The 57,671-nt window shown below is 43.4% G+C and carries 59 protein-coding genes (2 of these 59 running past the window's edge); 8 read left to right on the top strand and 51 right to left on the bottom strand.

Translation table 11 applies throughout. The annotated features are described in order from the left end of the window. From NQ503_RS02265 to NQ503_RS02240, 6 genes are all read right to left on the bottom strand, one after another. Positions 1-200, bottom strand: the 5' portion of a protein-coding gene (locus NQ503_RS02265; RefSeq protein ID WP_005425944.1) for a beta-propeller domain-containing protein. It extends 1,828 nt beyond the left edge of the window; 200 of the gene's 2,028 nt are visible here — the first part of the coding sequence; its start codon is at positions 198-200; the stop codon falls past the left edge of the window. A 191-nt stretch (positions 201-391) separates the two neighbouring features. Next, on the bottom strand, positions 392-1,882 hold the full coding sequence (galT, locus tag NQ503_RS02260) for a UDP-glucose--hexose-1-phosphate uridylyltransferase (RefSeq protein WP_005425942.1): 1,491 nt from the start codon (positions 1,880-1,882) through the stop codon (positions 392-394). Between the two features lie 21 nt (positions 1,883-1,903). Continuing rightward, a complete protein-coding gene (locus NQ503_RS02255) occupies positions 1,904-4,366 on the bottom strand; it encodes a hypothetical protein (protein WP_005425940.1) in 2,463 nt (820 codons plus the stop codon). Beyond that, positions 4,363-5,538: a methyltransferase gene (locus tag NQ503_RS02250; protein ID WP_044925828.1), complete on the bottom strand. Its 1,176-nt coding sequence runs from the start codon at positions 5,536-5,538 to the stop codon at positions 4,363-4,365. Before NQ503_RS02250 ends, NQ503_RS02255 begins: the two co-directional genes overlap by 4 nt. 90 nt (positions 5,539-5,628) lie before the next feature. Further along, entirely contained in the window at positions 5,629-5,994 is a 366-nt protein-coding gene (locus tag NQ503_RS02245; RefSeq protein ID WP_005425937.1) for a hypothetical protein, read from the bottom strand. A gap of 61 nt (positions 5,995-6,055) precedes the next feature. Next, positions 6,056-6,760 (bottom strand): 5'-methylthioadenosine/adenosylhomocysteine nucleosidase, encoded by a 705-nt coding sequence (locus NQ503_RS02240; RefSeq protein ID WP_005425936.1) that lies wholly within the window; start codon positions 6,758-6,760, stop codon positions 6,056-6,058. 252 nt (positions 6,761-7,012) lie between these two features. Between NQ503_RS02240 and NQ503_RS02235 the strand changes: the two genes are divergently transcribed. Then, on the top strand, positions 7,013-7,255 hold the full coding sequence (locus NQ503_RS02235) for a TIGR03905 family TSCPD domain-containing protein (protein WP_005425932.1): 243 nt from the start codon (positions 7,013-7,015) through the stop codon (positions 7,253-7,255). 139 nt (positions 7,256-7,394) lie between these two features. Here the strand turns inward: NQ503_RS02235 and NQ503_RS02230 are convergent, their stop codons facing one another. The 3 genes from NQ503_RS02230 to NQ503_RS02220 form a co-directional block, all read right to left on the bottom strand. After that, entirely contained in the window at positions 7,395-9,014 is a 1,620-nt protein-coding gene (locus NQ503_RS02230) for an MBL fold metallo-hydrolase RNA specificity domain-containing protein (RefSeq protein WP_005425929.1), read from the bottom strand. 811 nt (positions 9,015-9,825) lie between these two features. Beyond that, positions 9,826-10,308: a DUF6147 family protein gene (locus tag NQ503_RS02225; RefSeq protein WP_005425928.1), complete on the bottom strand. Its 483-nt coding sequence runs from the start codon at positions 10,306-10,308 to the stop codon at positions 9,826-9,828. 70 nt (positions 10,309-10,378) lie between these two features. Next, positions 10,379-11,362: a DUF4367 domain-containing protein gene (locus NQ503_RS02220; protein ID WP_005425917.1), complete on the bottom strand. Its 984-nt coding sequence runs from the start codon at positions 11,360-11,362 to the stop codon at positions 10,379-10,381. An 80-nt stretch (positions 11,363-11,442) separates the two neighbouring features. Here NQ503_RS02220 and NQ503_RS02215 point away from each other — a divergent pair, with 80 nt between their 5' ends. Beyond that, positions 11,443-12,516, top strand: coding sequence for an undecaprenyldiphospho-muramoylpentapeptide beta-N-acetylglucosaminyltransferase (locus tag NQ503_RS02215; RefSeq protein WP_005425916.1), 1,074 nt, complete (start codon positions 11,443-11,445; stop codon positions 12,514-12,516). Positions 12,517-12,538: 22 nt separating this feature from the next. Here NQ503_RS02215 and NQ503_RS02210 read toward each other — a convergent pair whose 3' ends face one another. Together NQ503_RS02210 and NQ503_RS02205 are read right to left on the bottom strand one after the other, a co-directional pair. Continuing rightward, the gene (locus NQ503_RS02210) at positions 12,539-13,081 is read right to left on the bottom strand and encodes an RNA polymerase sigma factor (protein ID WP_005425915.1); all 543 of its coding nucleotides are present in this window, start codon (positions 13,079-13,081) and stop codon (positions 12,539-12,541) included. Between the two features lie 20 nt (positions 13,082-13,101). Beyond that, complete coding sequence (locus tag NQ503_RS02205) at positions 13,102-13,506, bottom strand: HIT family protein (protein ID WP_005425914.1); 405 nt, start codon at positions 13,504-13,506, stop codon at positions 13,102-13,104. Between the two features lie 127 nt (positions 13,507-13,633). On the opposite strand from NQ503_RS02205, the gene NQ503_RS02200 reads away from it, so the two are divergent. Then, positions 13,634-14,311 carry a two-component system sensor histidine kinase NtrB gene (locus tag NQ503_RS02200; RefSeq protein ID WP_005425913.1) on the top strand — a complete coding sequence of 226 codons (678 nt, stop codon included), beginning with the start codon at positions 13,634-13,636 and terminating at the stop codon, positions 14,309-14,311. On the opposite strand, the gene NQ503_RS02195 is transcribed toward NQ503_RS02200, so the two are convergent. The 12 genes from NQ503_RS02195 to NQ503_RS02140 form a co-directional block, all read right to left on the bottom strand. Continuing rightward, positions 14,290-14,880, bottom strand: coding sequence for a rhomboid family intramembrane serine protease (locus NQ503_RS02195; protein ID WP_044925827.1), 591 nt, complete (start codon positions 14,878-14,880; stop codon positions 14,290-14,292). The two genes, NQ503_RS02200 and NQ503_RS02195, sit on opposite strands and share 22 nt — an antisense overlap. A 166-nt stretch (positions 14,881-15,046) precedes the next feature. Further along, positions 15,047-16,426 carry a DUF6382 domain-containing protein gene (locus NQ503_RS02190; protein ID WP_118034824.1) on the bottom strand — a complete coding sequence of 460 codons (1,380 nt, stop codon included), beginning with the start codon at positions 16,424-16,426 and terminating at the stop codon, positions 15,047-15,049. 34 nt (positions 16,427-16,460) lie between these two features. Next, on the bottom strand, positions 16,461-16,886 hold the full coding sequence (locus NQ503_RS02185; RefSeq protein WP_005425909.1) for a TadE/TadG family type IV pilus assembly protein: 426 nt from the start codon (positions 16,884-16,886) through the stop codon (positions 16,461-16,463). Then, the gene (locus NQ503_RS02180) at positions 16,883-17,299 is read right to left on the bottom strand and encodes a prepilin peptidase (protein WP_167531117.1); all 417 of its coding nucleotides are present in this window, start codon (positions 17,297-17,299) and stop codon (positions 16,883-16,885) included. Before NQ503_RS02180 ends, NQ503_RS02185 begins: the two co-directional genes overlap by 4 nt. A gap of 13 nt (positions 17,300-17,312) precedes the next feature. Beyond that, complete coding sequence (locus NQ503_RS02175; RefSeq protein WP_005425901.1) at positions 17,313-18,158, bottom strand: hypothetical protein; 846 nt, start codon at positions 18,156-18,158, stop codon at positions 17,313-17,315. A gap of 72 nt (positions 18,159-18,230) precedes the next feature. After that, positions 18,231-19,718, bottom strand: a complete 1,488-nt coding sequence (locus NQ503_RS02170) for a DUF5702 domain-containing protein (RefSeq protein WP_005425900.1) — start codon at positions 19,716-19,718, stop codon at positions 18,231-18,233. A 19-nt stretch (positions 19,719-19,737) separates the two neighbouring features. Then, positions 19,738-19,917, bottom strand: coding sequence for a Flp1 family type IVb pilin (locus tag NQ503_RS02165; RefSeq protein ID WP_005425898.1), 180 nt, complete (start codon positions 19,915-19,917; stop codon positions 19,738-19,740). 27 nt (positions 19,918-19,944) lie between these two features. After that, a complete protein-coding gene (locus tag NQ503_RS02160) occupies positions 19,945-20,973 on the bottom strand; it encodes a type II secretion system F family protein (protein ID WP_005425897.1) in 1,029 nt (342 codons plus the stop codon). A gap of 11 nt (positions 20,974-20,984) precedes the next feature. Beyond that, complete coding sequence (locus NQ503_RS02155; RefSeq protein WP_005425895.1) at positions 20,985-21,728, bottom strand: type II secretion system F family protein; 744 nt, start codon at positions 21,726-21,728, stop codon at positions 20,985-20,987. Beyond that, positions 21,725-22,915: a TadA family conjugal transfer-associated ATPase gene (locus NQ503_RS02150; RefSeq protein WP_005425893.1), complete on the bottom strand. Its 1,191-nt coding sequence runs from the start codon at positions 22,913-22,915 to the stop codon at positions 21,725-21,727. The genes NQ503_RS02155 and NQ503_RS02150 overlap by 4 nt, the downstream gene beginning before the upstream one ends. Next, entirely contained in the window at positions 22,912-23,925 is a 1,014-nt protein-coding gene (locus tag NQ503_RS02145) for a P-loop NTPase family protein (RefSeq protein ID WP_154648341.1), read from the bottom strand. The genes NQ503_RS02150 and NQ503_RS02145 overlap by 4 nt, the downstream gene beginning before the upstream one ends. Further along, entirely contained in the window at positions 23,922-24,440 is a 519-nt protein-coding gene (locus tag NQ503_RS02140; RefSeq protein WP_055066110.1) for an A24 family peptidase, read from the bottom strand. Before NQ503_RS02140 ends, NQ503_RS02145 begins: the two co-directional genes overlap by 4 nt. Positions 24,441-24,683: 243 nt before the next feature. Here NQ503_RS02140 and NQ503_RS02135 point away from each other — a divergent pair, with 243 nt between their 5' ends. Beyond that, positions 24,684-25,457, top strand: coding sequence for a GNAT family N-acetyltransferase (locus NQ503_RS02135; RefSeq protein ID WP_005425886.1), 774 nt, complete (start codon positions 24,684-24,686; stop codon positions 25,455-25,457). After that, positions 25,454-26,593, top strand: coding sequence for a hypothetical protein (locus NQ503_RS02130; protein ID WP_005425884.1), 1,140 nt, complete (start codon positions 25,454-25,456; stop codon positions 26,591-26,593). The genes NQ503_RS02135 and NQ503_RS02130 overlap by 4 nt, the downstream gene beginning before the upstream one ends. A 27-nt stretch (positions 26,594-26,620) precedes the next feature. On the opposite strand, the gene NQ503_RS02125 is transcribed toward NQ503_RS02130, so the two are convergent. The 23 genes from NQ503_RS02125 to upp all read right to left on the bottom strand — a co-directional run bounded on the left by NQ503_RS02125 (position 26,621) and on the right by upp (position 47,228). Continuing rightward, complete coding sequence (locus tag NQ503_RS02125; protein WP_005425882.1) at positions 26,621-27,490, bottom strand: amidohydrolase family protein; 870 nt, start codon at positions 27,488-27,490, stop codon at positions 26,621-26,623. 16 nt (positions 27,491-27,506) lie between these two features. Then, positions 27,507-28,658: an alanyl-tRNA editing protein gene (locus tag NQ503_RS02120; protein ID WP_005425880.1), complete on the bottom strand. Its 1,152-nt coding sequence runs from the start codon at positions 28,656-28,658 to the stop codon at positions 27,507-27,509. A gap of 167 nt (positions 28,659-28,825) precedes the next feature. Then, positions 28,826-30,313: a glycoside hydrolase family 32 protein gene (locus tag NQ503_RS02115; RefSeq protein WP_005425877.1), complete on the bottom strand. Its 1,488-nt coding sequence runs from the start codon at positions 30,311-30,313 to the stop codon at positions 28,826-28,828. A 33-nt stretch (positions 30,314-30,346) separates the two neighbouring features. Continuing rightward, positions 30,347-31,195 (bottom strand): carbohydrate ABC transporter permease, encoded by an 849-nt coding sequence (locus NQ503_RS02110; protein ID WP_005425875.1) that lies wholly within the window; start codon positions 31,193-31,195, stop codon positions 30,347-30,349. 17 nt (positions 31,196-31,212) lie between these two features. After that, positions 31,213-32,118, bottom strand: a complete 906-nt coding sequence (locus NQ503_RS02105) for a carbohydrate ABC transporter permease (RefSeq protein ID WP_005425873.1) — start codon at positions 32,116-32,118, stop codon at positions 31,213-31,215. Positions 32,119-32,200: 82 nt separating this feature from the next. Beyond that, a complete protein-coding gene (locus NQ503_RS02100; protein WP_227234128.1) occupies positions 32,201-33,514 on the bottom strand; it encodes an ABC transporter substrate-binding protein in 1,314 nt (437 codons plus the stop codon). A 363-nt stretch (positions 33,515-33,877) separates the two neighbouring features. Further along, positions 33,878-34,879, bottom strand: coding sequence for a LacI family DNA-binding transcriptional regulator (locus tag NQ503_RS02095; protein WP_005425867.1), 1,002 nt, complete (start codon positions 34,877-34,879; stop codon positions 33,878-33,880). Between the two features lie 262 nt (positions 34,880-35,141). Beyond that, complete coding sequence (gene atpC / locus NQ503_RS02090) at positions 35,142-35,552, bottom strand: ATP synthase F1 subunit epsilon (RefSeq protein WP_005425864.1); 411 nt, start codon at positions 35,550-35,552, stop codon at positions 35,142-35,144. 12 nt (positions 35,553-35,564) lie between these two features. Then, positions 35,565-36,956 carry a F0F1 ATP synthase subunit beta gene (gene atpD, locus NQ503_RS02085; protein ID WP_005425861.1) on the bottom strand — a complete coding sequence of 464 codons (1,392 nt, stop codon included), beginning with the start codon at positions 36,954-36,956 and terminating at the stop codon, positions 35,565-35,567. A gap of 5 nt (positions 36,957-36,961) precedes the next feature. Continuing rightward, the gene (atpG, locus tag NQ503_RS02080; RefSeq protein ID WP_005425859.1) at positions 36,962-37,852 is read right to left on the bottom strand and encodes an ATP synthase F1 subunit gamma; all 891 of its coding nucleotides are present in this window, start codon (positions 37,850-37,852) and stop codon (positions 36,962-36,964) included. Between the two features lie 71 nt (positions 37,853-37,923). Further along, the gene (gene atpA / locus NQ503_RS02075; protein WP_171030252.1) at positions 37,924-39,438 is read right to left on the bottom strand and encodes a F0F1 ATP synthase subunit alpha; all 1,515 of its coding nucleotides are present in this window, start codon (positions 39,436-39,438) and stop codon (positions 37,924-37,926) included. 5 nt (positions 39,439-39,443) lie between these two features. Next, the gene (atpH, locus tag NQ503_RS02070) at positions 39,444-39,947 is read right to left on the bottom strand and encodes an ATP synthase F1 subunit delta (RefSeq protein ID WP_005425856.1); all 504 of its coding nucleotides are present in this window, start codon (positions 39,945-39,947) and stop codon (positions 39,444-39,446) included. Next, the gene (gene atpF, locus NQ503_RS02065; RefSeq protein WP_044925820.1) at positions 39,928-40,428 is read right to left on the bottom strand and encodes a F0F1 ATP synthase subunit B; all 501 of its coding nucleotides are present in this window, start codon (positions 40,426-40,428) and stop codon (positions 39,928-39,930) included. Before atpF ends, atpH begins: the two co-directional genes overlap by 20 nt. 55 nt (positions 40,429-40,483) lie before the next feature. Continuing rightward, positions 40,484-40,708, bottom strand: coding sequence for an ATP synthase F0 subunit C (gene atpE / locus NQ503_RS02060; protein WP_005425853.1), 225 nt, complete (start codon positions 40,706-40,708; stop codon positions 40,484-40,486). A gap of 64 nt (positions 40,709-40,772) precedes the next feature. Next, positions 40,773-41,438 (bottom strand): F0F1 ATP synthase subunit A, encoded by a 666-nt coding sequence (locus NQ503_RS02055; protein ID WP_044925818.1) that lies wholly within the window; start codon positions 41,436-41,438, stop codon positions 40,773-40,775. 195 nt (positions 41,439-41,633) lie between these two features. Further along, the gene (locus NQ503_RS02050; RefSeq protein WP_005425850.1) at positions 41,634-42,602 is read right to left on the bottom strand and encodes a biotin--[acetyl-CoA-carboxylase] ligase; all 969 of its coding nucleotides are present in this window, start codon (positions 42,600-42,602) and stop codon (positions 41,634-41,636) included. Between the two features lie 3 nt (positions 42,603-42,605). Continuing rightward, complete coding sequence (locus tag NQ503_RS02045) at positions 42,606-43,598, bottom strand: helix-turn-helix transcriptional regulator (protein WP_005425849.1); 993 nt, start codon at positions 43,596-43,598, stop codon at positions 42,606-42,608. Between the two features lie 10 nt (positions 43,599-43,608). Beyond that, a complete protein-coding gene (locus NQ503_RS02040) occupies positions 43,609-43,851 on the bottom strand; it encodes a hypothetical protein (RefSeq protein ID WP_005425848.1) in 243 nt (80 codons plus the stop codon). 123 nt (positions 43,852-43,974) lie between these two features. Further along, positions 43,975-44,430, bottom strand: coding sequence for a metallophosphoesterase family protein (locus NQ503_RS02035; protein ID WP_005425847.1), 456 nt, complete (start codon positions 44,428-44,430; stop codon positions 43,975-43,977). Between the two features lie 36 nt (positions 44,431-44,466). Continuing rightward, complete coding sequence (locus NQ503_RS02030) at positions 44,467-44,940, bottom strand: acyl-CoA thioesterase (RefSeq protein ID WP_005425845.1); 474 nt, start codon at positions 44,938-44,940, stop codon at positions 44,467-44,469. A gap of 17 nt (positions 44,941-44,957) precedes the next feature. Beyond that, positions 44,958-45,878, bottom strand: a complete 921-nt coding sequence (locus NQ503_RS02025; RefSeq protein WP_005425844.1) for a ketopantoate reductase family protein — start codon at positions 45,876-45,878, stop codon at positions 44,958-44,960. 63 nt (positions 45,879-45,941) lie between these two features. Next, a complete protein-coding gene (locus tag NQ503_RS02020) occupies positions 45,942-46,574 on the bottom strand; it encodes an endonuclease III domain-containing protein (RefSeq protein WP_005425843.1) in 633 nt (210 codons plus the stop codon). A gap of 24 nt (positions 46,575-46,598) precedes the next feature. Continuing rightward, the gene (upp, locus tag NQ503_RS02015) at positions 46,599-47,228 is read right to left on the bottom strand and encodes a uracil phosphoribosyltransferase (RefSeq protein ID WP_022388507.1); all 630 of its coding nucleotides are present in this window, start codon (positions 47,226-47,228) and stop codon (positions 46,599-46,601) included. 222 nt (positions 47,229-47,450) lie between these two features. On the opposite strand from upp, the gene NQ503_RS02010 reads away from it, so the two are divergent. The 3 genes from NQ503_RS02010 to NQ503_RS02000 are packed head-to-tail and all read left to right on the top strand — an operon-like array spanning position 47,451 to position 50,545. Beyond that, entirely contained in the window at positions 47,451-47,786 is a 336-nt protein-coding gene (locus tag NQ503_RS02010) for a hypothetical protein (RefSeq protein ID WP_005425839.1), read from the top strand. 20 nt (positions 47,787-47,806) lie between these two features. Next, entirely contained in the window at positions 47,807-48,991 is a 1,185-nt protein-coding gene (locus NQ503_RS02005; protein WP_005425836.1) for a vWA domain-containing protein, read from the top strand. A gap of 39 nt (positions 48,992-49,030) precedes the next feature. Continuing rightward, a complete protein-coding gene (locus tag NQ503_RS02000; protein ID WP_005425835.1) occupies positions 49,031-50,545 on the top strand; it encodes an ATP-binding protein in 1,515 nt (504 codons plus the stop codon). A gap of 58 nt (positions 50,546-50,603) precedes the next feature. On the opposite strand, the gene NQ503_RS01995 is transcribed toward NQ503_RS02000, so the two are convergent. The 5 genes from NQ503_RS01995 to NQ503_RS01975 all read right to left on the bottom strand — a co-directional run. Next, a complete protein-coding gene (locus NQ503_RS01995) occupies positions 50,604-51,848 on the bottom strand; it encodes a CDP-alcohol phosphatidyltransferase family protein (protein WP_167531116.1) in 1,245 nt (414 codons plus the stop codon). A gap of 194 nt (positions 51,849-52,042) precedes the next feature. Continuing rightward, a complete protein-coding gene (locus NQ503_RS01990) occupies positions 52,043-53,113 on the bottom strand; it encodes a DnaJ C-terminal domain-containing protein (protein WP_005425832.1) in 1,071 nt (356 codons plus the stop codon). A 129-nt stretch (positions 53,114-53,242) separates the two neighbouring features. Then, positions 53,243-54,454 (bottom strand): GNAT family N-acetyltransferase, encoded by a 1,212-nt coding sequence (locus NQ503_RS01985; protein WP_005425831.1) that lies wholly within the window; start codon positions 54,452-54,454, stop codon positions 53,243-53,245. Positions 54,455-54,586: 132 nt separating this feature from the next. Then, complete coding sequence (hpf, locus tag NQ503_RS01980) at positions 54,587-55,114, bottom strand: ribosome hibernation-promoting factor, HPF/YfiA family (protein WP_005425827.1); 528 nt, start codon at positions 55,112-55,114, stop codon at positions 54,587-54,589. 93 nt (positions 55,115-55,207) lie between these two features. Then, positions 55,208-57,671 carry the 3' portion of a YfhO family protein gene (locus NQ503_RS01975; RefSeq protein ID WP_005425824.1) on the bottom strand. 236 nt of this gene lie beyond the right edge of the window, so 2,464 of the gene's 2,700 nt are visible here — the last part of the coding sequence; its start codon lies off the right edge, out of view — the gene reads right to left on this strand; the stop codon is at positions 55,208-55,210.

Here is a 57,671-nt window from a genome sequence, read left to right as displayed (position 1 = left end):
CCAGTAACCGGGGCCGTCGTCGGAAGAGGCGTTGGCGTACCGGTTCCTTCTGTTTCTGTATTTACCGGATCCTCAATAATACTCGTTCTGGTCTCCTCCTGTTTCACAGAATTCGTCCCTTCCCACATCGGGACCGTACCCAATGCCACCGCTCCGACAGCCACAACCGCCACTGCTGTAAGTACATATTTTTGCTTCATTCCATGCCTCCTTTGCCGGAATTTCCTTCGCACTGTTTTCACATTCTCCAAACATACCTTATAATGTCATTTTAACACAGTTCTGTTTCCGGACTGTAATATGCTACTGTCCCGTCTGTGCTTTTTATATGCAGACAGGGACTCAAAGCTCTGCGCCTTAAGTCCCTGTCTTTTGTATATTATGTGTTTTTTTATAATGATTCGATGAATCTCATAAATGCTTCTCTGCCTTCCGGTGTGCATTTGTAAACACCGGCATCTTCCAGAACATGTGTAAATACAATACCAACTTCTTTCTGAAGGATTTCATGAACATTCTCTTTGTTGATATCCTTGTATTTCGGAAGAAATTCAGCTGCCCATGCGGCATGTTTCTCAATCTTTTCGTTGGATGCGATATCTTTTCCATCCAGAATGTATTCTTCCAGAAGTTCCAGTTCTTCTTTCAGTCTTGCCGGAAGAACTGCCAGCCCCATAACTTCGATCAGACCGATATTTTCTTTCTTAATGTGATGATACTCTGCATGCGGATGATATACACCAAGCGGATTTTCCTCTGTTGTGATGTTGTTTCTCAGAGTCAGATCCAGTTCAAACATATCGCCTGCTTTACGTGCGATCGGTGTGATCGTGTTGTGCGGTTCTCCGTCTGTCTCTGCAAAAACAAATGCAGCTTCATCGGTATATCCTCTCCATACTTCCAGTACATGAGTTGCCAGATCGACCAGACGCGCAGAATCTTTGTGGCGGATACGAAGTACGGAAAGCGGCCATTTGACAATGCCGGCTTCCACATCTTCAAATCCCGGAATCGTCACATGCTTCTCAATCGGAGCTTTTGCCATTGCAAATGTATAATGTCCGCCCTGGAAATGATCATGACTTAAGATAGAACCACCAACGATCGGAAGATCTGCATTGGATCCCAGGAAATAATGAGGAAACAGTTTTACGAAATCAAACAGTTTGATAAAGGTGTTTCTATCAATCTTCATCGGAGTATGCTTGCTGTTGAACACGATGCAATGCTCATTGTAATATACATATGGAGAATACTGGAAGCCCCATGGTGTATCGTTGATCGTGATCGGAATGATTCTGTGATTCTGTCTTGCCGGATGATTGACACGACCTGCATATCCTTCATTCTCCGGACAAAGGAGACATTTTGGATAGCTGCTTGCTTTCGCATTTTTTGCTGCTGCGATCGCTTTTGGATCTTTTTCCGGTTTGGAAAGATTAATGGTAATATCAATTTCGCCATACGGGCTGTCTACTTTCCATTTCTGATCTTTCTTTACACGATAGCGGCGAATATAGTTGCTGTCCTGGCTTAATTTATAGAAGTAATCGGTAGCTTCCTGCGGACTGTTCTGATACTTATCCCAGAATTCTTTCTGAATCTGCGCCGGACGCGGCATCAGACAATTCATCAGTCTTGTATCAAAAAGATCACGATACACAACACTATCTTCGATCAGACCTCTCTTTACGGCTTCATCCAGAAGTTCATTTAAAGTTTCTTCCAGATCTACATCAGAAAAGCTCTCTTCCGGTTCTACATATTCGTCTTCATGAAATACATCCAGAAGAAGATTGATGGTGTAATTTTTTTCACACTCCGGTACCAGCCCTGTTTCCATTCCATACTGTACAAGTTTCGTGATGCTTTTGCTTAACATAAGCCTGTCCCCCTGTTAAATTTATTTTTGGTTATCAAGATAGGAAATAAAGACATTTCCTGCTGCCTGGAATAACGCTGTACTGTCGTTCATTCCGTAAGGACTTACTTCGCCTGTTGCCGGATCAAGAAGCCAGGTATTGTACTGATCGTATCCAACGATCACTACACTGGAATCTGCACCGGTCTTGGCTATAACCGCACGCTGTGCACTGATTTCATAGAGTACATTTTCCAAACTGCATCCGGTAAGGTCGATCACCGTTCCTGAATCTCCCAGTCCCTGCTGCAGAACGTCTTTGTCCCAGGAACCACTTCGAATGATCTCCGGAACATCCTCTGTATTCAGCGTCAGCTGTGTTTTCATATTTCCACGTTCCCATACATATTGCTGTGCCCGGTTCAGAACCACACCTGTCAGACTGTCTGCATGGAGAATTGCCTGTGCCGGATCTGTCCACGTACTATCCAGTCCGCCCTTTGCATATACATAATAAATATTACTGATCTGACTCTTGTCAACATCCAGTTGAACTGTTTTTTCCCCTGTATTTTTCATCTTTGCAGTAAGAATCAACGGTTCGTCTGTTTCCGGTTTGTTGTCAAATGCCAGCTTGACGATCACGCCCTGGCGGGTTGTACTGCTCTGTTCAGCAGAAACAACCTTTGCTGCCGCTGCCTGATTATTCATGATGTTGTCCTTATTTTTCACAGTATAAGAGCTTCCAGTTTTTTCAGAAAGATTAAACTGCATAAGGGTACTTCCGACCGTCACATCTGTAATATAATATCCATCCTGATGATACTCCTTTTTGACAGTTCCGTCAAAACCTTCAATTCTAATTAAAGTAATTCCATCTGTAGTATGTCCGTTTTCATCTGTAAGACTGTCACCGTCCAAAACGATTCCATAGATCACATCTTCATTCATAAATCCCAGCACACGAAGGCTCTGTCCTGCATCCGGTGTAGCATTTCTTGTTTCCAGCGTATCAAAATCGATGAATTCTACCTGACCAGCCTGATCCCCGTCACTGATCCGCCATGCTGCATGTGCATTGGTAGCCGAAACCGCAAACTGATTTCCATCAATATTATCTGCAAGCACATCATAACTGCTTTCATCAATATTGATCTGATAAAGCCTGCCTGCAAGCAAAAGAAACAGCTGATTATCTTTATTCACATAGCTCAGCGTTCCAAGGTCTGATTTCAGGAATTCAAATGATTCTGACGTTGGAATAAACACGCGTTCCTCTACAACATTCTGATCATGGTCATAATGATAGATTCCAACACCACAATATCCTTCATATGTTCCGCGGTTCATATAACCATAAACCATGAAATCCAGATCCCCACTGTCATTAATGCCCAGCAGCTTGATATCATGTTCCATTCTGGAATCACGAAAATCTCCGTTTGATTTTCTGCGGAAATCAAAGATATCTACAAATTTGCCGGTATCCGGTGCATAAGTCCACAAGGCACCTTCCTGCGTAAAAGCAGTCACACTGCCATCTTCATTGGAAAGCATCGTGACATTTTTGTCCCGGACTCCAAGAAGCAGCCCATCATCTGTGATCACTGTCTGCAGAGGATCAAATACCTGATCTGCGCTTCGCTGAAAATCCAACAGCATAATTCTGGTATCCGTATAGCGAAGCCGGTAAAAATCCGTTACATTGTAATACTCTGCACCACCGTTTTCGTTGGCTGCCTTTATCTCATATTCCAGCGAAATACTCGCCGTCGTCTCATTGATCTCTTTAATGACCGGAATGCCTTTCTTGGATATCTGCGGACTTAAATTTCCCCAACTGATCGTAGAAAGTGGTGACTGTATCGTCACAGCCGTAAAATTTGTCGAAGAAGATTCTGTAGATTCCAGATAGGACGCAAGCCCGTCTGCAGAGTTTTTATCCATGCACATCTGTGCAAAACTGGAAGCAAACTTCAAATAATCCTCCGTATTCGTCGAAGACCTGGAAACTACTCTTGTGTAATAATACGCTTCTCCGTCACTGGTATCCAGCGAGATCTGAAGAGAATACTCCTGATTCATCAAAAGACCGGAACTGATCTCGATCTGTGCGCGCAGATATCCGTCAGATCCTGAGCTGTCAAGACTCTTGACCTTACGATTCTCAACGATCTTGGTTCCATCCGAAGTACGCACTTCATAGGACAGACTTTTGATTTTTTCCTCATAAGGATTAACAGCGATCGTAAGTTTTTTCGTTGTATCCAGCGGTGTTACACTGTCGCGGACAAAATCAGCTTCCATCGGCTGGCGATATCCATACATTCTGTTTGCCAGCGTACCGTTAAAATCTACCATTACTTCCGGCAACGTCGGATTATTCATATCGGAACGATCATCCGTTGTCTCATTGTTCATGAGAAAAGCAGTTCCCGCTACTCCTATTACAAACACGATCAGAAGTATTAAAAACCTTCTCAAAAATCTTGTTATGGTTCTCATACTCCCTCCTTCGCACCAAATCCATCCGGATAGAGAAGTTTTTCCAGAGTCAGATGTCCATGAATGGCATCCGTCATCTCTTTCAGAGCTTCACCCGAACGGGGTCTGCCTGTCTTTACTGCCCGGATCAGGAGATTCTTCGGTGTATGTTCCACATCAATAAATTCCAGAATCTGTGTACTGTATCCCTTCGATTCCAGAAGTTCTGCACGGATTCCGTCTGTAAGAAGTGCAGACATTCTTTCTTTCAGAAGTCCATATTTCAGCACCGGAGAAAGCATTTTATTCTGAATCTGGTCATTCAGTTCATGCTGACAGCATGGAACAGACAGAATCACCTGCGCATCCCACTCAACCGCTTTGGCAAGTGCATAATCGGTTGCTTTGTCACATGCATGGAGCGTTACCACCATATCTACTTTCTGCACACCTTCATATTCCGCAATATCACCACACAGAAAATGCAGTTTCTCATATCCGTATTTTTCTGCCAGTCCATTGCATTTCCGGATCACATCTTCCTTCAGGTCCAACCCAATGATATTAACGTCATATCCTTTGAGTTCCTTCAGATAATAATACATGGCAAATGTCAGGTATGATTTGCCACATCCAAAATCCAGGATCGTGACCTCCCGCTCCCTGGACAATGCCGGAAGAATATCCTCAATAAACTCCAGGAAACGGTTGATCTGTTTGAACTTGTCATAAGCCGGACGATGGATCTTTCCTTCTTTATTCATAACTCTCAGATCCATCAAGAATGGAACCGGAGTTCCTTCCTTCAATATATACTGTTTCACACGATTGTGTGCCAGAATCTGAACAGGCTCTTTCGCCTGATGCTCTTTCACTTTGACAGTTATTTTACCCTTTTTGCTGACAAGAACACTGCCATCTTTGCATCTTCCCTGCACCTGCAGCTGGGAAAAGCCACCCTCCTGAAGACTCTGTTCCACATATGCGATTACTTCTTCTCTGCTGTAATTGGAGTGAAGTACCTTGCTTCCCACCGTGGAGGATGCCTGATAACAGACGCTGCCTTTCAGTTCTATCTGGCGGATCCGCACCTTGGAAGGAGCCTCTTTTTCCTTGCTCCGCTGGCCGCTTAAGACTGCAAGCATCAGGTTTTCATCAAATTGTTTTTCCAAAAATTCCTGTAATGTCATCATATTTAATCTTTCATAATCCCTCTGTAATGCCCCTGTGTACACCATCGGATTCCGGCATTACGAACTGCAGTGTTCTTATTCGCTCAACTGTCAGAATCCACGGTATCTGCGTCGTCTGCACCGGCGCCTGGAAATCTCCTGATACAAAAGCACCTGGATCAGTTCATCCAGAAATTCATCAGGAATCTCCTGCGCTGCCATTTCTCCGTCTACCTGAGAACGTATCTGCCTGTAAAGCCGATGCATCATAAATTTGTCCGGATGCTCATCATAAAGTCTGCTTCCCTCATAATCCATAAGCTGACATTCTTCTTCAACTTTTTCCTGAATTTTGCGGGCAGTTTCCGGATAATAAGATTTCATCAGAGCAAATTCCTGCTCCTGTATTCTCTCTCTGCTGTAAAGAGAAGAATCTGCATACGTCATATAAAATGGAAGAAACTTGTCATAATACATGGACAGGCTCCTGTTTCATCATCATCTATAACATTCTATGCAGAATCTTTTCAAGTGTGCTTCAGCCCTGAATGTCTTTCAGAATGCGGAGTGTCAGTTTGAAACTGTGCTCTGCTGCCTGCGCTTCGAATGTCGGATAATCCATCTCTGCACTTCCATCTGCTTTGTCAGAAATTGCACGGATCACAAGGAAAGGTACATTGTTCAGATATGCTGCCTGTGCGATTGCCGCGCCTTCCATTTCAACAGCGTATGCTCCAAATTCTTTTGTAATAAAATCTTTGACACCCTGGTCTGCCACAAACTGGTCACCGGATGCAATGCGTCCCTCGAATACTCCGATATCAGGATTTGCTTCTTTGCATGCTTTTACTGCAAGTGCGCGAAGTGCATCATCACTGTGGAAAGAAAAAGCTTCCATCTGCGGAATCTGTCCAACCGGATAACCAAATGCAACGGCATTCATATCATGATGGATCAGATCTGTGGAAACAACGATATCTCCAATGTTGATGTCTGCATTCAGGCTTCCTGCGATACCGGTGTTGATCACTACTTCTGCTTTGAAATCATCGATCAGAATCTGTGTGCAGACTGCTGCATTGACCTTACCAATTCCAGAACGGACAACAACTACGTTTTTTCCTTCGATAATACCTGAATAAAATTCCATGGAAGCCTTACGTGTCACCTGAATATCTTTCATCTGTTCTTTGAGACTTGCTACTTCAACTTCCATTGCTCCTATAATACCAATACATCTCATAATATTGTAATCTCCTTTATCATCGTGCCCTTTTTCTGAAAAGCCGGGCACTGTAATCTGTTATCATCCCTGATTGTGAATAGCATAGTCTATTATAGCAAATGTTGCGTTTATATGGAAACTTTTTTTGCTTCACGGGGAATTCCTCTGGAAAATCTGCGGCAGACTTGTCCGCTTTGTCCTTTTCTGGTATACTTATTGGAAAAATATATTGTTATTATTTACAATAACTGAACTCAGGAGGTTAAGATTATGGTATATAAAACATCTGGTGTCTGTTCAAGCGCCATTTCATTTGAGATCGACGATGCAGGAAAAGTTCATGATGTAAAATTCCAGGGCGGCTGCTCCGGTAATACACAGGGCGTTGCCAGACTGGTAGAAGGCATGGATGCCAAAGAAGCTATCAGCAGAATGGAAGGGATTCGTTGTGGCTTCAAACCAACATCCTGCCCGGATCAGCTTGCAAAAGCTCTGAAAGAAGCTCTGAACTGATTTTAAAATTTCGGGTCGAAACCCAATGCAAAAGACTGTCGCTCCTCTGACTGGAAGATTTTTTATTTCCAATCAAAGAAACGGCAGTCTTTTTATATTATTTATCTATAATTTCTGTTATAACAGCCGGATTTAAACATCAGGAGAGATCATCTCTGTCCCACTTGTCACACAGCGACTGTATATCTCTGCTGAAACGCTCCAGGTCTTTGTTCGGCATGCCTTCGTTCTTTCGGATAACAGACATAAGGCGCTGTCCCATAGCAACCAGCTTCTGGAATGCACGTGCGGCTCTGCTTGCTTTCGGAGAAACAGAAGCTTTCGTGATTTTGATTCCCTGTGCCTCATAGATACAGGTATTGTTCGCCAGATCATAGACGGTTCCGCTGAACGGTGCCATAGAATCCAGTCCCAGTTCCTCCTGCAGTCTTCTTGCAAAGATCTCGGTCACTTCATCATCGCCGTGGGTGACAAATACTTTTTCCGGCTTTTCTTTGAACGCCTTGATCCAGGTCATCAGGCCATTCACATCCGCATGACCGCTGATACCCGGCATCTGACGGATCTCTGCGCCTACAGCAACCGTCTCACCAAACAGTTTAACTTCGGTCGCACCTTCGATCAGGGCACGGCCAAGCGTTCCGATTGCCTGATAACCGACAAACAGGATCGTATTGTTCGGATTCCACAGATTATGTTTCAGATGATGTTTGATTCGGCCGGCATCGCACATACCGCTCGCGGAAATGATAACCTTGCAGTCTTCGTCAAAGTTGATCGCTTTTGAATCGTCACTGGTAATCGAGGTCTTTAATCCCGGGAACATCAACGGGTTGATTCCCTTTTTGACCAGTGCCATAGCTTCTTCATCAAAGCAGTCATAAATATGTTCATTAAAGATCGTTGTCGCTTCATTTGCCAGCGGGCTGTCGACATAGACCTTAAAGTTATCGTGTCCATGCACGCGTCCTTCTTCCTTGATCTGACGGATAAAATACAGCATTTCCTGTGTACGGCCAACTGCAAAAGAAGGAATGACAACGCTTCCACCACGGTCAAAAGTATGCTGGATCACTTCGGTAAGCATTGCTATATAATCCGGGCGTTCACCGTGGCTTCTGTCACCGTAAGTAGATTCCATGATTACATAATCTGCATCATGGAGATAAACCGGATCCTTGATCAGTGGCTGATTCAGGTTACCGATATCGCCGGAGAAGACGATTTTTTTCTCTTTGCCATCTTCCTGAATCGTGATCTCAATACTTGCAGAACCAAGAAGGTGGCCGGCATCTACAAAGCGAACGCTGATTCCTTCTGCCGGTTTGATGGTTTTTTCATACGGGCACGGAACAAAATTCTGGATAACGCCCATCGCATCTTCCATGGTGTAAGCAGGAACAAATTCCGGCTTGCCCTGGCGGCGTCCTTTACGGTTACGCCACTCTGCCTCGAACATCTGAATGTGGGCACTGTCTCGAAGCATAATGTCACAAAGGTGGCAGGTAGCCTGTGTTGCATAAATCGGGCCCTGAAAACCTTTTGCATAAATAGCGGGAAGATTTCCGGAGTGATCCATATGTGCATGGGTCAGAAGAACAAAATCCAGGTCACTTCCCTTTACAGGAATATCCTGATTCTCGTAGTAATCCGGCCCCTGTTCCATACCGCAGTCTACCAGGAATTTCTTTCCTGCTGCTTCCAGATAATAACAGCTTCCGGTTACTTCATGTGTCGCCCCAATAAAGGTAATCTTCATGTGCGAACCCCCTTTGTCTGAAAAATCATCCAAATGTATATTGTTGTAATCATTATACACGATTTAGTCGATTTTTAACAGTCTTTTTGTACAAAAACAATAATATACCATTACTAAAATCGATTTTTTTCGACTATTCTTCCATGTTATAATATTTCTGCTACTACCCCTAGACAGGTACAGAAAGGGGGTATGCTATTGTGAATTCAATCTTATCGTTTATGCTTTCCATTCTGGCAAGTGTAATCGCCTACTACATTTGCAAATGGCTGGATGGAAAATAGCAGCTAGTAGCCAGCCTGAGGTCTAAGCCGCCTCGCCAAAATGGAATAAAAACTCCCCAGAGGTGCGAACTCTGGGGAGTTTTTGCTGTGCTACTGTGAACACATCTTATCGTTTTGCCTACTGGCATTATAGCATATGTTCTTTTAATTTGCAATATACCTTATTTCAGAAAGATTCCAATTCTCATACCTTTATTTATGTAAAATAAGGTTACTGTTCACTCCGTTCACAGTAACCAAATAAGGCGGGGTGTATGAAGTCCCGCCTTGTTTTGTATGGTTCATATGATTTTGTAGATATGGTTAAATGATCCTCTTTCGCGTATGATTATGTTATTCCTTTGCGCATAAGATCATGAATAATGTGAACTCTGACGAGTCCGACATGATTTGTGAGTACGTTGATGTCTCCGGACGGTAACGGTGTTTACATAAATTTATTTTGCATCCTGCGACCTTCTTCGCACTTCACGGATTACTGATTAATATTTTTCTTCTTTTCTTCCTTTTTCCTTTTCCAATGGTCATTATTTGACCATGATACCCTGTGTCAGCGTAGAGGTAGATTCTTTTGTACCCGACTGGCTGGCTGCATGGTATCCACGCACACGGTAATATGTACCTGATGGAACTGCTACGTCGATTGTTTTACTCAAACTTGATGCATTGTTCGCTGTAAATTCCCATATTTTATAAGTTCCGTAGCTTCCATTGACCTTCCTCTCCAAAAACAAAGACAGATATACTTTACTACACTTTTTATGACAATCCGTCAATCCGAAAATTGAAATTTCATTGCTGGAAATTTTTTGAATTTTTACATTTCCAAGATTCAGATAACTGCTTCTTGCCAGAATCGTTGAAGTATCTTCTGCAAAATCTTCTGTGGTCTCTTCATCTGTGATCTCATCGAGAATGCTGATAGTATCTGCATATACCGGTGCAATACTCATTCCAACAGATAAACTAACTGCCAGACTGATTCCCAGAATCTTCTTCCAGATATTCATTTCTCACTTCCTTTCGCCATGTAAACAACCTTTACATAACTATATACGTAAGAAATTCAAAAAAATCACTCTAAAATTTCATATATTCAACTAATTTTTTTATTTCATTAAATTTTATTTTTCCAGCTATAGTATATGAATTTTCTTCATAAATCCAATTTGCCGTATATGTTGATTGCTTATCCGACTTGTCTTCTATTTCTTTTACTACTATGCTTCCCCAATCTTTTGATATTGTGTCTACTATTTTTTCTTTTCCACTTATACTACTAATATCACTTGCTTTATTTTTTTGTTGTTTATCTACATAAAATAATACATTTGTATCATTCAATTTATATTTAATATACGCAAAAGAAGTGGGTTCACTTATTTCATACATAGAAAACTCCATCCCATACGGCCGATAATAAAACTCTGGCATCTTTACATCCAGTTTTTCTTCTATATCCGCAATCGCATCACTTTCTTTTGTGCTTGCATTCTCATTGGAGTCATCATTATATGAAATAAACTGGCTGTCATTTCCGCTCAATATCCGCACACTGTTCACCAGATACTTCCGGTTCGCCTCGCTGCTCATACTTGCAGCGAACACGCAGATCAGGCACAGGCCCGCGATTCCGGCGATTCTGCCAAAGCGCACATAACTGTGTTTCCTTTTGCCGGAGTTTCTGTTCGCATCACGTGCAGCATCCTTTGATACACCTGCGTTTTTTCTGAATTCCAGAATTTTCTTTTCCATAGATTCAGGCACTGCTTCTTCTGTATTCTTCTCATCTTCTGCCTTCTCATCTGCCGTATCCTCCAGCAGACCTTCTTCTCTGGCACGCTGATAGAAGTTTTCTCTGGAAACGCTCAGTTTCTCTACGATATCCTGATTGTCCTCAAATTTTCTGCCATCAAAAAGAGCTTCCTCGATGGCATCTGCTTCCTTCAGATATTCCTTTTCCAGCCACTGACGAAATTTCTCGTCATCCTCCATATCCGGCATATCCAGGAATGCATCATCTATCTGATTGTCGTTCTGTTCTTTCTCAAACTCTTTTTTCATGATATTATCTCTTTCTTGACAATTCTTCCCCGGTGGTTCATAGTTATTGGTAATAAAATGATTTTCAGGAGGTTTTCCCTATGAAACATATTGTACTTACCGGCGGCGGTACTGCCGGACATGTTACACCAAATATTGCTCTGATCCCGACACTCAAAGCTGCCGGATATCAGATTTCCTATATCGGATCTTACGAAGGTATCGAACGTAAACTCATTGAAGAAATGGGTATTCCATATTATGGGATCTCATCTGGTAAGCTGAGACGTTATTTCGATCCCAAGAACTTCTCCGATCCTTTCCGGGTATTAAAAGGGTTCCATGAAGCAAAGAAGCTTCTCAAAAAACTGAAACCCGATGTAGTCTTTTCCAAGGGTGGTTTCGTTACCGTCCCTGTTGTAATTGCAGCCAAACGCTGCAAGATTCCAGCAATCATCCACGAGTCAGATATGACTCCGGGACTTGCCAACAAACTGTGTATTCCATCAGCCGTTAAAGTATGCTGTAACTTTCCTGAGACTGTCAGCAGTCTTCCGGCAGATAAAGCCGTACTGACCGGCACGCCGATCCGTCAGGAACTGATGAAAGGTGATAAGGAAGCCGGCCGTCAGTTCTGTGGATTTACTTCTGACAAACCGGTACTGATGGTGATCGGCGGAAGCCTTGGTGCAGCCTCTGTAAATGACCATATCCGCAAGATTCTCCCGGAACTTCTGAAAGCTTTCCAGGTTATCCATCTCTGCGGCAAGGGCAAAATGGACGAAACCCTCAAAGGTACCGAAGGCTATGTTCAGTATGAATATATCAAAGAAGAACTTCCGGATCTTTTTGCCCTGTCTGACGTGGTAATCTCCCGCGCAGGTGCAAACGCCATCTGTGAGATCAGTGCTCTTCACAAACCAAATCTTCTGATTCCGCTGTCTGCAAATGCCAGTCGTGGTGACCAGATCCTGAATGCCCGTTCTTTCGAAAAACAGGGATTCAGCATGGTACTTGAGGAAGAAGAAATCACTGATGAGAAACTTCTGGATACGATCCATCAGCTGTATGACAACCGTCATTCTTTCGAAGAAGCAATGTCTGCAGGCAAACAGATGGATTCCATCCATCATATCGTTTCGTTGATCGAGGAATGTGTTTTATCAAAAAAATAAACAAATAGCAGGATGCAGGCAGTTATCGATGTGACTGCCTGCATATCTTTTCCATTTCTTCAATTATCCAGGCTTTCGACCGCAGATTCCTGTTATTTACATTATTCGGTGTAATCCCATACTCACTTGCCACTTCTGCTGCTGAGAGTTCCTGGAATTTTGTTTTGACCAGAATATCGTAATTCATCGGATTCCTCTTCCGAAGTCTGTTCAGTACAAGTTTCTGATATTTCGCTTCTTCCATACGAAGTATTCTTGCCTCTGGATTACTCTTTTCATCCACCGGCTCATACGCATTTTCCTCATCATCAATCGTATAACTTTCCTGTCTGGATGAGGCTTTTCTATAATAGTCCATACATTTGTTGGATGTCGCTTTCATCACCAGTGCTTTCAATTTGTCAGGTCTGGAATAATCCAGTTTTTCTTTCACTTTAAATAATGCCAGAAAAACTTCCTGACTGATATCTTTTGAAAGCTCGTAATCTTCTGTGATGCAAAAAGCGACATATGCTGAGAATCCTTGGTAGTGATCGTAAAAATCATCAAAATTCTCAATTATCATCTGTATCTGTACTCTTTTCTTTATGCTTTGACTTTTGCCAGGATCTCTTCCTTCATCTCGTCTGTCAGTTCTCCCGGTTTCCATGTAAGTCCGACCTGATCACCTTCATAACGCGGAATCAGATGCATATGAAAATGAAATACAGTCTGACCGGCAATTTCTCCATTATTCTGTACAATGTTAAACCCGTCACAGTGCAGTCCGTCTCTGAGCCTGGTTGCCATATGTTTGGCAAGGATCATTGCTTTTCCGGCAGTCTCATCCGGAAGTTCATAAATATTGGCTGCATGAGCTTTGGGCAGGATCAGTGCATGTCCCTTTGAAGCCGGACCGAGATCCAGAATTACGCGAAAATCTTCGTCTTCATATAAAGTAGCGGATGGAATTTCTCCGTTTGCAATTTTACAAAAAATACAGTTTTCCATGATGTAGTCCTCCTTACAAATAAACTGTTTTCTTTTTCTATTGTCTCGTATTTTCGCGATTTTTTCAATACGAAATTTGTTGATTCCGATATTTTTGCATAATATACTCAGATTGAGGTGACAGATTATGCAGGAAAAAAACATTATCACACAAACAAAAAAAGAGTTTCAGTCGATGTTGTCCACATTTTCGCATGAAATAAGAAATCCGCTGGCATTGATCACCAGCGAAATGCAGATGTTGTCGGATTCACAGCCACAGCTCTGTTTCAACGAACACTGGGATAACATTATGGAAAATCTGAACTATATCCGTGAGCTGCTGGATGAACTTTCCAGATATCAAAATGCCGGTCACATTTCCCTTGTACAGACAAATTTAAGTATCTGCCTGGATCGAATTACCAGTTCCTTTCGACCGGCACTGGACTACCTTGGAATCTCCTTTGAGACTGACATCCCCCGTGATCTTCCCCAGATCAGTCTGGATCAGACAAAAATCCGTCAGGCTCTTTTTAACCTTCTCCGTAATGCGCAGGAATCTATCCAGCATACTCACGGCAAAATCCTTTTTTCCGCTTCTGCCGTTCCGGACGGTGTCCAGATCACCATCTCGGATAACGGATGTGGCATGACAGAAGACCAGATTGAAAACGCCTTTCGTCCCTTCGTAACATACAAGCCCGGGGGCACTGGCCTCGGGCTTGCTGTCACCCGGCAGATCATTGAAGCCCACCAGGGTACACTATGTGTAGAAAGCACTCCGAAAGAAGGTACTTCCTTTTATATTTTTCTTCCAGGATGATAAAAAATCACTGCAAGAAAGAACCCGGACACCATCCCGCCTACATGGGCTGTGTTATCCACTCCCGTACTTGCGAAACCAAAATACAGAGAAAAAGCTGCCATGACCAGAATCTGTCTCATAGACAGATCACCCAGCCATCCTTTATTGCGAATGACAATATAGATCATGGCTCCCATAACTGCAAACACCGCTCCGGATGCTCCTGCTGATACAGCAAAATCCTGCGTACGTAATTCGATAAGTAAAGAAATCACATTTCCAAATACTCCACCGATCAGATAGATCAACAGAAATTTTATTTTTCCAATTACCTGTTCCAGTCTGCTCCCAAGTACAAATAAAACCAGCATGTTATTCAGAAGATGTTCAATTCCAAAATGCAGAAACATACAGGTGAACAGTCTGTAATATTCTCCACCCTGAATGATCATTGGTGTAAAGGCAGCTCCACAATCCAGCATATGCATGGTATTCTGGGAGCTTCCTGTAAATTCCACGATCAAAAATACCAGAATATTCAACAGGATCAGTCCGGCAGTCACCGGCTCTTTGCGTAATTCTTCCACAGGTTACTCTCCTCTGTTTTTGTATTCAGAGAATACATATGTATTCTGCTGTTGTTCGTCTATTTTAGCAGATGCCGTTCCCTGTGGCAAGGCAACACTTCACCTGTGCTGTCCGAAATACTGCCTTCGAACCCTCATGTCCGGTGATTTTCTTTTCAGAAGTTATCTATCCCTTCAGAAATACATATCTTGCCTGAGCAAAATCCACCTGATCCTCATCCTGCAGAAAATATTCTTCCTCTGCCCCAAGCAGTCTGCCATTAACAGAAGTTCCATTCCTGGAATTCAGATCTGCCAGATAATAGTTCTCACCTGTTTTGCGTATTCTTGCATGCACCCGGCTGACTGTCGGAAGCGAGATCACTACATCCGAAGCCTGTTCCAGCTTTCCGATCACGGTCAGTTCCCGTTCCAGATAAACCGTCGGAAGTTCTCCGGGTTCCCGACTTACCAGGCTGGCTGTACCTGACAGCTGTCCTGCCGAAAGAACTACCGTTTCACCATATGTTTCCTGTTCTGCTGTATCCTCACCAGTTTTCTCACATTCCCATGAATTTTGTTCTGTACGGTTTTGTTTTTCACTCTTTTGCTCTATATCTTTTATTTCTTTTCTCCCTGTATTGTTTCTTTCTGTTTCATGTTTTTCTATATTCATTCCGGCGAGTTCCCGCTGTACTTTATTTCTCCATTCTGCAGACTGTTCCTGTTTTTTCTTCTTTTTTTCTTCCATCCAGGTCCATCCTGCCCCAACTCCCATCAGGAGTATTGCCGCTCCCAATACAACTTCTATTGGAATTTCCGGAAAATATCCCAGATAGCGGAAAATGAGAATTCCCAGCAGGAACAGAACCCCCACTGCACACCCGGCTGCAGGCTGCCACTTCCTGTCCTTTTTCTCCTTTTTTTCCTCCTGAAAAAATTGCGGTGGCTCCTCCATTTCTTCCACGTACTCTTCCTTATCTCTGATTTTTGTATCGCTCTCTGCAATTTTCTCTTTACTGTTCTCAGATCGATAAAGCAATTCCTTAATATTTTCCAGCTGCATCCCTGGCTCCATGGCTTTTCGGTAAATTCCATATCCAAGATTTACGGCTGTCGGATCCTCATGGTCAAGTTTGGGCAACAAATATTCGGTCAGTTCCCGAAACTGTTCCTGCACCGGACGGTGATAATCCGGCAGACAGCAGAACGAAACCTCTTTTTTCTCCACATCCAGAAAAATATATTCCGGGCAAAGCACCAGCTGTTCCGTATTCAGAAGAAACTCTGCCATTTCTTCTATTACATGGAGAAATCCTTTCAAAATCATTTCCAGATCTTCTCCCTGCAGTTTACGCTGTTCGTAAAAAGATGCCAGCGACTGCTTTGAAGTGATATCATAATAAAAGAGCCATGTTCCATCCAGTCCCTGCATGCGGCATTTTAATATAGAAGACATTATATTTCCTGTCAGGATCCGTACCTGATAAGAAGTGGTATTGATTGTTTCATCCCCATGGAGGATCAGATAATTATGACTTACATCTCTTTTATATTCTGCAAACATATTTTACACTCTCCTATATGATCCTGTACTCTTATTATTCTGTATCCTTCACGATTTCAGATGCTACTTTTACTTTGCGGATCCACTGCGCCGGACGAATGATCTTTGAACTGCCCTCCGTCCGCAGTACCCAGCGAAAACCTCCAAACCCAGCGATTGTATCTGCCTGATAGGAGACTTTTACTGTTTTTCCATCGCTGACCTGGTAAGACAGATTCTCTGCGCCAAAGAATCCCACATTTCCAAGTTCCTGTGCTTTTGCAGAAGCGGCTTCATATATCTGTCCGTTTTTTTGTACACCTTCTATACTTCCCGCCAGTGCCGCCTCGTACGCTGCAGCCGTCAGCCAGGAACGATTATGTACAAAGAAGGAAAGATATAAAACTCCCATTACCGTTATCAGCACAAGCGACATCACGCAGGCTGCCTCTATTGTAAAACTTCCTTTTCTGGCTTTCATAGCAATAATCCTCCCAGATATCCAAACAGTAAGAAAGGCACCAGTGGAATTTCTGTCTTGCGTCCTTTTTTGCATATAACCAGAAGGACTCCCGCATACACCGCTGCGATCAACATTCCGATACATGCCATTCTTACATACATTTCTGTATGCAGCATTGTTCCTAGTGCCAGAAAAATCCAGCCATCGCCCATTCCAATCTCTCCACCGGTCAGAACACTTACCGCCAGTATCATCAGGCTCACACCAAATGGCAGCAGCCAGTCTTCCAGTGGTCTTTCTGCATAAATGCTAAAGGCAAGACCAATGATTCCATAAGTACCTGTCAGCAACAGTGAAATTTCTTTTTTCTTCCAGTCTTTCCAGCCCATAACTGCCAGGAACAACACGGTCATTACTTCTCTGATCTGCATAATCCTCTGCCTCTTATCCACAGCTGCTGCAGGCATGCATTCCTCCAAGCTGTGATTCTTTTACCAGTTTTACAGTTCTTTTCAAGCCACTGCATGTAGCAAGATTGTGATATCGATTTCCCGAAGATGTAACATACACCACCCCGGATGGTTTCTGATTTCGACTGCAGCTTTCACAGGGACTGTACTTCTGTCCGCTGTCATTACGGGCATGCGTCAGAGATGAACCCGAAATCTGATTAATGGATACCTTCAGATAACGACATCCTGCCTTCTTATGGTATACCGTTCCCGTTTCTGTCACATACACCATTTCTTCCGGTTCTCTGGTCTCTCCGGAAAACGCTGTCTCATCAGCTCCTGTCCATGCATGGACTTTTACTGTGTTATGCATCCATACCTTCGGCAAAGGAACAAATGCTCCGATCGGAGTATATGCATAGACATCCGGCAATGTAATTTCTTCCGGTCCCTTTCCATCCAGCACATATGCATACATTCCGGCTTCTTTTGTCTTTTCACATAATGCCTGCAGATGTTCTGTCTGAATCCGGTAAATATCCATAAAAGAGATCATCGTCACCATTCCCAGCAAAAACATAGGAAGCACAAGTGCTGTTTCCAGCGCCAGACTCGCCTTTTTGTTCAAGGCACAGAAAGATACTTTTTCAGAAGATGTGTTTAAAAATAAATTTGAGATTCTTCTGACCATCGAGGAAGCCAGGATTCTGTTTTTAAGAGAGCATTTCCTTTCTTTTTTTATTTTTCTTTTCTTTTTTGCAGTCTCGTTTTTTTTGTTTTTCTTTCTACCTATCTTTGTGATAGTATTCCCATAATCTTTTTCCTTCTGAAAAAGCATCTTTCTGCACCTCTTTTCCGTGGGGCGGCTCGTCGCCGCCCGTATTTCCTTAAATCCATTTAAATCCAGTTTTTAAATATAACTGTACTGCCTTGTCACCGAAAAAGTCTGCTTTCGGTTTGCCTCTACATCCACAGATATTTCAGCCGCTTCTATGCAGCAGTCCAGCCGGAAACCTTCCTTTCCTTTTGTACTGCGGATTTCCACTTCGATCATGTCCATACCTCTTGTCAGCTTGACTGCTTTTGATTTTGACAAAAGCAGCACCTGCAGATAATCTTCATAGGACATTCCACCTTTCGCATCCCTTCTCTGGCTGTCCAGTCCCTCAAGGAGATTCGGCAGGTTTTCCAGAGAAAGCTGCCAGGTTGCTGCCGTCTTAGTCAATGGTACTCTGCCTCCATGAAACAGCTCCCGAAGATCCAGAATACTTTCTGCAAAGGACCAGCACAAAATCAGTGCCGCCTCAATCGCCACTGCTGCAGGCGGTATCAGAAATCCCGATGCAATTGCCAGGGCAAGTGCCTGAATCTGGGCCCTTTTTCCGGCATCCGCCATAAGACAGGATGCATTAATTCCCTCTCTGATCAGCAGAAGACGCTTTGCCACGGCTTTTAGATTTTCCTGATCACTTTTCTTTCCCGCCAGAAGATATTCCAGCTGATAATGCAGCCCTGCTTCAGAAGGAGAAATATAGTTTCCCAGATGCTCCATCAGATACTGCTGAAACAGTACTTTTGCTGATCCGGAATTATCTTTTCCCGTTTTCTGCGGCATCGCCATTCCCTGTTGAAGTGTTCTTCCTGATAACAGATCTCCATGTGAGATTTTCTGATCAGAAATTCCTTTTGATGCCGGAACGACCAGATCCAGAAGTCCCATACGCCGAATCCTCTGAATCACCGGAACTGGATTTACCACCTGCGGTTTTACCTCTCCATCTGAAAAACTCTCTCCCGAAGTGCCATCACCAAAATCTCCGGATTCTTCCTTCTTTGAAGCCTCTTTGGCTTCCTGGCTCTTCTGTGCCGCAGAATTCATTTCGGAATCATAATTTTCCAGTGTATTCCCTGCTTCCGCCTGTTTTCCATCTTTCTCTGCCTGCTTCACTTTCTGCTCTTTTTTCTTATATCGCTTCACAAGTGTCTGTACTCCCTGACTTCCAAGCGTATCTTTCATATAAGTGACTGCCTGCTGGTAAAAGACTTCGCCATCTTCATCTGTTGCCAGACGATATCCACTGAAACCACCCTGCCTGAGTTTCAGCTTCTGACTGTTCTGTTTCAGTATCGGTTTCATATAAGACTCAAAGTTATCATAAACTGCTGCCAGATTCAGATCTGTTCCTCCCTGTGTTCCATCCAGAAAAAACAGATCATAATTTTTCAGAAGAAAACGATCATATTGTCCAAACAAAGAATAAAGTCCAATATCCATACTGTTCAAAATCTGTGTTCTCGCTGCCGCTGCCTGCACAGATTGAATGCTCGTTGCAACCAGTGATAGCAGGAGACTTAAGATCAGCGCCAGAAAAACAGTAATACTGCCCTTTTTCTCCATCGGCTCTCTCCTTTCTTCATCAAATTGAATTACTCTGTTTTGTGATTTTACTTAAGATTGCCTGTACCAGATTTGTCAGCTGCTCTTTAAAAATAATGACAAGGCTGATCAACACCACCAGGATCAGAATAATCTCCACAACCCCTACTGCATCTTCTTCGTATACAAATTCTTTTGCTGTTTGCAGATAATCCCGCATTGTTTTACCTCCTCGTTTTTTATACAATCATCCATAGAACGACAAAAATGCAGGTATCATGATGATCGCCATCACCACCGCAAGCATCATGATCATTGGAACAAGCAACTTTGTTGCTGCTGTTTCCCCCATTACCCTTGCCTTTCTTTTTCTTTCATCCCATGCTTCCAGAGCTTCTTTTTCCAGAAGATCTGCCATCCTGTGTCCGCCTTTCTGGAGATTCTGAATCAGGATCGTAGAAAATGTTTTATATTTCATCTGTCCACACCGCTCTCCAAACCTTCGGTAAGCTTCCAGTTCTGCCACACCACTGTCCATTTCATGGCAGGTCGTCGTCACGGCTTCATATGCATATCGTCCTTCTTTCGGACAATTTCTCAGATAATCTGAACTGATCTTCTGAAATGCTCTGCGAACCGTCATACCTGCCTGGATCAGAAGTGTAAACTTCATGATCAGCGACGGATAATCCATCAGAAGCTGTTCTGCCCGTTTGGCCATCTCTTCCTGCTGTTCTCTCGCTTTTTTTAACATCAGCACGACTGCCGCAAACAGGGCCAGTGCTGCCAGAAGTGTTCCAGTACTCTCCCCGGGTTTCTGCCACTTAAGTGTCTGGCCATCCCAGGAATCCGGCAGATAATAATAATCCGGATCCTGTTTTTCCCTGTTATACTGTTCAATCACTTCTTTCAGCTCTTTCTGTCTCATTTCTTCCGGTGACTGCTTCACTTGTGCATTTTCCGCTTCCGTTTCTTCTGTCTCTTTTTCCGGAATCTGAACAGCAACTTTCTCCGGCTTCCCATCACCTACGGAAACCTGCAGTTCCTCCGTATAAGCCCCATCCTCACTCTTCTCGATTCTGTGGCCTTTCTGATAAATTTCACTGTTTCCATTTGTCAGTGTCATCGCCATTCCTGCCAGATTTCCACAGACGGCAACGATCAGAAACAAACGGAGGCTTTCTTTATCAGCAATACCATCCAGCCTGAGCCACCCTGCTTTCCAGACTAGCACAGTGCCAAACGCTGTCATAAAAATAATAAAATGTACCCACATACTGCTTTCTCCTACACTTCAATATCAACAATTCTGCGCCCAAGCCAGTAAGATAACACATAAATCCCTAGACAAAGTGTCATCGCACACATTCCAAAAAGATTTCCATACAGTACGCTTAAGAATCCCGGAGAGGTCAGTTTCAGGTAGAGAATGATTCCGGCCGGCATCAGACTCATGATCATCTGTTCTGCTTTCTTCGCCGCCAGCGTTGTCTCAATTTCTTTACGGACATCGATCTTGTCTCCAAGCATCCGCGCAGAAGTCTGTATGATCCGATTCATATCTCCACCGGTTCTCTTGGCGGTGTAAAATACTGCAGCAAAATTTTCCACATCTTCAATACCACTCCTGTCTCCAAGGCTCAGTAAAAGTTCCTCAACCGGAACACTGACTCTGAGCTGTGTTTCTATGTAATGAAACTCCTTCACGATATCTGTCTCTTTCGGATACAGTCTCTCCAGATCCCTGGAACATGCTGCCACTGCATTTTCGACAGAGTAACCAGCCTGTACAGCTACGCTTAATGCATTCAGTGCATCCTTGAACTGATAATTCAGTTTCCTTTTTCGTTCTCTGATCAATCCTTTCTTTTTCAGTCTCATAAACAGGACAGTAACAGGAACTGTCAGCAGCATCAGCCACCAGTTTTGATAAAACAGATAATCCATTGCTCCACAGAGCAGAATGCTCTGTATCAGATATTTCAGAATCTCTGTTTTTGAAAAATGATATTCCGCATAATTCTGTTTCATATAGTCACCCCTGCCCGTATCAGTTTTTCCCGGTTCAGAAGGGACGCAATCTGCACCAGCCCTTTTCCCTCCTGCCACTGATATAATGTCCGGGTTTTTATTTCATGATCTTCGAATCCACAGATTTCTGTTATCTCCAGTACTTTCCGGCTTTTATCCCGCATTCTTCCCAGATGGATCAGTATATCCACTCCTGAGGCAATCTGACGTCGAATCGCTTCCAGCGGAAGATCTACTCCCATCAAAGTCATTGTTTCCAGACGAGAGAGCATATCCTCGGCCGAATTGGCATGTGCCGTACTCAAACTGCCTTCATGACCGGTATTCAGTGCCTGTAGCATATCTACCGCCTCGCCTCCGCGAACTTCACCCACAACAATACGGTCCGGTCGCATACGAAGAGCGGTCTTGATCAGATCACGTATCGTAACTGATGTTGCACCTTCTGTATTTGCCATCTTTGCCTCCAGCCGTACCAGATTCTCAATACCCTGAATCTTCAGTTCGGCATTGTCTTCAATAGTGATCAGTCTCTCGTCACTGGGTATAAAATTGGACAGTGCTCCAAGAAACGTTGTTTTTCCACTTCCTGTTCCTCCGCCAATGACCATGGAATATCTTGCCCTGACCAGTGTTTTCAGAAATTCCGCACATTCCGCAGGCAGACTTCCAAGCGCGATCAGTTTTTCCATGGTGATCGGTGTATCCGGAAAACGGCGGATCGTCAGTATCGGACCATTCAATGCAACCGGGCGGACCACCGCATTCACTCTGGCTCCGTTCTCCAGACGGGCATCCACAATAGGCATTGATTCGTTGACCACCCGGTTGCATTTTCCGACGATCTGCTGGATCACATCTTCCAGCTTTTCTCCGGAAGTAAAGGTCTTTTCCCAACGGGAAAGCTTTCCGGCCCGTTCCACAAATATTGCATCCGGACCATTCACCATGATCTCTGTCACCGTTTCGTCCTCGATCAGTTCCTGCAGCACATCCAGTTTTCTTACAGAATGAAACAATTCCTGACGGAGCTGTACTTTTTCCTTCAGAGAAAGGCAGGAATCCCGCATCCTCTCCAGAATCAGTGTATCAATTTCTTCCAGGATCTCTTCATCGGTCAGTTCTCTTGCAAGATCCAGTTTTTCCATCAGAAGCATTCTCAGTGACTGAAAAGTTTCTCTGCTCATACCTCATCCTTTCCGAGCAGTTCTCTGACAAAATCGCCAAGCGTTCCCCAGATCAGCTGCTCTGCGCGAAACGGCTCTGCCAGGACTTCCTGTCCATACGGCAGATTCAGTTTTACCATACGGCTCAAAATCTGCGGATAATCCCGCACACTCAGAAGTTCTTCAAACTGTGCCAGTTTACTCCGTGACATTTTGTCTGTTTTTATCGGAGTATAAACCGTAGTACACATGTCCAGCATCTGAAAAACCTCCTCGATCCCGTTTCCTATATCAAGTACAATCGTCTCATAAGAACTGTGGAGAATGATTTCCTGCAAAAGATGTTCCCAATCCTGCCAGGAAGTTCCTCTGATATCCTCCGGTGACTGCACAGGTGGAATAAAATCCACGTTTCCCATACTCTCTGCCATTCCATTCATCTTAACTGCAATCCCTGTACTTCCCTGTTTTACAAAATACAGAAGATCACTGAGTGTATGTAAAAATTTTTTCTGCATCAGTTCTTCAAACCCGGCATACTCTTCCAGATTCAGATAAAGGACACTTTTTTCCCTGCCCAATATCTGCGCCAGTGTCAGTGCAAAGCAAGTCTGAAGGCAGCCTCCCAGCGGCGAATATACTCCCAGTATCTCCGTCGTCTTCTTTAATACTGGCAGCTGCGCCGGAAGAATTGCCTTCTCCGCACCATAACAGGCCATCACTTCGCGTACTACATCTGATGATGCCTGATATTTATACACACCAGTATACTTCTCCAGTTCCTTTGGCTTACTTCCCTCTGTCAGGATCACGATCTTACCAATATCCAGTTCTCCTACTTCCCGGCACATTGCCTCCGAAGAAATCAACAGCAACTCTACGGGGTTCTTCTTCACATATGCCACCAGACTTTCCACACTGGTAAAAGCCTGGATTTCAAAAGGGATATTTTTCTTCTGATTCAGATAGTCCATAAAGTTGCAGGCATACTCTGCCTCCAGATCACAGACTGCAAAAATTTGTTTTTTCAATACATACCTCCTGCATACAGCATCACACTCATAAAGACAGGAACCGTGAAATGAATATTTTCCCACGCAGTCCCATTTCGGTAATAAGCTTTCCGTTCGCCTGTCCGGATATACGTTTTCATATATTTGACCAAATATTGGATTCGCTGGCTGAAACCGCCGCACAAGATCAGAATGGCCAGTGAAAGCAGCCCTCCTGTCAGAAATGCATACCAGATACACCACAGAATATGTACTGGTCCCATAATTCCTCCCAGTACACAAAAAAGTTTGATATCTCCCGAACCAAGCATTCGGAAATAAAACAGCCATCCGAGAACCACCAGTGGAATTCCTGTACCTGAAATAAAAAATGCCGTTCCATTCCATCCTCCACGCCACAGATCATATACGAACCCGATCAGCATCGAAAAAAGGATCCAGCTGTTTTTTATTTTCATCTGATACAGATCCATTAAAACAGCAACTCCGGTGATCGTCAGAAGCAGTATCCTGCCACCAATAACACCAATCACACTCCTTTCTGTATACAATTATCTCAATTATAAAAAAGGGATTTCCGTCTGAACCGACGGTTATGAATACCAGAAGATCTCTGGTGAGTTTTATTATAGAACGGACCGTGCCGTTTTGTAAAGAAGATTCGTTCGCCAAATTCTCTGTATTTCCGACATTTATGCACCGGACTTGCGGTTGCACAATCCGCCTCTGTTCGGTATAATAAAAAGCAACAGCAAAAGGGAGGCTTTATCTTCATCATGGAAAAAAACATCAAAAAAATCGAAGATATGTCGCTGAATGCCTGGCCATCTCACAAAATGGAGCTTTACGATGGCTGGATCCTGCGATTTTCTTATTTCTATACACATCGTACCAACAGTGTGGAACAATTTGGAAACTCTACGCTTCCATGGCGTGAAAAGGTTGCCTACTGCGAAGATGTTTACAAACGTCTGGGATCTCCTGCTATCTTTAAGATCAGTCCGCTGGTATCTCCGGATTTTGATTATACTCTCGAAAACCGCGGTTATGAGATCCAGCATGTAACTGAAGTCATGACGCTTCAGCTGAGTGATGCACGTCTGGATGCGCCATATTCTGCCGTAACGATCACGGATGAGATTCCGGATATCTGGATCACAAGTCTTTTTGATCTGAAAGGAATGACAAACCCGATCCACCGGGCCGTTGTTCCTTCTATGTATCGTGCCATTCCCAAAGAAACGATCTGTGCTTCCATCTGGAAAGAGGGGAAGATCATCGCTACAGGACTTGGTATCCTTGACCGTGACTACATCGGAATCTACGCGATCCATGTAAAGGAAAAATATCGCGGACAGGGATTTGCACGCCAGATCTGTACTGCACTTCTCACGGAGGGCATGAAAAAAGGTGCTGAAAATGCCTATCTTCAGGTCGTTCAGGGAAATACCGCTGCCAAACGACTGTATGCATCTCTTGGCTTTACTGATTTTTATACGTATTGGTTCCGTGTGCAGCCTAAAGCTGTAACACAGAAAGGAGTTTCATGAAAAAAATACTGGTGGTCTGTATCGGATCACTTTTTCTGATCACTTTATCCGGCTGCAGTCTGGGAGATATTGTTGATCGTTTCTCAGATTCAGAAGATACACAGATTCAGGACATCAATCCTGGAAGCACCCGTGTATATATGGATGAGATCCGGGGTACTCTTCAGTATTTTACCGGTAATCAGCTTACTCTTCTCAGCGGATCGGATAACTATGTCTTTGATATTTCCCAGGCAACTCTGGAATGTTCAGACGGAATGCTCTGTGGCGATGCTGTCAGCGTAATCTACGAAGGGCAGCTTGACAGTACGGATACAGGCGCTGTCCGCGTGCTCAAAGTTGTTGACGACTATCATGATACTTCCGAAGTAAAAGAAGGAACTACGCGTGGACAGGTTCAGAATCTGACCGCCAATTCCATTACGATCAGATCTAAAGGTGGAAAAACCGTTACTTTCCCGATCACAGGAACAGAACAATATTATCAGGGCGGCATCAAAGCCGGCAATTGGGTTTATCTTCACTATAAGGGAGATTTTGGTCCAGCTTCAGCCGATGATCCAAATGTACTTGATGGTTCTCAGATGAAAATCTACAGTGTTTCTGATATTGATCCGCTCAATGTGCCTGCACCCACTCCTACTCCTGCACCTCAGGAGGGAGTTGAGATCAAACCGGAAAACAAACTCCGGGCTGTGATCCAGAACATTCAGACAAATATCCTTCAGGTATCCCCAGAGAATACCACAAACATCCTGAATCTGGACATGTCTGCAATTCCCTGTTATTTCAGTGGTGGAATCGAATCCGGAGCACATGTAAATGTAATTTATACCGGAGACTTCAATGGAACAACCCTTGATGGACTCACAATCCTCGGTATCACCGGAGATATCCCGGAAAACTTAAGTGAACGCAATACCGGCTTCACTATTTCCGGAGAAATTACTGCATCCACTGCCAACACCATCACCCTTCTGACTTCTGATGGCGTGCGGATCACCTGCAATACAGAAAGTGCCTCTAATGAATCCACTGGCGGACTTCTTACCGGCAGTTCCGTGAAGGTCACTTTCAACCCGGCCGATTCCAGGCAGACCAATATCTATACTGCATTAAAAATAGAAGACCTGTGAGATGATTTCTCACAGGCCTTTTTTACATTATTTTCTACGGAATCTTTCCCGGATCTCACATTCTCCATCCTGCAGCCACTCCCGCACTTCCGGTCTATCTCCCAGGATCTGGCAAAAAGCTTCATATTCCTGGCAGATTCCTTTACCATGTGACACCATATAGGCACCGGCATCGCTGCCGGGTGCTACCTTTACCTTCTTTGCAAACGCAAGACGTACCAGGTTCTCTGCCTGTACAATGATCGGCCTGAGGACCTCATCATCATACCTCCCACATCCGAGCAGATTTCGTACTGTTACAAGTGTCGGAACCCATACAGTATCACTGTCAGCAAGCATGGACAGCGTTTCTTCATCCATATAATTGCCATGTTCCAGGCTGTCCACGCCGGCTGCGATCGCAGCCCTCGTTCCATATACACCATTCGTATGACTCATGACCGCAAATCCTTCCTCATGGGCAATATGTACCATTTCTTTTACTTCTTTGGCCTCCAGCGGTTCTCCTGTCACTTTGCCGTGATTCTTAAAATCCAGAAGTCCTGTCGTCATGATCTTGATGAAATCTGCACCTGATTCTTTTGCCTCCAGAACTCTCTGATGGAACTCTTTCAGATCATCAAATCCACGTCCCACAATGGAGCCATAATGCCCGTTTTTGTGAATAGCAAAAACAGGAGTACGGTAATCAATTCCATACTTCGGGGCAAGTCTGGATGCCAGCATTGCCACTCCATAAGGATCGCCACCATCTCTCACAAAAGAAACTCCTGATTCCTGATATGCGCACAGGCATTCCCGGACAGCTTGTTCGTTGGCTCCTTCTCTGTGCAGATTCACCGCAGCCCGATAGTTTATACCATTCATCAATGCATGTGCGTGACATTCTCCAAACATCTTCTCTTACCTCAGATCACTGTTTGAAGAAGTGACGGATCTCATCTTCTGATGCCTTGACAGATCCCTGTACAAAGAATGGTTTTCCACCGCCGCGTCCATTTAATGCCGCATTCATCTCTTTTGTAAACTGACGCAGATCACCATTCTGTTCTCCTATCGCATATTTGTAACTTCCATCTCCATTTGCAGAAAATACGGCGCAGCATCCGCTGCATTTCTGCATAACCGCATCTGCCATTCTGCGTACCTGATCAGCTTCCAGTCCCTCATGGAAAAGAAGCACGCTTCCTGCATCTTCCCAGTTCTTTGCCTCTACTGTACAGAGTTCATCAAACATGTGGTTCACCTGGCCTTTGAGACGGAAATTTTCATCCTGCAGACGTGCCACTGCTGCCGCGGTCTCTCCAATCTTTGCAGAAAGTTTCATGGATACCTGACGGTTTTGATCATTTACCATATTCAGATAATCCATCACTCTCTTTCCACAGATCATGGTCAGACGGATCCCCTCATGGAAGTTTTCTACTGTCAGGATCTTGACTGCGCCAATCTCACCAGTATGTGTCACATGTGTTCCGCAACATGCACAGAGGTCGGAGCCCGGAAAACGTACCAGGCGCACCTGTCCGGTCAGTTCCTTCTTGCTTCTGTAATCCAGTTTGTCCAGTTCTTCTCTGGATGGGTAAGTAATCTCTACTTCACTGTTTTCCCAGATCTTACGGTTCGTCTCTACCTCAATTTCAGCAAGCTGTGCCTCACTCAGTACGCCGCTTAAATCTACTGTGATCACATCACTGCTCATATGGAATCCGACATTGTCGTATCCGTAAGCTTCATGTACAAGCCCGCTGACAATATGTTCACCGGAATGCTGCTGCATCAGGTCAAATCTTCTGTGCCAGTCAATCTTTCCGGTAACATCACTGCCTGCTTCAATCGCTTCTTTTGTATAATGGATGATCTCTCCATCTTTTTCATGTACTTCCAGAACTTCCACATCATTCAGTATACCCAGATCATATGGCTGTCCGCCACCTTCCGGATAAAAAGCTGTCTGGTCCAGAATGATCTCATAACCTTTTTTTCCTTCTCTGCATTCCAGAACTTTTGCGGTAAATTCTTTTGTATATACATCTTCATAATATAATTTTCTTGTCTCACTCATTGCTGTAATATCCTTCTTTCTTATGTTTTAAGAAATGATTTGTTTCTGTCTTTTCTGCACTTTAGTATACCACAGCTTCACTTTCCTGAACAGAAAAATACTGCTTTCAAAAACGAAAAAAGACAGGCGAGCATAACGCATCGTCTGCCTTCTCTCATATATTTTAATTAAAAGGTAAGGGTGTATTTTTCAACGCTTATCTGAGCTTTTCCATCTGCTGCAAAGCTGATATTATCTGCTTTCTGAGGAGTAAACAATACCATTGTTGCAGTCTGACTTCCGTCATTGATAAAAATCTCTACGCTGAATCTGTCCATGAGGATTCTCAAAGTCACTTCACCGTCTGCCGGTTTTACCTGAATATCTCTTGTATGAAGGATGTCATACATATATCCACTGCGGCTGCGGTCAAGAGAGAGAACTTCTCTTACCGGATCATAAGTGATCGTAGAATCATAGGTTTCATCAGCAGCAAGCTTAATGGTGAACTTTTTGAACTCATCTGTTACCTTCAGCTTCACTGTCATATCAAGCACACGTCCGTCTACACCATTCAGAACAGTTTCATCGGAGATTTCCACATCCTCATAGTGAACATGTTCTCCACGATAATTTTCAATCTCACGAACCGGCTGCTGAATGAGTTTTCCATTACGGTAATTGATTTCCCTCGGAACTGTCATCTGCCCGAAATATTTCACACCATCCGGAACAAATTTGGAATTCGGCCATGCCTGCATCCACGCGATCATCACGCGTCGGCCATCCGGTGTCAGCATACTCTGCGGAGCATAGAAATCAATTCCACTGTCAAGCGGCTGCACATCCTCTCTGATAAACTGATGTGTCTTTTTGTCATAAGTTCCTGTCAGATAAATGACACTGTGACCTACGTGGAACTTCAGACCATCCGGCATCATCGCCATCGGGCTTACGACCAGGACATGCTTTCCATCTACTTCATAGAAATCCGGACATTCCCACATTTTTCCAAGTTTTTCATCACTGTGGTCAAGTACGCATACATACTGCCACTGAAATGCATCTGTACTTCTGAAAAGAAGGATCCGGCCGTTTCCATCGTCCATCATATTTGCAACAACTGCATAATAAAATCCATCCTCATCTTTCCAGATCTTAGGATCACGGAAATCAACTTTGCTTCCGCCTACGGGAATATCATCTCCGGTAATAACCGGATTCTTTTCATATTTCTCGTAATCTGTTCCATCACCCACTGCCAGACACTGTGTCTGGTGTGTTGGAAGTTCTCCATTGGCCATTGGAATATCACTTACATATCCAACACCTGTATACATCAGAAGATGTCGGCCATCCGGAAGCTCAACACCACTTCCGGAGAAACATCCGAAATTATCATAGGATTCTTCCGGAACCATGGCAAGTGGAAGTCTCTCCCAGGTGATAAGATCCTTACTTGTCACATGTCCCCAGTGCATCGGCCCCCATTCATTAGAATACGGATGATACTGATAAAACAGATGATATTCATCTTTATAAAAGGAGAATCCATTTGGATCATTGATCCATCCGGAACCACCTGTCACATGATAGCAGGGACGTTCTTCCGGAGAAATTCTTTTTAACTGTTCCTGCTCAAATTCTCTTGCCCTCATTAATTTCTCTTTACTCATAATACTTTATCTCCCTGTTATTACTGTTTTCCATCAACCTTTAATTCCTGATGATGCAATGCCTTCAACATAGTATTTCTGCATGAAGATAAACATAATGATCATCGGGATTGCAGATACGACAAGGGCTGCCATGATCGCACTGTAATGTACCGGCTGTGTTCCAAAAAATGACTGAACTGCAAGCTGGATCGTACGCTTATCTTCTCCTGTCATAACGAGGAATGGCCACATAAAATCATTCCAATGTGCTACAAAATCAAGAATAAATACAGTTGCGTATACTGTTTTGGAGATTGGCATAACGATCTGGAAAAATGTTCTGATCGGACTACAGCCATCAATTGCAGCCGCTTCAATCAGATCATCCGGAACGTCACAGAAGAACTGTCTGAACATATAAATAGAAAAGCATTTTGCAACAAAAGGAACAACCAGTGCTGCAAGTGTGTTTACCCAGCCGAGCTGAGACATTTCAATGTAAAGTGGGAGCATGATTGCTTCCATCGGCAGTACCATCAGTGCAATTACAAGATTCAGAACTGCACCTTTTCCTCTGAATTCAAATTTAGCCAATGCATAACCGCACATGGAGTTTACAAGCAGATCCAGAACAAGGATCAGTGCAATATAAAGCAGTGTATTTTTAAATACCAAAGGCATATTCAGTCGTGAAAATACTTCTGCATAGTTATTTAAGGATGCCTGAACCGGTAAAAAAGTAGTCAGCGAATCCATATTTGCAAAAATCTTAGCTTCTGGTTTCAGTGATGCGGAAATCATCCAGATCAGAGGAGATACAAAGATGATACCGATGATAATATTTCCAAAATAGAACATGAATTTTCCAAATGCATTAGAAAACCTCATTGATTTTTTCATATTTATATCCTCCTTTCTCAGTCTGTTGCCGCAGTTACTTTCTTCATCGCCATAGACATACATACAACGATCACAAAGAATACAGCTGCGATCGAGCAGGCATAACCAAAGTTACCTTTCTGGAAGCCCTGTGTATAAATGTAATACACAAGAGTCTTTGTGGAGTTTTTCGGTCCACCCTGTGTCATGATATATGGCTGTGTAAAAAGTTTCATTGCCTGGATCATAGTGATCATAATTACGTATTTAATAGTTCCCTTCAGTCCCGGGAGCGTGATGTAAAGGAACTGTTTAAACTTGGTTGCACCATCTACAGATGCTGCTTCGTACTGGTCCCTCGGGATTCCCTGAAGACCTGCCAGGAAGATCATCATCTGATAACCGGCACCCTGCCATGCAGACATAAAGATGATGGAGTTCATCGCTGTATTTGCATCACTCAGGAATTTGATCGGGCTCATTCCAAGAGATACAAGGATTGAGTTGATCAGACCTGTATTTGGATTTGCATTGTAAAGTACTGACCACAATACGGAGATAACTACCATGGATGTAAGCTGTGGTGCAAAGTACATGGTACGGAAGACTGCCACTCCACGGAACTTCTTTGAAACCAAAAGTGCAAGAGCGAGCGCAAGTGCACACTGACAAGGAACAACAATTACTGTAAAATAAACGGTATTTTTTAATGCAAGCCAGAAGTTTTTATCACTGAAAAGCTTCTGATAGTTTTCAAAACCGATAAATTTCATTGCATCAGGTCTCATGATCTGATATTTAAATCCTGAAAAGTATACGGTATAGATCATTGGTACAACAAGAAATGCAATCAGAAGAATTACTGCCGGTGCTACGAATATATATGCAGCTACTCTTTCATCACGTTTACGGCCGGTAAGCTTCTTTTTTTCTGCCTTTGCCATTGCCTTTCCCCCTTTTCCTTTTTAAGAAAAAGCAGAGCCGCACCGCTTTTATGCCGATGCGGCTCCGTCTTCATTAATTTTCTTATTCAGCGTAATATGTTTCGTAGTCTTCTGTAAATGTGTCAACTGCTGTATCAAGCTCGGACTGAACATAATCTGTATCTACTTCTTCATTACTTGCTGCATCAGAGAAAATGTTTGTCATTGCTTCTGCGTAGGCAGATGAGAATGTAGCATAGGATGGTGTTCTAGGACGCGGAACTGCTGTGTTTTCAAGCTGATCTACAATAAGAGCTCTTGCTCCTTCTTTGTACTCAGTCATTGCTTCTGTTTCATAAGCAGAAGAACGTGTTGCAGGTTTTGCAATTGCTGCTGCATATGTTGCTACGTTGTCTGTGTTCATCAGCCATGCCAGGAATTCACCAGCTGCATCTGCATTCTCGCAGTCTTTAGAGATTGCTGCAGACCAGTCACCGCATGGAGAAACTGCTTTTTTAGTTTCAGCATTTACCGGATAGTAAGTTACACCCCAGTCAAAGTCAGCATTCTGTTCAAGTGTTGCAATTTCCCATGAACCACCGAGCATTGTTGCACATGCGCCATTGAGGAATTCGTCTGTGATCGGTTCAACGTTTGCATATCCTTTAGCGATCAGATCTGCAAGCCATGATGTTGTGTTTACTGCTTCTTCACTGTTCACATATCCATCGGCTTCTTTTCCATCTTCGCTGATATAATCTTTTCCAGCGGAAAGATACAGCGGTTCAAGAGCATATGGCAGTCCTTCGCCGTGATCCATGATGATGTGTGTTCCTACATAATCATCTGTTGTACATTTTTCAGCGATTTCAGCAACTTCATCTGTTGTCAGTGGGTTTTCAAGTGTACGGGAGTCAAGATCGTCTGTATCTACACCACATTCTTTGAGGTAATCTTTGTTGTAGTAGAATGCTACAGAAGATTCTGTTGCACCTACAGCATATAATTTGCCATCATATGTATTCTGCGTCATTGAAGAATTTACGAAATCTGCTTTATCCTCATCTGTAAAATAATCATCAAGCGGAACTGTGATGCCATTAGCTGCATAGTAGGAAACCTGAGGTCCGTCTACATAGAAGATATCCGGAAGATCATTAGAGGTAACTGCTGTAGCAATTTTGTTATCATAAGCATAAGAATCGGAACGGTCGATTGCTTCACGGCTTACCTGGATTTCTGGATGATCTTTATTCCACTCTGCAATCTTATCTTTCCACCATGCTTCAATTGCTTCTCTGTCAGTAGGACTCCAGATTGTGATATTTGTTACATCGTCTGCGAATACCGGTACAGTTGTTACTGCTCCGGAAATTGCAAGTGCTGCTGCCATTGCTAAACTAATGGTTTTTTTCATTTTAATTATCCTCCTTTTAAACTCTGTTTCCACCGCGCGAAAGGAAATATTGTAGAACGCGTTCCACGTGCTTTAAAAAAATTTTTTCGTTCTTAGTACTTTTTAATTGTTTGTGTGGAAGCCGTTCCATATCGTGTTTTTATAATATCCTTTCTATCCTGATTTGTCAACCGATATTCCACAAAAATCCTTCCAAAAACACATTTCCGTGCATTTTTATAATTTTTTATATTTGTTTTTGTATATTATGCACAAGCTAAAACGACATAATTTTAACAAATTCTCAGCATAATATAAAAAGCAGATAAAGGCAATTTATGCTTTTATCTGCTTCTGAAAAATCTGCTTCATTATATGTAATTCCTAGATTTCTCCGGTAATTTCCACCGGATAGGTGCTTTGACCCTGCTGTAACTCCACTGATAGTACCTTTCTGTGTGGAACGCGTTCCTTTCCATCAATCAAATCCAGCACGGTTCTCGCACAAGATTCTGCCAAAAATTTAACGTTTTGACAGATTGCTGTCACCTCCGGATAGCAAAGCCTGCTGACATCCATTCCATCGTAAGTGATCACTTTCAGATCTTCCGGCACTCTTTTTCCTGCCTGTATTGCAAGATGCATATAACACAGTGCAGGCTGATCTGCCGCAAACACACCATCAGCATCCGGATATTTTTCTATTGCTTCTTTTGCAGCGTCCCAGTAGGACTGATGGTCAAATTTATTCCATTCCATCTCGATATTCAAGACTTCTATTCCATGTGCTTTCAATGACTCTTCAAATACTGTATGCCTGTCATTGGCAGCTACGTTCGGTGCGATACCTGTTATTTGTATGATCCGCTTACATCCGTTTTTGATCATGATCTCAGCTGCAAGCTTTCCTCCATACAGATGGTCTGACCCAATTATAGGAATTTCCGGTCCGAAATCCTGATCCAGAGCAACTATCGTATGCTTTCTGTTCGCATATTCAGTTTTATGGAGTGTATGTGCACCGGTAATGATCCCATCTACCATATTTCGGTCGAGCATATTCAGATAATCACGCTCTCGATTACTGCTTCCGACCGTATTACAGATCATTGTTTTGTATCCCAGTTTATAAAGCGAAAGCTCTGTTTCCCGTGCGAACGCGGAGAAAAAAGGGTGGTCAAGATCCGGAATCAGAACACCTATTATTCCTGTCCGATTACGAAACAGATTTCTTGCCAGTTCATTTGGTGTATATCCCAGTTCTTCGATTGCCCGTTCTATCTTTTTGCGTGTATCAGCAGACACATATCCGCTGTCATTGATAACTCTCGACACAGTACCGACTCCTACTCCGGCTCTCTGCGCCACATCTTTCATACTTGCCATTCTTACTTAACCTTTCATACTGCCAGTTACCGTTCACAGTAACTGTTCCTGTCAATAATACCAATTTTCTTCCTTCGCACGGTTGAAATCGCATTATAGATTTTAATATCGTATAAGAGAGTATAACACAGCCAAATTTTCTTTACAATTAACATAATGCGCTATATATGGAGCCATTTTCGTTTTTTCGTCAAAAAAAGAGAATCACTATATAATAGCAATTCTCTTTTTAACTCTATTTATGGCCTTTGGAACCCTGATATCATTTTAATTCTTTTGTTACACGGAGCCGGGTCATGGCTCTTGCAAGCGCAGCCTGACTTCTGTGATATTCTACAATACTCTGCTGCTGACGGAGCTGCTCTTCAGCACGATCACGAGCCTCTTCAGCTCTTCGGATGTCGATTTCCTCCGGACGTTCTACCGTCAGACAGAACAGTTTTGCACGGTTGTTGATCATCTCTACAAACCCGGAACTCACTGCCACTGTCTCCCAATTTCCTTTCGCATCCTGAAAACGAAGCTCTCCCGGAACAATGGCACAGATCATATTCGCATGATGAGCAAGAAATTCTTTCTGTCCATCTTCCGCCGGTATGATCAGTGACTGCGCTCTTCCGGAAAAGAACTGTCTGTTTGCAGCGTATATCTCAAGACCGAATGTATTCTGCATAAGCCTCACTCCTTACTGTTCCAGAGTTTTTGCTTTTTCAACTACTTCGTCTATAGTTCCTACATTGAAGAATGCGTTTTCCGGATATTCATCCATCTCACCATCGATGATCATCTTGAATCCACGGATTGTTTCTTTAAGCGGAACATATTTTCCAGGAATACCTGTGAAGTTCTCAGCTACATGGAACGGCTGAGAAAGGAATTTCTGGATCTTTCTTGCACGGAATACAGTATTTTTATCTTCGTCAGAGAGCTCTTCCATACCAAGGATTGCAATGATGTCCTGCAGCTCTTTGTATTTCTGAAGGATTTCCTGTACACGGCGTGCTACTTCGTAATGCTCTTCACCTACAACATCTGCTTCAAGAATACGGGATGTAGATTCCAGTGGATCTACGGCCGGGTAAATACCCTGCTCAACGATCTTACGGGAAAGAACTGTCGTTGCATCCAGATGTGCGAATGTTGTTGCCGGTGCCGGGTCAGTCAGGTCATCGGCCGGTACATAAACTGCCTGTACAGAAGTAACGGATCCGGATGTTGTGGATGCGATACGCTCCTGCAGTTCACCCATCTCTGTAGCCAGAGTCGGCTGGTAACCTACTGCGGAAGGCATACGTCCAAGAAGTGCGGATACCTCGGAACCTGCCTGTACAAAACGGAAGATATTATCAATGAAAAGAAGGACATCTCTATGTTCTGTATCACGGAAATATTCTGCCATAGTAAGACCTGTTTCCGCAACACGCATACGGGATCCCGGCGGCTCGTTCATCTGTCCGAACACTAAGGCTGTTTTCTTAAGTACGCCGGATTCTTTCATTTCACTCCAAAGGTCATTACCCTCACGGGAACGTTCACCAACACCGGTGAAAATAGAATATCCACCATGCTCGGTAGCGATATTCTGGATCAGCTCCTGAATCAGGACTGTCTTACCAACACCGGCACCACCAAACAGACCGATCTTACCACCCTTTGCGTAAGGAGCAAGAAGGTCGATGACTTTGATTCCTGTTTCCAGGATCTCAACTGCCGGTTTCTGTTCTTCAAAACTCGGCGGATCTCTGTGGATTACCCAATGCTCTGCATCATCCAGAGATTCTCCACCATCTACTGTCTCCCCGAGAACGTTGAACAGTCTTCCCAGAGTACAGTCACCTACAGGAACTTTGATTCCACTTCCTGTAGCAATTACTTCTCTGTCTCTCTGAAGTCCCTCACTGGCACTCAGCATGATGCATCGAACCACATCATTTCCCAGATGCTGAGAAACTTCCATAACACATTTTTTACCGTTGTTTTCAACTTCAAGAGCATCTTTGATATCCGGCAGATCTCCATCTTCAAAAACAACATCTACAACAGGTCCCATGACCTGTACGATCTTACCTTTACTCATTCTCGTCACTTCCTTTTCTGGGCCTTTGCACCGCTACAAACCTCTGTGATCTCCTGTGTGATCGCTGCCTGACGTGCCCGGTTATACTGAATCGACAGATCCTGAAGCATTTTCTTTGCACTGTCCGTAGATGACTGCATAGCGGTCATTCTGGCATTGTGCTCACTGGCATATGCTTCAACCAGACATCCATAGATCACACCTGTCAGATAGTTTGGAATCATGATATCCAGCACGCCATCTGCGGAAGGAAACATTTCGATTTCTTCCTGATGAACTTCTGCCGGCATCTCAAGCGGTGAAAAGCTGGTCTTTTTTAAAGGAAGAAGCTGCATATTTACCGGTTCCATCACAACTGCATTCTGCATCTGTGTATAGATGATATGCACCTCGTCCACTTCTCTTTCCAGAAAGCCTCTTATAACTTCCTCACTGATCATTCTTGCCCTGTGCATGGTTGGCTTCTGTACAGTATAACGGAAGCTTCCATCCATATCGACATCTTTTTTACTGAAATACTGTCTTCCTACAACACCAAGGACATACAGTTTATGGTGGCCAGGAGTATTGGCCATAAATTCCTCTGTCATCTTGGTAATATTGTGGTTATAGGCACCTGCCATACCCTTATCACCTGTTACCACAATCGTCGCAATCTTACGTTCCTCTGTAGGAATCAGGTGGCGGACACTGAAAAACGGATGCTGTATATCCGGGATATGTCGGAGGATACGTGCGATCGCACTCTGCATATTGTAGAAATACGGCTCGGTATCCGACAGTATCTTTTTGGCTTTTTTCATTTTGGAAGAGGAAATCATATACATGGCATTGGTAATTTTCATTGTGTCCTGGACACTGCTTATCCTGCTCTTTATTTCTCTTGCATTTGCCATAAATTCCTCCTGCCGGTTACTGTCTCTGACAAACTTGTCATTTCACAGTAATCGCATTCTTTACAAATAATTTATTTGGTAGCTGCACGATCCCTGAACTCATCTGCAACCTGAAGGATCTTTTCTCCCAGTTCATCACTGAGTACCTTGGTCTCTTCGATTTCTTTACCGATTTCCGGGTAAACATTATCGAAGTATGCCAGAAGATCTTTCTGATACTGTTTCACATTCTTTTTATCCACATGAACCATTTTTTTATGAGTTGCTGTCCACAATGTAATTACCTGTTCGTGAAGTGCAAGTGGATTACACAGCGGCTGTTTCAGAAGTTCCATCAGGCATCCGCCGTATGCCAGCTGTGCCTTTGTTGCTTCATCCAGATCGGAACTGAACTGTGTGAAGACTTCCATCTCACGGTACTGAGCAAGATCGATACGAACACTTCCGGATGCTTTTTTCATTGCCTTTGTCTGGGCTGCACCACCAACTCGTGATACAGAAAGTCCGACGTTTACGGCCGGTCTCATACCGGAGAAGAACAGGTCGCTCTCCAGGAAAATCTGACCATCTGTAATAGAAATTACGTTGGTCGGAATATATGCAGATACATCACCTGCCTGTGTCTCGATGATCGGAAGAGCTGTAATAGAACCGCCTCCCTTTTCATCGCTCAGACGGCTGGATCTCTCCAGAAGTCTGGAATGCAGGTAGAACACATCACCAGGATATGCCTCACGTCCCGGAGAACGTTCCAGTAACAGGGACAGTGCTCGATATGCTACTGCGTGTTTAGAAAGGTCATCATATACGATCAGCACATCTTTTCCCTGATACATAAAGAACTCAGCAAGTGCTGTTCCTGCATAAGGTGCAATGTACTGAAGCGGTGCACAGTCACTGGCTGTTGAGGAGAATACTGTTGTGTACTCCATCGCACCGTATTTTTCGAGGTTGGATACAACCTTTGCAACGGTAGATGCCTTCTGTCCGATTGCTACATAAATACAAATTACATCCTTTCCCTTCTGGTTCAGGATCGTGTCGATTGCGAGTGAAGTCTTACCGGTCTGTCTGTCACCGATGATCAGCTCACGCTGTCCACGGCCAATCGGGAACATGGAATCCAGAGAAAGGATACCTGTTTCCAGCGGTACAGTTACGGATTTACGGTCGATGATTCCTGGTGCAGGATTCTCTACCGGGCGATATCCTTCTTCTTTGATCTCGCCTTTTCCATCTATCGGAGCACCAAGGGCATTTACGATTCTTCCTACATATCCATTACCAACAGGAATACCTGCCTGTTTTCCGGTTCTGGTTACTTTGGTTCCCTCTTTGATTCCGGTATCTTTACCAAACAGGATGCATCCCATGCTGTTTGTACGGATATCCTGAACCATTCCCTTGAGTCCGTTTTCAAATACTACAACCTCACCATACATGGCATGGTCAATTCCATAGACAGTCGCAATTCCGTCACCTACAGAAATAACCGTTCCCACTTCCTGGTTCTGGCTGATCTCATCATAATTTTCTATTTCTTCTTTTAGAATAGAAATAATCTCATCTGGGTTGATTGCACTCAACGTGTTCACCTCCGGGTCAGTTTCTGTTGTAACATACGGTAACGTCCCCGCATGCTCCAGTCAAATTCACGTCCGTCTGCCTGGAGGACAAATCCTCCGATCAGACTTTTGTCTTCTATCATCTCTATTTCGGCCTGTTCAGCCTGAAATTCCCGGCACAAAAATGCTTTGATGCCTTTCAGCTGTTCATCCTTCGGCGGTGTTACATAACGCATCACTGCATGCAGGATGTTCTTATGTCTTCTGCAGATTTCTTCATAATTTTCAAAGATCTCATTCAGAAGACCGATGTTTCTGTGTCTGCAGGCAACCTTAATGAAATTCTTCATCTCATCAGGGATCACTCTGTCGATCACTCTGCTCTTTGCTTCAAAAGGCACCAGTGGGTTCTCAAGGCTCTCTGCCAGCCCCGGAACCTCACGGAATATTTCTTTTGTTGTCTGTACGGCTTCTGTCGAAACAGAAAGCTCGTACAGTGTTTTTGCATAATTAACGGCGGTCGCTGTCATCCGGATCACCTGCTTCTTCTATAAATTGATCATATAAGGATAAATCCTGATCTGCTCCACTGTCCTTACCAATGATCTTAGCTGCAGCTTTCATAGCAAGCTCTGCAACATCGCCTTTCATCTGACGCATTGCATTCTCGCGTTCCATACGGATGTCTTCCTGTGCCTTTGCAAGCATGGCATCTACTTTTGCGGTTGTCTCTTCTACTGTATGGTCTGCCTGAGCTTTTGCTTCTTTTCTGGCCTGTTCCATGATCTGGTAGGATTCTTCTTTTGCAGATTTTAAAGCACCCTCATACTGTTCCTGAAGTGCTTTTGCATTATCCTGTCGTTCCTTTGCTTCTGCAAACTGCTGGTCGATCATCGCTTTTCTCTGGTCCATCACATTTATGATCGGTCCGAATAAAAACTTCTTCATCAAAAGATACAGAACCAACAGGTTGATGATTGTGAAGACAAGGTTGATATCAATCTTTATCACCTAGTCCACCTGCCTCTCTTATCCTGATTCATTCTCATTGTCTATATCTTTTCTATTAGCCCAGCATGATGATGATCAGAAGACCGATTACGAAACCGTAGATAGCTGTTGCCTCGGCAAGTGCACATCCTAACAGAAGGTTCTTACTGATCTTACTCTCTGCTTCAGGCTGTCTTGCGATTGCTTCTACTGCTTTTGAAGTTGCGAGGCCGATACCGATACCAGCTCCGATACCTGTAAGAACTGCGATTGCTGCTCCGATTGCTACTAATGTTGACATAATTTTTTCCTCCTCGATTGACAAAAATAATGAATTTTCTTAATTTGATATCTGTTTATCCTGATTATTCAATTGCTTCCTTGATAAACAGCGATGTTAAGAATACGAATACATATGCCTGGATGAATCCGTCAAAGAAATCAAAGTACAGGCTGAATGGTATGGGAAGAATTGCCGGACATATAAACTCAAGCAATTTCATTACTACGAAACTTCCCAGGACATTACCAAATAATCGCATACACAATGATGTCGGCCTGATCGCCAGTTCCAGAATGTTGATCGGAAGCATGATCGGAACCGGTTCTGCAAAACTATGCAGAAATCCTTTGAGTCCTCGTTTATGAAAACCAGAGTACTCGATCAGAATAATGCTCATGAGCGAAAGTGCTATGGTCACATTCATATCCTTGGTAGGTGGTGTGAAACCAAAGACACCTGCTATATTGGCAATTCCAATATAGATAACGGTAGACATCAGATAAGGGATATATCTTTTTCCCTCTTCTCCAAGAATTCCTTCAAAGAAATTCAAGAGAAAACTTACTCCTGATTCCAGAAGAAGCTGTTTCTTGCCTGGATTCTCAACCTTGAGATTACGAACCAGTATCAGTGAAAGTACTAACAGCACTGCCATGATCACCCATGTAACAACTACACTCTCTGCGATCGGCACTCCGCCAAACACCGGTATCGTAAAGGCAGTCTTGCTTTCCAGCTCTTCTGCCAGTGTGGCTGATAAATTTCCCGTCTTTCTCCCTCCTTTTCTCTCGACCGGATTGTCATTAAATTGGTATGACCGGTCTGTCTTTGTTGCACTTATTTTACGCTCTTTGTCAAAAAAAAGTCAATATCCATTCTCCCTATTTTGTCTCAAAATGGAATGCAAAATTATGCACATTTCACAATTATATTTAATATAACTTCATATTATAATTGATACTTCTCCATAGGACAAAACCGACAAGGAACCGTCTGCTTCCTCTACCTTCAGTCTTCCATCCGGGCATATTTCCAGTGCTTTCACTCTGCGGATCTTATCTCCGTCCGAAATACAGATTTCCCTTCCGGGCACAAGATTATGTTCTATATATTCCTGCGGAAGTCTCAGTTCTCTGGTTTCCTCAAGCAGGGCATTTACAATCTCTGCGGCCAGTCGGCTGCGGTCAAGCTCTCCCGCAGCTTCCCGGTTCTCATATATTCCACCGGCAATTCCTTTTAACGAATCCGGGTATCCGTCCGCTGCCTCAAAAATATTCAACCCGATTCCGACCACGGCAAATTCAATATTTCCACTCTCAAAGTCTGTGACTGCTTCTGTAAGAATGCCGCAGACTTTTTTTCCATTATGATAAAGGTCATTAACCCACTTAATATCCAGTTCAACTCCGGTAATTTTCTTTACTGCTCTGTAAACTGCCACTGCCGCCTCTGCAGTCAGAAGCAGACTCTCCTGAAGACTGCCTTTCGGTTCGAGGATCACACTCAGGTAGATTCCTGCATCCTGCGGTGAATAAAAACTGCGTCCCCGCCGGCCACGTCCTTCTGTCTGGCATCCCGCCAGCACAAAGCTTCCATGACCGGCTTCTCCGGTAATAGCAGCCGCTTTCGCTGCACGGTTCGTAGAATCCACTTCCTGATAAACTTTGATATAAACCTCCGGAAACGACAAAAAAGGCCGTATTGCTTCAACGGAAAGTCGATCATTCGCTTTCACCAGCATATAGCCTTTATTTGGTCCCGCCTCTATCATGTATCCTTCTTCCCGAAGAGATTTCACAGCTTTCCAGATTGCTGCCCTGGTACAGTGAAGCTCCTCGGCTAACTTTTCTCCTGAAAGGGTCTCACCCTTCTCTTTCTCCAGAATTTCCAAAAGTCTTGATTTAACGGTCATATTCTATTCTTCTCCATAATTCATCAGAGTATTCTTCATAAATGATATATATTCTCTGCGTACATTCTCCGGTGATATGATCACTGCCCCTGTTCCAAGGCTGGCCAGCCAGCCAAAGAATTTCGGACTGACACTGATGTGCGTCTGCATCGAAAAATGCTTTTCATCCCGGGGAATCAGCATGACATCCTGTCCAAAACGATCCAGGACCACACCAACAAAACGGTTTTCAAATTCCATCCGGACGGGAGTTTCTTTTCCTCCAAACATTCCAAAAGTTCCGGCTGAAAATTTCTCCATATCAAAATTTTGAAAAATGCTCTCTCCATTTCTTTTAGCTTTCTCAATATTCAGATGTTTGATCTTGTCAACACGATAATGTTTGACGATCTCACTTTTCTCGTCCATACCCAGCAAATAATAATTTTCGTTCTTCCAGATTAATTTCCACGGACTTACTCTGTATCTTTCTCCACCGCGTTTCTGTTTCAGATTCTTAGAAAAATCCCATTCATAATACAGGAAACCGATCTGATGGTTCTCCGCAATTGCATCATAAATCCCCTGAATATTCTGATATACTTCATTGTTCGGTGACTTCACTCCCGGTACTGTATAAGTCTGATACTGAAGTTTCCTCGCTTCACTGGCACTGGTCAGACTTTCCAGTTTGCGTAGAAGTTCCCGGGACTGTTTCTGCGTCAGGAATCTGGATGACTGCACTGCGTCCATCAAAATCTTCAATTCCGGAAGTTCAAACTTCCTGTCCGCAAGGAAATATCCCGAAGGACGTCCTCTTCGATTCTCAATCTTCATTCCGAACACCCTCAGTGTCTCTATATCATCGTAGACAGCCTTACGCTCCACACTGATTCCATAACTGTCCATATATTTTATGATCTCAGCTACGGATATCGGATGTTCTCTGTCCGTCTTCTCTTCAAATGCCTTCATCAGATATAAAATTTTGAGTTTCTGATTAAATGATCTCGGCATACATTCTCCCTTATTTATCTGCCAATGCTATAACTACACCTGAATATAATACCATAAAGCCAAGTGCCAGGGCAATCCTGTCTGCAGAATGAAAATCCAGTTTCAAAACCATCGCACCCATGATCATGATCTCTATTGTAACGATCGCCCCTAATACCATCGCCATGATACTGGAAAATTTCCTGCGATTCTTCTTTCCGTGACTTCTCTCTGCCCTGTAAACTCTTCCTTCTGCATTTGCTGTGTTGACCATCGTGGTTTCCTCCCTTTATACCGAACATGTTTTCCGAACATTTGTTTCTTATATTGGGAGTATCTCATATTTAATGTACGATAAAACGGGACAAATCATTCAAAAGCAAATATATGTTCGTTTTTATGCAGAAAAATTGATTTTTCTGACATTCCAGTTTCCATTGTCGATTTCCATAAGAGCCATGGTGACTTCTCCGCCAAAACGACTCCTGCCACAGCTTCCCGGATTCAACCACAGCCGTCCATCGATCATTTTTTCAAAATAATGATGACTGTGTCCGAAAATAACAACCTGCGCTGTTCCCAGATCCCATGCAACATCTTTTTTATTATGTGTCATAAAGAATTCCGTTCCTTCTATTTTAAATCGCAGTGTAACTGAAAGCTTTTCGGCCCAGTCACGGTCATTATTTCCACGCACGACATAAAGACTGCCAAGATACCGGAGCTGGTCAAGGATTTCCGGCCGGTCAACATCTCCTGCATGTAAAATGCAATCACATGTCTTAAGTATGCTGATCACTTCCGGTCTCAGCAATCCGTGTGTATCAGATATGATGCCAATTCTTTTTGCCATCTGTTTTCTCCTGTAACATTCCTATCAGAAAATTTCTCAGAATCCTTCAATCCTTCTTTTCTTTCGGAGTGCATAACGTTTTTCCGCACCCTGCCATTCTGCCTTTTCAGCCTCTGTCTCAACGATCAGCCCCGGTACTTCGACTTTGTTGTCGTTTTCATCAAGCGCCACCATAACTTCATATGCACGGTTGATCATCTTGCGCATACCGTCAGAATCTTCCACATATGTATCGATCCGTACTTCCATGGATGTTCTTCCCACGTATGTCATCTTTCCGATCAGGACAACAGTATTTCCAAGATAGGCGCCTGCCTTAAAGTTCAGATTGTCCACGCAGGCTGTTGTGACGATCGTTCCTGCATGGCGGTGAGCCACAATCCCGGCCATTTCATCAATCCACTGCATGAGGACACCACCAAACAGACGTCCATAGCTGTTGATATGCTTATTCATGATCAGATAGGTGTTTTCAGTGCGGGAATCTTCCACCCTCTTCATTTTCCGCATTTTATCACTTCCTTCGTTTATTTGAGTCCCTGTTCATGAAAACGTGCCGCCGCTTTTTCGTATTCCGGAAGTGGGACACCATATTCTTTTCCCAGACGGACGATTTCATATACAAGACCATCTATTTCTGATTTTTTGCCCGCATACACATCTCTCTGCATAGAGGTGGTTGCCTCCGGTGCCAGTGGTGCCACAATCTTCAGATTTCGCTCCACAAGATCCTCCTGAAATTCAATTCCCATCGCATGGGACAGCGCTACGATCTCAGTGATCAGAGCTTTAAACATTTCTCTTGCCTCTCCGTCTTTCTGAAAATCTGCTGCTGTCGCATTACAGTAAAGTCCGGCTACTCCGATCGGCGATACGTAAGAGAATTTTACCATAGCATCTCTGCGAATATCTTCAGAGAGAATCACTTCTATATTTTCACATGCCATATCTTTTGCAATTTCACGCATCTTTTCCGTCTCTTCTTCCGGTTTTCTCGCACCGAAGACAACACGGAGAATTTTTCCATGTCGCAGGATCACACCCGGCTCCAGAATATTGGCAGATACGTAGATACATCCATCCGGCACTGTCAGTTCCGGAAATTCTTTCTGAAGTTTTCCTCCTGTCCCATAAATATTGAGGATTGGAAGGACTACTGTATCTTTTCCTGCAAGTTTCCGGATCACCGGAATTGTTTCCGTCATAGAATAACCTTTTACACAGACCAGGATCACATCAGGTGTATCACTGTATTCTTCCACTGTGCATGCTTTTACCGGAATCATTTCTCTTTTATGATCCCACAGGCGTTCCATGCCCAGACCATTTTTTCTGATCGCCTCAAGGTGTTTTCCTCTGGCGATGAGGGTTACATCTTTTCCTGCCTTCGTCAGAAAAAAACCAAGACTTCCGCCGGTTCCGCCAGCTCCGATGATTGCATATTTCATATCACAGAATTCTCCTTTTCTTAAAGAATCAGCTCCTCATATCCTGAGGAGCCGATTAGATCATTATATATTTTTCGCGCAGATGTCTTCCAGACAGCATCTGTCACAATACGGTTTTGTTCTCGCTGTACACACCTCACGTCCATGGTACACAAGGCGATGGCAGAAATCACTTCCTTCTTCCGGTGGAATGATCTTCCACAGGGCCATTTCCACCTTCTTTGGTTCTTTGATTCCATCCACAAGCCCGATTCGATTACAAAGCCGGATGCAATGCGTATCTGTAACAATTGCCGGTTTGCCAAAAACATCTCCCATGATCAGATTGGCACTCTTGCGTCCTACGCCAGGAAGTTTCAAAAGTGCCTCGAAAGTTGTCGGGATGTTGTCATCATACTGTTCATGAAGGATTCTCATACATGCACTGATGTCCCTGGCTTTGCTTCTGCCAAGTCCACACGGCCGGACGATCTCCTCGATCTCCTCCGGCTCTGCAGCCGCCAGCGATGCCACATCCGGATACTTCGCATAAAGCTCCTCTACAACTACGTTAACTCTTGCATCTGTACATTGCGCTGCAAGACGGACACTCACAAGCAGTTTCCATGCCTGATCATAATCCAGTGTACAGCCTGCATCCGGATATTCTTTTTTCAGCCGGGCGATCACTTCCAGTGCCAGTTCTTCTTTTTTCATTATTTTCTGCTTCTCCGATGTCTCTTAGATTGTTCCGAAAATACGGTCACCTGCATCACCGAGTCCCGGGCAGATGTAAGCATTTTCATTCAGTTCACGATCCAGATGTCCTACATAGATCTGCACGTCCGGATGTTCTCTGTGAAGTCGTTCCAGACCTTCCGGTGCTGCGATGACAAACATACATTTAATATTCTTTCCACCATGCTGCTTGATCATTCTGACTGCGTCTACCGCAGAACCACCGGTTGCAAGCATCGGGTCTGTCAGCACGATCAGTCTCTGTTCGATCGGATCCGGAAGTTTGCAGTAATATTCATGTGGTTCATGTGTCTCCGGATCTCTGTAAAGGCCGATATGACCGATCTTTGCAGACGGAACCAGCGTTGTGATACCGTTTACCATACCAAGTCCGGCACGAAGTACCGGCACAACTGCCAGCTTCTTTCCGGCGATCATTGGGGATTTACATTTCTCGATCGGAGTTTCAATTTCCACATCCTCCAGTGGAAGATCTCTCAGTGCCTCATATCCCATAAGGACTGCAATTTCTTCGATCAGTTTACGGAACTCATTTGTTCCTGTATTTTTGTTACGAAGCATAGAAATTTTGTGCTGGATCAGCGGATGATCCATAATAAATACGTTTTCCATGTTTTCCTCCATTATCATTCTCTTTAGAATTATATCACTGTCATACAACTATGGTGATTATACCTTATTTCTTTTCCATTGACAACTCCCACCGAAATGATACACTGAATTTAATCCTTTTTAGTAACTTTCATCTGATCAAGCGGATATTCGCAATTGAAGCAGGGAACTTACTTGATTCGCTTAAATAATTATTCACTATTTTTGAAAGGAGCATTCTTCATGGGCAGCTGCGAAAAAGAATTTGAATCTGCCGGTCAGGAAGCCAGGCGTCTTGCTATTGCATTAAAACGTTTTACGGAAGTTCAGGATCCTGTATGGAAAGAAAAATATCAGCATTATCTTTCCCTTCGTTTCCGGCCTGCCATAATCGAACTAATCCGTCAGGATGATTTTTTTCGTATTCAGAAACTCTGTCAGTTTGTATCGATCACAGAATCCGCACTCGACACATTTATTGAGGAAGCCGTCCGGCTCCACCGGGAAGAAATTCTTTCCTTCTTTCTGGAATTCCAAAAAGACCACTTTGGCTTTCATGACCATGACTTTACCTTCTGAAACAGATAAGGAGTAAGATTATGAAACATCCTATTTCTCCGGACACCTCCGGTCTTTATGAAAAAATATGGAATTTTGTACGTGAACAGCTTTCTGTCAGATATCCCTTTTTTCGTCGTCTTCTCTGGAATTTTTCCTTTCAGGAATCCTCAGAAACATCCTCTGCCGGCACAGATGGCAGTGTCATCTATTTCTGCCCGGATTTTCTTATAAAAACGTTTCAGGATGATCCCGATACTCTGGAAAAGCTTTTTTTGCATATGCTGTATCACTGTCTTTTCCTTCATCTGATCCTGGAGATACCTTCTGAAGCTCAGCGCTGGGATCAGGCCTGCGACCTTGCTGTATATCGACTGATCCATCATGAGAAAAAAGAATATCGTCCGGCTATACTTTATTCGCAGAATCCTGAGCTGCCGGAAACCTGTGCAATGGATGATCATCAGTTCTGGAAACAGGCTGACCGTAAGAAGCTTCTCGAACAGATGAAAAATCTCTGGAACAACAGTTATGGTACCGGTGGTTTCGGTCTCTACGGTTCTAACGGCAGAGGCACTTCCCCGGGGAGTCTGCAGGAAGAAATCAGTCTGCGAGAAAAACACCGCTATGATTTTCATCGTTTTCTCAGACATTTTGCCGTTCACCGCGAGGAACTTCATACAGATACAGAAAGTTTTGACTATATTCCTTATCTCTATGGTCTGGAACATTATGGCAATATGCCACTCATTGAACATCTGGAATACCAGGAAGTAAACCGCATGGAAGAACTCGTCATTGCGATCGATACTTCCGGTTCCTGCTCCGCCGCTACAGTCCGGCGTTTTATGGAAGAGACTTATGGGATTCTCAGTGATCACGAAAATTTTTTCCGCAAAATGAACCTTTACATCATTCAGTGTGACAGCTTTATTCAGGACGTTATACATGTTACCTGCGAAGATGACTGGAAAAATTATCTGACACATATCACGATCCGCGGTCGTGGCGGCACAGATTTCCGCCCTGTTTTTGCATATGTACAGAATCTCCGTAACACCGGAGCTCTCCGTAATCTGAAAGGACTTTTGTACTTCACAGACGGAGATGGTATTTATCCCGAAAGACCGACAGATTATCAGACTGCTTTTATTTTTTACCGTGAAAAGGCCCTACATCAGAAAGTTCCGGTCTGGGCACATAAGTTATATATGGATGAAACATAATCTTGCATTATCTCAGATGCAGAAAGGATACCACATTTTATGAATATCAAAGAAGCAAAACAGGAACTTCTCCAAACCATACAAGTCTATACTCGTAAAGATTCCAATGGCCATTATCTCCTGCCATCTGTCAGACAACGACCGATTCTCCTGATCGGGCCGCCCGGTATCGGCAAAACAGCGATTATGGAACAGGCCGCCAGAAAATGTGGAATCGGACTGGTTGCTTATACAATTACACATCATACACGCCAGAGTGCTGTCGGTCTCCCTGTCATTGTAAAAAAGAATTTTCAGGGAAAAGAATATTCCGTAACAGAATACACCATGAGCGAGATCATTGCTTCTGTTTATGAAAAGATAGAAGAAACCGGCTGTAAAGAAGGAATCCTTTTTATCGATGAGATCAACTGTGTATCCGAAACGCTGGTTCCCACTATGCTGCAGTTTCTGCAAAATAAAACATTTGGTACCCATCCGGTTCCATCCGGCTGGATCATTGCTGCCGCCGGAAATCCTGTTGAATACAATAAATCTGCCAGAGAATTTGATATTGTCACTCTGGACCGCGTAAAACGAATCGATATTGAACCAGATCTCAATGTATGGAAAGAATATGCATCTGCAAAAGGGCTTCATCCTTCTGTTCTTTCTTACCTGAGTTTAAAAAGAGAACATTTTTACCATATTGAGAATACGGCGGACCGCATCTGTTTCGTCACTGCACGTGGCTGGGAAGATCTTTCTGCAATTTTATACGGATATGAGGATATGCATTTTGCTCCGGATGAAAACCTGATCCGTCAGTATCTGCAGGATGAAGAGATTGCAAGAGATTTTGGTGCTTATTACCAGCTTTACGCAAAATATCGTCAGGATTACCGGATTCCTGAAATTCTCTCCGGATCCCTTGATGAATCCGTTGTAGAGTCACTCTGCACGCTGGCAGCCCATGCCCCAACAGATGAACGTCTTACTGTTGCCGGGCTTCTTCTGGATGGATGGAACACCTTATTTCTGAAATTCCGGGAAGAAGACCAGTTCGCAGTCGCCCTTCAGAGCGTACTCCGTCAGGCCAGAGCCTCACTTCTTGAAGGAAATACGCTTGCTGCTTTTACAGAACAATATCGAACTTCTCAAAAAATCCGCCTGGAAAACCATCTGCTTGACCGCATGGAAACAGACTGCACGGAACGTATTGCCCGAATTCTTGAGCAAAGTCTCTCCCTCACTCAGCAGGAACGTATTTCTGCTCCGGAAGAAGTAATCGCGATCCTGCGTCACGCTCTGGAGGAAAATGTCAAGATCCGACAGGATACTGTAAACCGCACTTCTCTGGCGCTGCATCTTGGCTTTTCTTTTGCTGAGTCGGCTTTTGGTGATGGACCTGAAATTTTGTTTCTGATCTCAGATCTCAGTCATAACGCAAATGCAGTATCTTTCATTAGTCATTTTGGCTGTGAAGAATATTTTCGTTTCAATAAAAAGCTGAAATTTCAGGAAGAACGGCAGAATCTTCTCCAGGAAATTGATTCTGTTATAAGGACAGTCTGACAAAAAAGGAAGGTGGTCTCCCCTCTGAGGAAACCCCTTCCTTAAATTAATCTTTCTTTTAATTACCACTGAAACCGCCCTGCATTTTCCGCTGATATCTTCCATTCTGGTGTTCCAGCATTTCGCGAAACTGCGCTGCATACATACTCAGAGACATTGCCATGCAGACTGCACAGGCTCCAATCAGTACATTAGATGTAGAATATGGAAGTCTCGGTCCTGCCAGCAGGATCAGTACAACTACATAAGTTACTGCTGTATTCAGCTTACCATGCCACTGTGCCTCAATCGTTTCTTTTGTCTCCATCAGTACTTTCCACCCTGTAACTGTCATATAACACTCTTTTATCACAAACAGGATCAGCACAAGCTTCGCCAGTGGATATCTTGGAATCAGATACGCAATCATCACACCCTGCATAGCCTTATCTGCCACCGGATCCAGAATACGTCCGACCTGGCTGATACTGTTAAAGGATCTGGCAATTCTGCCGTCCAGAACATCTGTTGCCGCAGCGGCAAGAATGAGCAGTACAAGTACCGTACGGTACTCTCCTACACCATATCTCTCAAATATTCCAAAGAATACAACTGCCAAACACAGTCGAAGTGTGCTGAGCAGATTCGGAACCGTACAGATCTCTCTGCGTGTAAGTACTTCTGCCAGGCGTTCCTTTCTTGCAGGAAGCACTCTGTAAAACAGCTGATAACAAAGAATATTCAGGATCAGTGCAGTCATAACATCTGCCACACTGTGCTGTTTCAGGAACATCGTTGATAAAACGATCGATATTGTAAGTATGATCTGACTTACCGTGAACAATTTATTTTTCCTGCACCGTTCATTTTGATATAAGGCGATACAGCTTGCTGTTGCATTAAATACATGCATGCTTGGGAAAATATTGGTAGGTGTATCAATTTTATACAAAAAACGTATCACACTAATAAACACACCGCCTCCGGTACTGCCAAGATCCGGTCTCAGATGCTGTCCGTTCGGATATACATAAGAGATCAGCAGAAACAGTGTCATACCTACACCCAGAGTTCCGAGATATTGATAATATTCTTTTTTGCTCGGGCAGAATACCGCAAAATAAATCACTGTTCCGATCAGGAAAAAGTACCAGAGTACATATGGAATAATAAAATACGGGCAAAACGGAATCTTATCATCAGCTAATGAATGAATCATATGTATTTTTACATCGCTCTGCTCCATCAGCATAAACGAGATCATATAAAAAATTCCATAAGCAGGTATGATCCACAAATGCTTTGATTGTTTCAGATAATTCAAAATATCCATCCTTTCCGGCTACAGCCTGTCTGTTACTGTTCATAGCAAAACTCTGCTGTCATTGGACTTCTGTTTTTTCTGTAGCTTATGATATCTCTATCCTATCAAATAATCAATGCACAAAATGCCGAAAATGGACAGTTTTACAAAAATTTCATAGTTGTTTTATAAATAATTTTAAAAAGGAAGCGTCTTTATGCTACGCTTCCTCTTCTTTTCCGTTCATCATTTCTGCAGACCTGCTGAAATTCTCTTAACTTTTCTTTTGCTTCCGGGCTGAGGTTCTGTGGCACCTGAATTCGGATCGTCACATACTGATCACCATGAACAGATGGATTTTTCATCGAAACGATACCTTTGCCCTTCAGACGGATCTTCCTTCCTGTCTGAGCACCTTCCGGAATACGGCAGATCACATCCCCGTACAATGTAGAGACTTTTGCCTCGCCGCCAAAAACAGCTGTTGTGAATGGAATTTCTGTTGTTGTATAGACATCCATACCATTCCGTTCGTATCCTGGCTTTGGCTGAATATTTACTTTCAACAAAAGATCTCCGGCTTCTCCTCCGTTAAATCCAGGATTTCCTTTTCCCTTCAGACGGATGCTCTTGCCATTTTCGATACCTGCCGGAACATGTACCTGCAGTGTCTGGGAATCGCTTCCTGACGGATCCGAAAGACGGATCATTTTATCGCATCCAAATGCAGCATCTTCAAAGCTGATACTTACTTCAGACCTGAGGTCACTGCCTTTTTCCTGGGTATGCCCTCCAAATCCGCTTCCTCCGAAACCACTGTGAAAGCCCTGTCCGCCAAATCCACTGCTCTGACGACTGTATCCACTGTTTTTCTGACCATGGAACATATTTCCAAAGATATCTCCGAAAATATCTCCCATATCACCCATATTACTATTTTCAAAATGATACTCATGATAACCATTGCCGCCCTGACCAAAGTCAAATCCTCCAAAGCCTCCATGAAAACCGCCTCCGGTCCCATTCTGTCCACCGGCTCCATATGGATTTCCACTGCCCTCTTCAAATGCAGCAAAACCATACTGATCGTATAATTTCTTCTTTTCTGTATCACTTAATACATTGTAAGCTTCTGTAACTTCTTTAAATTTCTGTTCTGCCTGTTTATCACCAGGATTCATATCCGGATGATATTTTTTTGCAAGTTTTCTGTATGCACGTTTGATCGCCTTGGCATCGGCATCTCTTCCGACTCCAAGGACTTCATAATAATCTCTCTTAGCCATAATGCCACCTCCGGTTCACATTGCTAAAAAGGAGATGCAGTTATTTTCACCGCATCCCCTGTCCATCTCTTTTGTTCTATATGTAATATAACACGCACACATACTATTGTCAAGAGTTCCTCAAATATTTTAAAAATAATCTGATATATACGGAGTCTGCTGCTCGATCGCATCCTCAAGCATATCAATCGTCCACTCTGCTGCCTGAATACGTCCAATCTTTGCAAGATATTCCGGACGTTTGTAGCCCATCAGCATAGTGGTCATTGTCTGAATATTGATCGTATCTTCGCATGGCTCCATGATCCGCATAACCTGTCCATGACCATCCCTTGAGATTATCAGATGGAAATTTCCCTGATTACATTCCATGATCGGATCGACCAGGCGGAATTTCCATTCCCGGTCAAGTACACTTGGTTTAAACGGATATTTCTCAATGAAAGAAACAAAATCAACGATCCTACCCATATAATATGGAGAAATCACTTCTTTGATACTCGCATCTTCCAGAAGGAATGCCAGCGGTTCATCTGTATATGTATCGCCTTCTACCTGATTGATCATGGAAAAATGAGCTGCCACAAAGTTCCAGAGACCTGTCCTTGCCTCCTCATTATTAAAGATCATATCTTTAATATGAAATACTTCTTTGGCGATCCAGTAGATCACATAACCATCCGGCTCATTTTTTTCATTATAATATACTGCTGCCATGATATCATCAGAATCCCACAACCAGTACTCATTCCATGCCAGATCATCACGAAGGATCGCACCATGTGTTCTCATGGCATAACGCTTGTAGGTTTCTTTCAGCTCTTCTCCCTCCGTATCCACACGGCGGACATCCCCCGGAACCTGATGATTCTTCGGGAGCTGATAATCCTTGATTTCATAGGAAATCTTATCAGAAATGATTTCCCAGCCTTTGCGTCTGTAATACGGTATGGAATAAGGGTAAAGATAACAGATATCCTGTCCACGCTCTTTCATATTCTTGAGTGCCTGTTCCAGAAGCTTGTGCATCAGCCCCATGTTGGAATATTCCGGGTAGGTTCCTACACCGGTAAGACCGCCCATCGCATAAGTCTGCCCAAAGATCCGTACATGCATCGGATAAACTGCCACCTGAGAAACCAGGGTATCATTATCAAACCATCCTATAACATCTGCCTTTTCCATGGTAGGAAATTTGGCACGGATAATTTCTCTCTCCTGCCATCCAATGGAACTCAGCTCCTGCTCAGTTACCTGAAATACATAACGAAGAAGTGCATTATACTGCTCCATGTATTCACTGCCTACGGGTTTCATTTTGAGATTCTTTTTGTTATTCATGTCTTCTTTCCCTTTTGTCTGATGCCGGCTGCTTCTATTACATTTAATACCCACAAGTCCCACCCCTCAGTTGAAGGGTGGGACTTCATACTGCATATATGAAGTGCTCCAAGCTACACTTCAGATTTAAAATCAAAATTCCGGTTCAATTAAACCGTATGTGTTTCCTTTACGTTTGTATACTACATTGACCTGTTCAGTCTCTGCATTAAAGAATACGAAAAAGTTATGTCCCAGGAGTTCCATCTGTACGCATGCATCTTCCGGATACATAGGTTTGATTCCAAATTTCTTGGTACGGATAATCTTAACCTCTTCATCTTCTTCATAATCCTTATCCAGATACTCTTTCTGGAAGTTTGCAGCTGCCTGCTGTTTATCAACGATTTTATTTTTGTATTTACGAAGCTGACGTTCGATGACTTCTTCAACCAGGTCAATGGATACATACATATCATTGCTTACCTGTTCGGATCTGATGATATTTCCTTTCATCGGGATCGTTACTTCGATTTTCTGTCTTTCTTTTTCGACACTTAAAGTTACTACCACTTCTGTGTCAGGAGTAAAATACCGTTCCAGTTTGCCGAGTTTATCCTCTACTGCGGTCTTGAGTCCCTGGGAAACTGTGATGTTCTTTCCACTAATAATAAATTTCATAGTCCCATCCCCTTTGCTGTTTATTTTGGATGATATTTTTATAAACAACTGTTTTGTTGTCTATGCGTTCATTATAACACACTCCAACGAATTTTAACACAACTTTACAAAAAATTTATATAAATTCTGACTAAAGGCCAGTATAAAAATTATAATTCCAATGATTGTCATTCCCACGCCATAGTTTTGGTATGGTGTTTCATATTTTAATACAATCTCATGAGTTCCAGACGGAACTTCCACTCCGCACATACCTTCATTGATATTATACACACCGGCATCCTCTCCATCGATCTGTGCAGTCCATCCCTTCTGATAGAACAGCGGAACACACAGCATTTTGTTCTCAGATGCATCGTTTGTTACCTGTGCCTGATATGTACTGTCAGAAAATGTCACCTCATCAACTCCGGATTCCTTCAATGCTGTATAACCACTTTCCGTAATATCGCAGGATTTTAATTCGAAATTATTTATCACTGCTGATTCAACCGGAGAACTTACATCTACACGAAGCTCTGTGATTCCCCCAGGTACAAGATGTTCCCATGTCCTGTTGTCCTCAGTGACTTTAAATGTGTAAACTTTCTCCGCAGAGAAGCCTTCATCTCCCTCTGTCTGATAATAAACAGCCATTTCTGTTTCATCAGGTGCGTCTACTGTCAGTGAAAGTCCATACAACTTGTCGTTGTCTGCAAAACAGGACGCCACGCCTGGAAATACAACATTTGGATCTGCGCCGAGATTGCTCACGGTAATGCCTTCTGATCCTTTCTCCATCGTACAGTCAGTCGCTGTATCCGCATAATCCAGCAGCGACAGGTCTGTTTGCTCCGGAAGGTCCGCCTTCTGATAAGAAGACGTCTCCTCTGCATCCGTATAATAAAAGCCAGACAAAGAAGCCAGTGTTTTGTCCAGTCCGGACATTTCTTTTACTTCTTCCTGATTCCATTCTTTATCATACAGATATCCAAATGGAAGTGCGTACTGATTCTCAAAGACTGATCTGCCACCCGCCTCTCCAACAGATGTATATATCTTCTGAGGTGCATGGTATCCGGTTCCTGTGATCAGATATTTCGTTCCCAGCAGAGAACTCCTGATATAGTCATCCATATTGAAGTCTACGAAATTACCGGACAGTGTTTCCGGTCCGTACATCTTATGATAAGCAACCAGTGACGCCGGATTGGTGCTCATATACACCGAAAGTCCATTGTAGCCCTGACTCATTCCATCGTTTTCTGATGCCGATGTATAGGATTTCTCGATACGGTATACCGAATCATCCTGCTCTTTCAGCATAGCCACAGCTTCTTTTGTCCCATCATTGTAATATTCTGTTGCCACCTGATTTCTGGTCGGAGATTCACGATACCACAGAGACGGATAATCCAAAACAAACAACTCACATATCAGAACCAGCAATACAGCAGCCGGAAAAATTCTGTACATTTTTTTTACAGAAGTTCCAACTGCAAATAATATCAGATAGACTGCCAAAAATCCTATTACTCCTGCCGTAACCTTATGGTCCGGTTTTATATTTTTAAAGCTGTACATCCATGCCAGCAATCCGCCACAGATAACAATGGCAAGTATGCTGCCGGTCAGAACTGTTTTTCTGTTCTTTTCTCTGAATACCTCCTGAAGGAAACACCCAATAACAAGTGCTTCCACAAAACATATCATAAACGTCCATCGATAGGAATGTTTCGTAAATACGAGAATACGGCTGGTAAGCGGCATGATCGTCAGGAAGACCAGAAACACCGTAAGAACCAGTGCTTTTACTCTGGTGCTTTTCTTTACGATAAAATAGCTGACTGCAAAAACGGTCAGGATACTGACCGCAAGTATCATTCCTTCATAATAATTGAGATATCCTGTATAATCTTTGTCAATTCCAAGCATATGATTTGAAAAAAATCTGGCCACGATCGTTCCCAGCGTTTTTCCTTTATATGGACTCAGTAAATGAGAAGTTCCTTTTGCAGCCAGTACCCCTGCCCTGGCACTCTCCAGAAATGTATCTGCGATCGGTACCAGTGCCACACCTCCGATCAGTACACCAAGAATTCCCATGCCGCCAAGTCCGGCCACTTTTCCAACAGTACGTTTCAGGGAATATCGCTGCATGATGCTGTAAATAAAGACATAAAATACAGCAAAAAAAGCAATCATGTACAGGAAATAATAACTGGAGATCAGCAGCATCGTTACCGTGATCACGAGCCCTGCACTTTTCCAGCGCTGTTCTCCATTCAGATAACACTGAAGAAAATACATAAAGACTGTAAACAGTGCCATACAGGTACAAAAGCCGTAATGCTGTCCCCAGAGAATCACATAACCGGAAAAGGTCCATGCGAGCGCCGCTGCCATAGTTCCGATTCCATCCTGCATCAGTTTTCTGTAAAACAGATATCCAACAAGGGAAATCGTTATCATCTTCAGATAGGCAGATGCAAGAACAGCCCAGGGAAGAAGTCTCTGCGGAGCAAGCAGGATCAGAAGATTGTAGGGAATCAGATATGCCGGATAATAGGACGACACA

Origin of the sequence: Blautia obeum ATCC 29174 (genome assembly GCF_025147765.1) — a bacterium.
In the GTDB taxonomy this organism is placed as follows: domain Bacteria; phylum Bacillota; class Clostridia; order Lachnospirales; family Lachnospiraceae; genus Blautia_A; species Blautia_A obeum.
This window is presented reverse-complemented; position numbering and strand designations above follow the sequence as displayed.

Coding starts and splice junctions, on each gene's coding strand:
- galT (WP_005425942.1), bottom strand. CDS start 1,882: ATGTTAAGCAAAAGCATCACGAAACTTGTACAGTATGGAATGGAAACA.
- NQ503_RS02255 (WP_005425940.1), bottom strand. CDS start 4,366: ATGAGAACCATAACAAGATTTTTGAGAAGGTTTTTAATACTTCTGATC.
- NQ503_RS02250 (WP_044925828.1), bottom strand. CDS start 5,538: ATGATGACATTACAGGAATTTTTGGAAAAACAATTTGATGAAAACCTG.
- NQ503_RS02245 (WP_005425937.1), bottom strand. CDS start 5,994: ATGTATTATGACAAGTTTCTTCCATTTTATATGACGTATGCAGATTCT.
- NQ503_RS02240 (WP_005425936.1), bottom strand. CDS start 6,760: ATGAGATGTATTGGTATTATAGGAGCAATGGAAGTTGAAGTAGCAAGT.
- NQ503_RS02235 (WP_005425932.1), top strand. CDS start 7,013: ATGGTATATAAAACATCTGGTGTCTGTTCAAGCGCCATTTCATTTGAG.
- NQ503_RS02230 (WP_005425929.1), bottom strand. CDS start 9,014: ATGAAGATTACCTTTATTGGGGCGACACATGAAGTAACCGGAAGCTGT.
- NQ503_RS02225 (WP_005425928.1), bottom strand. CDS start 10,308: ATGAATATCTGGAAGAAGATTCTGGGAATCAGTCTGGCAGTTAGTTTA.
- NQ503_RS02220 (WP_005425917.1), bottom strand. CDS start 11,362: ATGAAAAAAGAGTTTGAGAAAGAACAGAACGACAATCAGATAGATGAT.
- NQ503_RS02215 (WP_005425916.1), top strand. CDS start 11,443: ATGAAACATATTGTACTTACCGGCGGCGGTACTGCCGGACATGTTACA.
- NQ503_RS02210 (WP_005425915.1), bottom strand. CDS start 13,081: ATGATAATTGAGAATTTTGATGATTTTTACGATCACTACCAAGGATTC.
- NQ503_RS02205 (WP_005425914.1), bottom strand. CDS start 13,506: ATGGAAAACTGTATTTTTTGTAAAATTGCAAACGGAGAAATTCCATCC.
- NQ503_RS02200 (WP_005425913.1), top strand. CDS start 13,634: ATGCAGGAAAAAAACATTATCACACAAACAAAAAAAGAGTTTCAGTCG.
- NQ503_RS02190 (WP_118034824.1), bottom strand. CDS start 16,426: ATGTTTGCAGAATATAAAAGAGATGTAAGTCATAATTATCTGATCCTC.
- NQ503_RS02185 (WP_005425909.1), bottom strand. CDS start 16,886: ATGAAAGCCAGAAAAGGAAGTTTTACAATAGAGGCAGCCTGCGTGATG.
- NQ503_RS02180 (WP_167531117.1), bottom strand. CDS start 17,299: ATGCAGATCAGAGAAGTAATGACCGTGTTGTTCCTGGCAGTTATGGGC.
- NQ503_RS02175 (WP_005425901.1), bottom strand. CDS start 18,158: ATGCTTTTTCAGAAGGAAAAAGATTATGGGAATACTATCACAAAGATA.
- NQ503_RS02170 (WP_005425900.1), bottom strand. CDS start 19,718: ATGGAGAAAAAGGGCAGTATTACTGTTTTTCTGGCGCTGATCTTAAGT.
- NQ503_RS02165 (WP_005425898.1), bottom strand. CDS start 19,917: ATGCGGGATTATCTGCAAACAGCAAAAGAATTTGTATACGAAGAAGAT.
- NQ503_RS02160 (WP_005425897.1), bottom strand. CDS start 20,973: ATGTGGGTACATTTTATTATTTTTATGACAGCGTTTGGCACTGTGCTA.
- NQ503_RS02155 (WP_005425895.1), bottom strand. CDS start 21,728: ATGAAACAGAATTATGCGGAATATCATTTTTCAAAAACAGAGATTCTG.
- NQ503_RS02150 (WP_005425893.1), bottom strand. CDS start 22,915: ATGAGCAGAGAAACTTTTCAGTCACTGAGAATGCTTCTGATGGAAAAA.
- NQ503_RS02135 (WP_005425886.1), top strand. CDS start 24,684: ATGGAAAAAAACATCAAAAAAATCGAAGATATGTCGCTGAATGCCTGG.
- NQ503_RS02130 (WP_005425884.1), top strand. CDS start 25,454: ATGAAAAAAATACTGGTGGTCTGTATCGGATCACTTTTTCTGATCACT.
- NQ503_RS02125 (WP_005425882.1), bottom strand. CDS start 27,490: ATGTTTGGAGAATGTCACGCACATGCATTGATGAATGGTATAAACTAT.
- NQ503_RS02120 (WP_005425880.1), bottom strand. CDS start 28,658: ATGAGTGAGACAAGAAAATTATATTATGAAGATGTATATACAAAAGAA.
- NQ503_RS02115 (WP_005425877.1), bottom strand. CDS start 30,313: ATGAGTAAAGAGAAATTAATGAGGGCAAGAGAATTTGAGCAGGAACAG.
- NQ503_RS02110 (WP_005425875.1), bottom strand. CDS start 31,195: ATGAAAAAATCAATGAGGTTTTCTAATGCATTTGGAAAATTCATGTTC.
- NQ503_RS02105 (WP_005425873.1), bottom strand. CDS start 32,118: ATGGCAAAGGCAGAAAAAAAGAAGCTTACCGGCCGTAAACGTGATGAA.
- NQ503_RS02100 (WP_227234128.1), bottom strand. CDS start 33,514: ATGAAAAAAACCATTAGTTTAGCAATGGCAGCAGCACTTGCAATTTCC.
- NQ503_RS02095 (WP_005425867.1), bottom strand. CDS start 34,879: ATGGCAAGTATGAAAGATGTGGCGCAGAGAGCCGGAGTAGGAGTCGGT.
- atpC (WP_005425864.1), bottom strand. CDS start 35,552: ATGCAGAATACATTCGGTCTTGAGATATACGCTGCAAACAGACAGTTC.
- atpD (WP_005425861.1), bottom strand. CDS start 36,956: ATGAGTAAAGGTAAGATCGTACAGGTCATGGGACCTGTTGTAGATGTT.
- atpG (WP_005425859.1), bottom strand. CDS start 37,852: ATGGCAAATGCAAGAGAAATAAAGAGCAGGATAAGCAGTGTCCAGGAC.
- atpH (WP_005425856.1), bottom strand. CDS start 39,947: ATGACAGCGACCGCCGTTAATTATGCAAAAACACTGTACGAGCTTTCT.
- atpE (WP_005425853.1), bottom strand. CDS start 40,708: ATGTCAACATTAGTAGCAATCGGAGCAGCAATCGCAGTTCTTACAGGT.
- NQ503_RS02050 (WP_005425850.1), bottom strand. CDS start 42,602: ATGACCGTTAAATCAAGACTTTTGGAAATTCTGGAGAAAGAGAAGGGT.
- NQ503_RS02045 (WP_005425849.1), bottom strand. CDS start 43,598: ATGCCGAGATCATTTAATCAGAAACTCAAAATTTTATATCTGATGAAG.
- NQ503_RS02040 (WP_005425848.1), bottom strand. CDS start 43,851: ATGGTCAACACAGCAAATGCAGAAGGAAGAGTTTACAGGGCAGAGAGA.
- NQ503_RS02035 (WP_005425847.1), bottom strand. CDS start 44,430: ATGGCAAAAAGAATTGGCATCATATCTGATACACACGGATTGCTGAGA.
- NQ503_RS02030 (WP_005425845.1), bottom strand. CDS start 44,940: ATGCGGAAAATGAAGAGGGTGGAAGATTCCCGCACTGAAAACACCTAT.
- NQ503_RS02025 (WP_005425844.1), bottom strand. CDS start 45,878: ATGAAATATGCAATCATCGGAGCTGGCGGAACCGGCGGAAGTCTTGGT.
- NQ503_RS02020 (WP_005425843.1), bottom strand. CDS start 46,574: ATGAAAAAAGAAGAACTGGCACTGGAAGTGATCGCCCGGCTGAAAAAA.
- upp (WP_022388507.1), bottom strand. CDS start 47,228: ATGGAAAACGTATTTATTATGGATCATCCGCTGATCCAGCACAAAATT.
- NQ503_RS02010 (WP_005425839.1), top strand. CDS start 47,451: ATGGGCAGCTGCGAAAAAGAATTTGAATCTGCCGGTCAGGAAGCCAGG.
- NQ503_RS02005 (WP_005425836.1), top strand. CDS start 47,807: ATGAAACATCCTATTTCTCCGGACACCTCCGGTCTTTATGAAAAAATA.
- NQ503_RS02000 (WP_005425835.1), top strand. CDS start 49,031: ATGAATATCAAAGAAGCAAAACAGGAACTTCTCCAAACCATACAAGTC.
- NQ503_RS01990 (WP_005425832.1), bottom strand. CDS start 53,113: ATGGCTAAGAGAGATTATTATGAAGTCCTTGGAGTCGGAAGAGATGCC.
- NQ503_RS01985 (WP_005425831.1), bottom strand. CDS start 54,454: ATGAATAACAAAAAGAATCTCAAAATGAAACCCGTAGGCAGTGAATAC.
- hpf (WP_005425827.1), bottom strand. CDS start 55,114: ATGAAATTTATTATTAGTGGAAAGAACATCACAGTTTCCCAGGGACTC.